This window comes from Streptomyces sp. NPDC007875 (genome assembly GCF_042868035.1).
Classification (GTDB): Bacteria; Actinomycetota; Actinomycetes; order Streptomycetales; family Streptomycetaceae; genus Streptomyces; species Streptomyces antimycoticus.
The window spans coordinates 11,827-67,223 of record NZ_JBIADZ010000010.1 but is presented as its reverse complement, the minus strand read 5'-3'; the positions used below and the strand labels follow the sequence as shown (position 1 = coordinate 67,223).

The window sequence follows — 55,397 nt, the reverse complement described above, 5'->3', positions numbered from 1 at the left end:
GTCCGGCGAGTGGACGGTGGCGCAGGAGCACGCCGCCACCCATGTCAGCCGACTGGCAGTGGACGCGATCGCGTCCGCCGCCCGCACCCGCGACACCGCCCGCACCGCTGGGGGGGCCGGCTCACCACGCGATGTGCTGGTGGCGTGCAGCGACGGCGAATGGCACGTTCTGCCCTCCCACATCCTCACCGAGGTGCTGCGGCTGCGCGGCTTCCAGGTGCGCTCACTCGGCGGCTCGGTCTCCCCGCACGAGCTTCTCTCGGACATCCACCAGAACGGCCCTGACGTGGTCGCTCTCTCGTGCACCCTGTCGTGGAACCTTCCGCTCGCCCACCGGCAGATCGAGACCTGCAGATGCGCCGGCGTTCCCGTCATGACGGGCGGGCCGGGGTTCGGCCCCCAGGGCACATGGGCGTACGCCCTGGGCGCGGACCTGTACGCGGCCGACGCCCGTAGCGCCGCGGAAGCACTGCTTCACCCCTGGCCCCCGGTGAGGTGTGGGGAGTCGTCGGTCCAGGCCGGTGCCGTCGAGGCGTACGCCGTACTCGTCCGGCGACGCCCCGAGCTGCTCGATCATGTGACCTGCGCGCTGCGTGACGTGCTCCCCGGCCTGCGGAGCCGCTCGGGCATGGCACACGAGGAGGCCGCCGACTTCCTCGGCCGGTTGCTGGATTCCCTGGCAGCGGCCCTCTTCGTGGACGACGAGCGCGTCTTCACCGGCCACCTCGCCTTCGCCGCGACCTACCTCGCCGCCCGCTCGGTGGACCCCCGCTGCCTCCTCGTCCTGACGGACGCCCTGACCGACCGCCTGCGCGGGTCCCCCCGGGCCCTCGCCATGCTCTCGGCGGGGCGCCGATGCCTCATCGAGCAGGGGGCCGAGTCCCGCCCTGGCGAATGAACGGGTGGCGCGGCGACGGCCGCATCAGACTGATTCCCACGAGAAATCCGGTCGAAAGGGATGAACGCCGTCGCTAGCGTATGGCGGATGGAAATCCGGGCGTTCGAGGAGCGTGACTGGTCGCAGGTCTGGCCGATCGTCGAGCAGATTGTCCGCAAGGGAGACACTTTCTGCTACGACCCCCTTCAGACAGAGGCGCAGGCACACGAGATGTGGGTGGTGCCGCCCCCGGGACATGTCGTGGTGGCCGTAGAGGGCGAGCGGGTGCTCGGCACCTCGAATATGTACCCCAATCGGCCCGGTCCCGGTGCCCATATTGCCAGTGGCAACTTCATGGTGGCGTTGGAGGCACGCGGCCGGGGTGTCGGTCAGGCGCTGGGCCAGTATCTGCTCAACTGGGCCTCGACCAGCGGCTTCGCCGGCGTGCAGTTCAATGCGGTCGCGGCTTCGAACGCGCCTGCTGTCGGGCTGTACGAGCGCCTCGGGTTCACCCTCATCGGCACCGTGCCGGGCGCGTTTCGGCATCCGGAGCTGGGGCCGGTCGGACTGCACGTCATGTATCACGACCTGGGGGCCTGATCCTGTCCGTAGCGGTCGCCCGGTTGATCACGCGGCAGTTCGCGTCGCGGTGATCACCACCGTCGCGTACGGCATCGTGAAGCTGCCGCCCATCGCGTCGATGGCCGCACCCACGCCCTCCAGCACCTCCGCCAGCTTCTCCGAAGGGAGCCGGGTGAAGACGCCCTGGGTGGGGATCTGGTCCAGCCACGCGTCCCGGGTGTAGGTCCGCTCCCAGTCGAACCGCCACTGCTCCGGTTCGCCGAACGCGCCCGCCTCTCGCATCCCGTCGGCGGCCTTGGTGAGTATCGGCTGGTTGGCGTCCAGGCCGGCCCGCGTCATCGCCCGGAAGTCGAACGGCGCGTCGGGCACGACCCGTTGGCAGATCGCGGCGACGGCTTCCGCCAGATCGGGCGGGAGCTGGAAAACGTTCCAGAACGCGGCCAGTCGGGCGCGGGGCCGCAGGACCTGAGCGGCCTTGGCCGCTCCCGCGACCGGGTCGATCCAGTGCCATGCCTGGCCCGCGATCACGGCGTCGAATTGCCGACCGCCCGGGTCCCAGGCTTCGAACGTCGCGACGTCGACCTCGGTCCCGAGCCGCCGCGCCACCTCGGCCATCCGCGCGTCCGGCTCGATCCCGAGCACCGTGCGGCCCGCGGCCTGGAACTGCCGGGCCGCGATACCGGTGCCACAGCCGGCGTCGAGGATGTCGAGGACGTCGAGGCCGGGACTGCCGGTGGCGATCCGGTCCACCATGGCTTGGGGATAGCGGGGCCGAGCCTGGTCGTAGCGTTCGGCATCCGAGCCGAACGACTCCGCCATCTGTCGGTGTTGATAAGGCTCGTTCTCGGAAAACGGTAGAGTGGGCATGCGCCCACTATGAGTGGGCACATGCCCACTCGTCAACGGAGCGGGCCCGATGAGGTGAGGAGGGACGCACGGTGCCGACAGGGGTGGCCATGCGTGATGTGCGCGAGCAGCTGTTCCACGCCGCCGAGCGAGTCCTGCTCCGGGACGGGCCGAGCGCGCTGACCAGTCGGGCGGTCACCACGGAGGCGGGTTGCGCCAAGGGCGTCCTGCACCGGCACTTCGCCGACTTCGACGCCTTCCTCGCCGAGCTCGTCCTGGATCGCATCGCCCGGCTCGACCATCAGTCCGCCGCCCTGCGCGACTCCGCCGGGACCAGCACCGTCGCCGATCACCTCGCCGACACGCTGACGACCCTGTTCGAGTCGGTCGCCGTGGCCATCATCGGCCTCGTCACCTCGCGCGACGAGCTACGCGCCCGGCTCCGCGAAACCACGCCGACCGGCGTGCCGCTCCTGACGGAGGCCACAGCCATGATCGCCTCCTACCTCGCCGCCGAGCGGGACCGGGGGCGCATCGCGCCCGACGCCGACATCGACGCGCTCGCGCCGACGTTGATCGGCGCCGGGCACCTGCTCTTCGCGGACCGCGAAGCCGGGCCGCCGGACGCCGGGGCGCTCCGCAAGGTGGTGACCACCGTCATCGCCGAGGCCGTGCGGGATGCGCGGCCCTGACACGACGATGTCGGCAGACAGAACCCGGCTGAAGAACTGGGGACTGCTGGGCCGAGAGGGTGGGCATCCCAGAGCACGTGGCTACGCTCGCGGCCGCCACCTCGCCCGGCTTGATCATGGGCGGGCCCCGCTCCCGACCAGCCGGAGGGCTCCCGGATGCGCCCAGATGACCTCACCGGCCCGGAACTCCGGCTCTGGGAGGCATTCGCCGCAGGGGGCGAAGTCGACCTGCGTCCGCGCGACGCGGTCGGCGGACCGGTGGTGGACGGCGGCGGTTGGGGGCCGGAGCGGCAGGTGCGGGCCTCGGTGATCCGCACGTTGCTGCTGGGCGGTGCCGATGCCATCGGCGGTGAGACTCCGATGGTCCACCTGGTGGGTGCCCGGATATCGGGGAAGCTGCGCCTGGTCTTCGCCGAGGTGTGCTGCGTGCTGTGGCTGGAGGAGTGCTGGTTCGAGGAGGCGCCGCAGCTGTACGGGGCCACACTTCGGGTGACCAGCTTCGGCGGCTCGTACCTACCGGGGCTTGGAATGGGCGCCACGACGGTTGACGGAAACCTCGACCTGATGAACTGTCGCGTTCAGGGCGCGGTCAACGTGCATGACGCCCGTATCAGCGGGAGCCTGCTCCTCCAGGGCGCGCACCTCTCCCATGCCGGCGATGTGGCCCTGGACGGCGCACGCCTGGAGGCGAAGGGTGTCGTCGGGACCGACGGATTCCGCGCCGACGGGGAGCTGCGGCTGCTTCAGGCGCGCCTTAGTGAAGGTCTGCACCTGCGCGGGGCCGCTCTGCGCCAACCCGGCGGTGAGGCCCTGTCCGCCCACGGTATCCAGGTCACCACGAGCATCGATTGCGGCGAGGGCTTCCGTGCCGACGGAGCCATCACGCTGACCGGCGCCACCGTCGGCGGATCGGTCAGCTTCGATGCGGCGTCCCTCACCCCCGCCCAGGGAAACGCCCTCTCCTGCCCTCACCTCCAGGCCGGGGAACTGCTCCTCCGCCCCGCACGGGCCACGGGGGGCATGGACCTGCGCCACGCGGCCATCGGTGTACTCCGGCTCCATGACGACGGTCACGAGCAGCCGCCGCTCCAACTCGACGGGCTGGTCTACCGGTCGCTGGAACCGCACCTGGCCGTCAACGATCGCCTTGAGCTGCTGAACCGCGATCCCGACGGGTACAGGCCCCAGCCGTACCAACAGCTCGCCACCGTCTACCAGTCCATCGGCCAGGACCGCGATGCCCGGACCGTGCTGCTGACCCGCCAGCGTCACCACCGTACGACCCTCCCCTGGTACGCCCGGGCTTGGGGGTATGCGCAGGATGCCACCGTCGGGTACGGCTACGTGCCGGAACGTGCCGCGGTATGGCTGCTGGCCCTGCTCGCCACCGGAACCACCGTCTTCGCCCTGCACCGGCCCCAGCAGCTCAGTGGTACGCCCCATCCGGTGCTCAACCCCGTGATGTACAGCCGGGACCTGCTCCTTCCCGTGATCGACTTCGGCCAGGAGCGGGCGTTCCAGCCGACTTGGCCGACCCACTGGATCGCCTGGCTCCTGATCGGCGCGGGCTGGCTGCTGGCCACCGCCCTCGCCGCGGGCGTCACCCGGGCCCTCTCCCGCCAATAGTCAGAGGTTGATCAGGCACGGGGCCCAGTAGGGGCTCGGACACGATGCTGACTCAAGGCTGGATCGCGCTGGGGGGCTCACTCGCCATGCAGCTCAGCGCCCGCATGGCCGCGTGCTCTATGCGGGAAAGGTCGTGGAGGATGGCGCCGGCCTGTACGAGGCACTGCGTATCGCCTGATGCACCGGCGTGGGTGATGAGTGCGGCGACTTGCGTCCATAGGGTGGCCGCCTCGCTGTACAGCCCGTGGCCGGTGCGCAGGTGGTCACTGTCGAGCAGTTGGGTGCATTCGGCGAGGAAGTCGCGGTAGAGGTTGCGGAACAGGGCGCCGCCGGTGCCGGCCTGCTCCATCAGGAGGGCGGCCTGCGGAAGGTCCCGCTGCGGGTTGTCGGTCCGCTCGAGCCATGTGCGTACCCGCTTGGCAGCCTTTTCGATGCCTCGGTGGCCGAGGTTGGCGATGGGCGGGTTGAGGAAGGCGTCGGCGCAGGCGGTGATGGCGGGAATGATATGGGCCTGTGGGGTGGGCAGGTTGCTCGGGGCGGTGAGGGTGAAGGACCGGTGCTTGGCGGTCATCGGGCCGCGGGCGCCCCTGGCCCGGGCGAGGCTGGTCAGGCTGGTGGATACCGTTCCGCCTTGCTGGTCGGTGTCCACCAGGTACGCGTCGTGGTCGTCGTAGCCGTACATGGCGACGACATGACCGCCGAAGTGCACCTTCGACCCGAAGTAGTCCAGGTGGTAGCTGTCGAGTTGCAGTCCGACGGGGCGGCCGGCCTCGATGTGGGCCGCCACGTTCTCCCATGCCCGGCGAGGGGAGGTGGTCTCCTGGACCTGGAGGTCCAGCCCGAGTCCGGTGGCCAGGTTCCTGGTCAGCTCGAAGGGCTTGACCCGTCCCCCGAGGAAGGGGAAGCCCATGCTCTTGCTGTCCCAGTAGATGAAGGACAGGCCGGAGCCGAGACCGAAGAGCATGGGTTCGGACAGATCGAGGCCCTGGTGCCGCAGCAGCACCCCCAGAGCCGACGTCTCGCAGTGCTGCGTACCACGGGCGTCAAGGTCGATCACTGTGGTCATGCCGTGCTCTCCTGGACGGGGATGATCAGCCGGGTCATCCATTCTTCTTGCGGTGCCTCTGCCGGCCCGACGAGATAGACCTCACGTACCGGCGCTTGCGGACGCAGCCCGCGCTCATGGACAGCGGCGAAGAGAGCGTTGTAGGCCAGGGGCAACTGGGCGTAGGACCCGATGTGCACGGTCTCGGCGACGGGCCCGCCGGGCAGCGTCTGGAACTCCAGGCCGGGCGTCCCCTCCCCCTGCGAGGTCTGCGCTCCGACGGCGATCTCCATCCGCTCTTCCAGATCCAGCGGATACAGCCCCCACAGCGGCGGCTCCCATGCGGTTCCCCCCTTGCCGAGCACGGGCAACAGCCGGCCCACGCATGCCCCGAGGGTCTCTCCGATCTCCTCGAAGGCACAGACCGCCCGCACCACCGCCAGCCGCCGCTCCGGCTCTGAACCCATCGTCACCTCATAGCCGGGAAGGCCGCCCTCCGCCAGCCGCTCCAGCATCTCCAGCCGTGCCTGATCCCTGCTGATCCGCTCGGCCAGCCGGTCCCGCTCGGCGCGCAGGATCTGTGCCCTGGATTCAGGCTCGGCGGCCAGCGCCTGGGCGATCACAGCCAGGGGAAGATCCATCTCGCGGAGCAGGGCAACGGTCAGGGCATCACGTGCCTGCTCAGGCGCGTAATAGCGATAGCCGGAGTTGGCGTCCACGCGGACCGGAGCCAAGAGCCCCGTCTCGTCGTAGTGCCGGAGCTGCTTGATGCTGAGCCGGCACAGGCGGGCGAAGCGCCCGATGGTGAGGAGTTCTTCGTGCATGCCGTCATGGTGGACTCTCCGACGGTGGGAGAGTCCAGCGCTGTACCCATGGGCTCCATACCGCCCTACGGCTCGCCACCGCCGAACCGGGACTGATCTTGCATTGCCTGATCACCCCTGATCGGGAAGTGAGCGGATCTCGTCCCCCATTTCGGCGGCGGCAATCTCATGCCCTCGCCCAAAGCTCTTGAAAATAGCGGCCCCGCTGCCTTTGCTGACCTTATAGGCATAACAAACTTCCATCTGCCGACATTGCGAGCAGAAGAGATTGGCCACAAAAGGCGACAGGGAAACAGGTCCTTCCGGTCCCAGTAAATAAAAGAGTTCGTTGCCGACCGGGCGCGCCCAGGTGAAGGTTCGCCGCTCGAAGTCCGGGTGGTCACCCATCGCGTCTTCCGCGACGACATCAAAGGTTCGCGACCTCGGCTGGTAGACACATGACACCGTGAACAACCAGGGAATATCCTTGAGGAACTGCGCCTTGGTCAGGGCGCGTTCGAGATGGTGTGTGCACTCGGCCACGCGTAGAGCGGACTCGGGCTGACTCTTGGGCTTGTTGCCGTGAGCGGCTCGATTGCGCTCTTCCCGCAAGGCATTGAGGTGTCCAACGATCCCGGGGTCGTCCGGCGTGTCCTGGAGAGCCTGGTGAAGTCCGACGACCAGATCAGGATGGTCGGCAGCAAGCGGCCGGAGTTTATCGAGCCACGTTGTCCATGTGCCGAACATGACGCCTTTTGCCAGGTACGCCTTCCGGAGCGCGGAGAGGTTGTACTGTCCCAGCCCCTGCCCGTACTCCTGACTACCCGATCGACTTTCGACCTGCCCCTGGAGCAGGGCCGCCGCCGTGACGCTGACAGTGATAGCCAGGGTCTCAGCGGCGTCGAGCAGTGCCTCGTACTTCTCCTTGGGGGTATACGCCTGTTGCAACGCGCGGACGGCGCGGGCAACGGGATGCGGCAATGCATTCCGCGCGTCCGCGAGTAACTCAGCCGGAGCCCGCCGTACGGAGGCTGCCGACTGCGCCGATGGCGCGGTGGTCGAAGACAAAGCGACCGCCGGGGGCGCCTGCGCACCCACGGGCGCCTGCGCACCCGGGGACGCCTGCGCACCCGGGGGCTCAAGAGGCGGTGCGACCACGGCCTCCTGAGCGGCATGGGCTGGTGATGCCGGGACGTCGTACCGAGGTGACTGCCTGCTCCACCGCCAGCGCCTGATGACCAGCCGGAGCCAGGCGGGGATGATGCCCAGGGTGGCGACCATGATGACGATGGCGAGCAGCGTGTCCAACCAGAGGGTCGGAAGGTTCGGTTCGGTAGGCGGGGTGGTCGGGATGGAGATGCCGGCGATCAAGCCCCATCCGACGGTGTTCCAAAACGCCCCATCACGGTAGAGGGGCGCGTCGTACAGCCTGAGGACCGCATTCCGCCGCTTGGGAAGAGGCGACGGCGGAGCCAATGAGGACGCTGCGTTATCTTGCATGCGCATATGGTGCCCGGCTGTGGGCGACTGGTGACCATTGTGTGTGGGATTGTTACAGGGCGACGCTCCTGGAACTGGAGGCGGCATCGTGCCAACGCTCCGGGCATCGTCCGCGCTGGAAGCGGAAAGGCCGCCACCTCTCTCTCCGCCGGGACGCCCACGCTCAACGCCCGTCCCCCATGGGGCAGTCGCAGCCCCTCGGTACGATCAGCGCGGAACGGGAATTCGTCCCACGGAGGTGCAGGTCATGTCCGAGTCGAGCGTGTCCGGGTCCGAGGTCGGGGCCATGTCGGGGCGGAGTGATTCGCCTGCCGTTGCGTTGGGACCGACCGCCGTCGTTCTTGGTGTCTTCTCTGCTATCGGCGCCTGGGTGCCTGCGCTCGTGCTTATCACCCTTCCGTGGGCGATCATCGGCGGAGCGCTCGCCACTGTGCTCGGCGCCATGGGCATCCACCACGCGCGCCGCGGCGTCGGGCGGCTGTGGGCCGCCGTCGCCGGGACGGCCCTCGGCGTGGCGGGGTTCGTCGGCGACACCGCTCTCATTTGGAGCGTTGGCGCCTAGGGCCGTGGCCGGGAAGGTGTGAGTGGGGCCAGTGCAGCGGGCCGCACCGCGGTGGCGGCGGTGGAGCCGAGGAGCAGGTCGGCCAGGTTGTGGGGCTGGGCCTGCTCGTCGGTGGGAGTCGCCGCTGTGATCCGGTCCAGGCGGAAGCCTCGGCCCGCGCGCCGGGTGCGGCACCAGGCGATGAGGTACCAGCGGCCTTCGGCGGTGAGCAGGCCGGCCGGTTCCACGATGCGGGTGCTTCCGTGTCCTGCCGCGTCGGTGTAGGACAGCCGCAGCGCCAGGTTGTTGGTAAGGGCCTGTTCCACCGCGGTGCGGACCTCGGAGTCGGATCGCGTCGGCAGCGTAACGATGCGTGCGGCGAGTTCCTGGGCGGCCGTCGAGGCGGGGCCGGTCATCGAGGCCGCGATCTTCTGGGCCGCGGTGCGGGCCGCGCTGGCGTAGGGGGTGGAGGCGTCGGCCGTGGCGAGCGCGGCGGTCAGTGCGGAGGCTTCATCGGTGGTGAAGTGGATCGGGGGCAGGGTCATCTCCGCGGCGATCGACCAGCCCCCGCCGCGCCCGGGTGTGGTGCGCACCGGGACGCCCGTCTGCATCAGAGCCTGGAGGTCGCGCTGCACCGTGCGGGTGCTGATCTCGAATCGCGCGGCGAGCGCCGCGACCGTCAGCGGTCGCGGCGCTGCCGCGCGCAACTCTTCCACCAGCGCGTAGAGCCGGGCCGTGCGGTTCATGAGGCCGACGCTACCGTCACGCGGTGGCCAGGAAGTCCCGCTCGCGCTGCTGTTCCCGCTCGGTGACGGTCAGCGGGAAGAGGGTGAAGCCGTGCATCGCGCCGGCGACGACGCCGAGTTGCACGGGCGCGCCCGCCGCCTGCCAGCGCCCGGCCAGGAACAGGGAGTCGTCCAGCAGCGGATCCTCGGTGCCGACGACGATGCGGGCGGGCGGCAGACCGGCCAGGTTCGCGAACAGGGGTGAGAGTTCGGGGTCGCGGCGCTGCTCCACGTCCATCCCTGGGGTGAAGAGCTCGTAGATGCCGCGAAGTGAGTCGGTGTTGATCAGCAGCTGTCTGGGGCCGAATGACCGCTGGCTCGGTGTCATCGACAGGTCGTAGGGGCCGAAGAGCAGGTGGGCCGCCCGGAACGCGCCGGTGATGCCGTGCCGGTCGCGTAGGCGCAGCAACGTCACGACGCTCAGGTGGGCACCGGCCGATTCACCACCGATCAACAGCCGTTCGGTGCCGAACTCGGTCGCGGCGTGCTCCACCAGCCACCGGGCGGCCGCTTCGCAGTCGTCGGGCCCGGCAGGGAACGGGTGTTCGGGCGCCAGGCGGTACTCCACGCTCACCACGGCCAGCCGTGCCTGTACGGCAAGCCGCCAGAGCCGTTCATCCTGCCCGTCCGCGGAACCGAATGCCCAGCCGCCTCCGTGGATGTGCAGGTACACGCCCTCGACGCGGTCCGGTACGAACGTCCGGAGCTTCACCCCGCCCTCGACGACGCGGCCTTGGGCGTGCGGCAGCCTCACCGGTGGGGCGTCACCGCCGAGCCGGTTGTGCCGCAGGAGCGCCAACGTGTCCGCGCTCGGGGCTTGCCCGCGGGCCGGACGGTTCGCCGCGACAGCCTCGAATTGCTCGTTGAAGGCCCGGGTCTCGGCGAGGCAGTCCTCATCTGTGATCGTCATGCGCAGACAGTCGCAGCTGCCCGCGACACCACCCTGTCACCCTTTCTTTGTGAGCTGCGTCATGGTCCTGGCGCGCTGCTCGCTACCACACCACGGGGACCTGCTCGAAGCTGTCCGTGAGGACTCCCTCGCGCCGCGCCAGTTCGGATGACGGGACCGCCAGGTCGAGGCCGGGCAGGCGCTCCAGCAGGATTTCCAGGGCGACCTGGAGTTCGGCGCGGGCCAGGGCCTGGCCGATGCAGGAGTGGGCGCCGGCGCCGAAGGCGAGGTGGCGGTTGGGGGAACGGGTCAGGTCCAGTTGGTCCGGGTCGGAGAACATCCGCTCGTCGCGGTTGGCGGAGGCGACGACCGACAGGGTCGTACTGCCCTTGGGGATCACCTCGCCGTCCAGTTCCATGTCCTCGGTGAGGTAACGCGGCATGCCCGGACCCCGGTTGACGTCGAAGCGCAGCAGCTCCTCGACGGCCGGGCGGATCAGCGAGCGGTCGTCCAGCAGGCGCTGCCAGCGGGAGCGGTCGTCGAGCAGGACCGGGACCAGCTTCCCGATCACGCTGGACGTCGTCTCGTGCCCGGCGTGCATCAGCCCCTGCATGATCTGGACGAAGACCGCCTCGGGCAGGCGGCGGTCGGCGGCGTCGGTGATCTCGATCAGCTTGCCGAGCAGGTCGTCACCCGGTTCGCGCCGCTTCCGGGCCAGATGCTCGCCCAGATAGGCCAGGAGGTCCTGGCGGGCGGTGCGGGTCTCCTGCTCGCCGTAGCGGTCCTGGCTGAACAGGGCGCCGGACCAGTACGAGAAGCGGTCCCAGTCCTGCTCCGGTACGCCCAGCAGGGCGCCGACGACCCGCACCGGAAACGGATACGCGAATCCCGCCCAGAGGTCCGCGGGCTTCGGCCCGGCCTCCATGGTGTCCACCAGGGCATGCGCGATGGCGACGATCCGGGGGCGGAGCGCGGTGACCCGCTTTGCGGTGAGGGCCTGGCCCACCAACCGCCGCCAGCGCTGGTGCCGTTCGCCCGTGCCCGTCCCGTCCGGGCCCGCCTCGCTCCGGTCCCTCGGGAAGCGCGGATCGGACAGCATCGTGTGCACATCCGCGTACCGCGTCAGCACCCGTACCGGCGCTCCGCTCGACCGCAGCGTCAGCTCCGGCACCGGGCACCCCTCAGCCCGCAGCGCCGCCCATTCCTTCGGGGGCTCCAGGGGGTGCTCCGATACGAACGGGAAGTCGCCCAGGGGGCAGCGTGCTTCCGCGCTGCCTTCCGCTTCCGGGCCGCCTTCGGCTTTCGTCCCGCCTGCCACTTCCGCTTCGGCCATAGAGCGCCTCCAGAGACGTACGACGTGCGGCGAACAGTTACTCACCCCTCATGGGCGAAGTCAAAGCGACTACCGGTTATGGCCGTTGGCTGCCTCGGCGGTGGTCTTCAGGTCGCGCAACCACGCTTCGAGGCCGTCGCCGAGGGCCTCGGTCGCGGTGGGAACATCCGCTTCGACCTGGGCCCCGGTCCAGGTTTCCTCGGTGTGGCCCCGGACGCCACCCCTGACCTTGGTGAAGGTCCACACGTGAACGCCCTCGTCGATGCTCAGCCCTTCGCCGATCGCGGGTCCGCTCCACCGGATGCAGGAGTTGCGCTTGAGCTGGTGAACGGTGGAGGTGATGTTCAGGGTGGTGGCGGGGGTCGTGGGGGTGGCGGGTGCCGGGGTGGTCCACCGGAACCGCGAACCCTTCCGGAGGGGGCCGGGGTCGAGGCGCTTCATGGTGAGGACGGGAGGCTGCCAGGTCGGCCAGCGCTGCACATCCGTCTGCAGCGCGAAGACGGTGCTCAGCGGCGCCTCGATCACGACGTCGGATGCGTAGCGGATCAGGGCGTCGGGGTCGACGCCTTCGCCCCGGCAGCTGGAAGCCTGATTCTGAGCGGGCACGGCCTGGGTCGGCGGAGCGGCCATCCCGAGGACGCCGGCGGTGGCGAGCGCGATCGTGAGCGCGGCGGCGCGGACAGTGGACCGGGGTCGGATGGGGACACGATCGCCTCGGCGGCGCGCGTGCCGCTGGTCCTGATGGGGATCCTGCAAGAGACGAACCCCTCGTCCGCGTTCGAGGGCCCGCCGCTGGCGGAGGGCTTGGCCGGTCAGTTGCGGACGCTGGGCGAACAGATTGCGCCGGACCTGCCGCTGGAAACGCTCGACCGCGGCATCGCGGTGTGGACGCAACTGTTCGGGATGCTCAGCTTCGAGCTGTTCGGTCAGCTCGTCGGCAGCGTGGACCCCACCGACGAGTTCTTCGACCACACGATCGAGCAACTCGCCGACCTCCTCGGACTTCCGCCGACCAGCTGACCAGCCGAACACCTGAACAGCTCGAGCCCATGGCCGGTGACCGCCTCGGGTCACGGGCGGCGCGCCGCCCACAGGGTGCGCTCGGCGCGGACGGTGAGGTCAGCGCGTCGTACGACGCCGTCAGGGCCGTCGCCGTCGATGAGGTGGTCGAGTGTGTCCAGGTCCTCGGAGCTCAGCTTTCCGGCGACGCGGGAACGCAACATTCCAAGGGAAGCCTGGGCGTAGCGGGCGGTGGGCTCCGGCAGTGGGGGACGCAGATCGATGGTGAAGGGGCGCTCCATCTCGATGGTGAATCCGGCGCCGGAGAGCCGGGGGCCCCAGTCGGAGCCCAGGTCCGGCAGGCTCTCGTCGTGGGCTTCGGCCCGTGCGGCGTGACAGCGGGCTTCGAGTCCGGGGCGCCCTCGGCCGACGTCGTCGGGGAGGAAACGCGGGAAGCCGGCCATCTCGATCACTGCCAGGAGTCCGCCGGGGCGCAGCGACTCGAAGATCTCCCGCAATCCGCGGTCGGGATCGGTCAGGTGGTGGAGGGACGCCGACGCCCACACCAGGTTCACGGCGCCGAAGTCCGGCCAGGCGGCGTCCAGATCCGCCTGGACGGTGCGCACCCGGTCCTCCACTCCGCGCTCGCGGGCCTTGCCACGGAGATGGTCCAGGAGCCGCGGGGAACGGTCCACGGCGATCGCCTCGGCGCCCTCGAACCGCTGGAGCAGGGCGAGGGTTCCGGCACCGGTGCCGCTGCCCAGGTCGAGGATCCGGTGCGGTGGTTCGTCTCGCGCCAGCTGCGCCAGGACAGCCGTCGCTTCGGACAGGAAGGTGTGCAGGACTTCGGCGTCGAGGTCCAGGAGTTCGGCCATGGCCGACTCGTCCCACTCGTCCGCCCCGGCCGCGCTGTGGTGGTGATGGTGATGGTGATCCGTCATGCTCCGAGCCTAAGAGGGCCTTGCTCCAGCGACATACCATCTTGCCTATGACGCAAGAGGACAGCGCTCTCGACGGCTTGGTCCGCAAGCGGATCAGGGGGCTGCGTTCGGCCTTGGGCTGGTCGCTGGACGATCTGGCCGCCCGCTGCTATCTGAGCCCCTCCACGCTGAGCCGTATCGAGACCGGCCATCGGCGGATCAGCCTTGATCAGTTGAGCGCGATAGCCCGGGCCCTGGGGACCACTTTGGATCAGCTGGTGGAGTCGGACGCCGACGATGACGTGATCATCCGGCCGCAGCATGACATGGCGCGCGGGCTGACCACCTGGATGCTGAACCGGCAGCCCGGGGTCATCGTGGCCAAGATGCGCCTCACCAAACCGGCCCCGGCCAGCGCCAAGGCGCTGAAGGTCCATCCGGGCAGGGACTGGTTCACCGTCTTGTCCGGAGCCGTCACGCTCGTGTTGGGGGACCGGAAAATCCTCGTCGAGACCGGCCAGGCCGCGGAGTTCTCCACCATGATCCCCCACGCGTTCGGGGCGCACGAAGGACCGGCGGAGATCCTGGGCATCCTGGACCAGGACGGGCGTCGTACCCATCTGCGGCCGCTGCCGAACAGGGGCGAGGGGAGCTCGGCCGAGCACGCTGAGGGCTGAACGGTCCGGCTGCCCTCAGGCCGGGGCGGCGCGCCCCGTTCGACATCGGTGCGGGGGACGGCGATCCGTCGGCCTTCCAGCGCGTCAACGGCGAGCGGTTCCAGGCCGCCACGGTGCCCGAGCCCCTCACCGAACAGGGCCGGCAGATCGTCGACGGGTTCAACCGCGCCTTCGCGGACAAGCCCGCCAGTGGATACGCCCCGCCGGTGCACATCACCACGGCCGCCCAACGGCGGCGGGGCGCTGTCCTGGGACTCCGAGGGCTATCGGCAGGCCTACCGCAGGATCTGGGGCGGGTAGGCGGCGCGGCCGGGCGGGAAGCGCGACGGCAGGGCCCCGAGCCACTCGGGAGGCCCCGCCGTCAGATGGACCTGGTCCTGGTGGACCTGATCCTGGTGGACCTGATCCTGGTGGACCTGATCCTGGTGGACCTGATCCTGGTGGACCTGATCCTGGTGAACCTGATCCTGGTGAACCTGATCCTGGTGAACCTAGTCCTGGTGTACCTCGTTGCTGCCCGGGCCGCCGGAGAGGGTGTCAGTGCCCTGGCCGCCCCACAGCACGTCGTTGCCGCTGTTGCCGTAGATCGTGTCGTTGCCGTCCTCGCCGTACAGCGTGTCGTCGTCCTGGTCTCCGTAGATGGCGTCGGCGCCCTTGCCGCCACGCAGGATGTCCTTGCCGGTGCCGCCGCGCAGGATGTTGTCCTCGGAGCCGCCGGTGATGGTGTCGTCGCCGGCGTCACCATGGCATTCCTGCACGCAGTTGGTGATGGTGTCGTCGCCGTCGCCGCCGTAGGCGCCGAAGCCCATGACACCGCCGCCGCCGTCGATCTGGTCGTCGCCGTCCTCGCCGTAGAACATCGGCGCCGCGTTACCCTTCAGGACGTCGTTGCCGGCGCCACCGTGAATTCCGGCGTAGGCCGAGCTATCGGCGTCGAGCTTGATGGTGTCGTCGCCGTCACCGAGGTCGACGTCGTAGTTATCCGAGTCGTCGGAGTTCTGCGGGATTTCCACCGCGCACTGGGCGACGGTGTGGTCGCCCGCGGTCGGGTAGGTGCACTCGTCCCAGTCCGCCGCTTCCGCACCGATGGCGATGTCACCGTTGTCGCGGAAGGTGAGGACGTAATAGTCCTCGAATTCCCCACGGCTGACGATCTGCTCGGAGACCGACAGGTTGTTCTTCTGTCCCGCGGCGGCCTTGTACCAGAGCTCACCGTCCTCGTGGACGAGGGAGCCCGAGGTCGTCGCGGCCGCCTGGGCGGCGGGCGCCGCGAGAGCGGCTCCCCCCAGAGCGAGAGCGAGGGTGGCCGTAGCGGCCATGGTCCGGTACATGCGCATAGGGGTGTGGCCCTTCGTGCAATCAGTGCCGATCAAACCGGCGGAGAAAGTGCCGATGCGATCACCGGGCGCCGGTGATCGGCGATTTGGTGTTTCCGATCGCCCTGGTAGACCGAGATTGACGGCAAGCGGTTGCACCGGGAATCCCCTAGTTTCCCGCAGTCGCAGGTCATCCCCTTTTTCAAAGGGAGGCGCGCAATGAAAAGTTCCATTGCGGCAACCGCCTATTTTGAGCTGCTTAACTCTTTGTTCACCCAGTGGCCGTTGAGCCGACCGAAGGAGGACCGGTGAGGTGGGCCCGGGCGTACTTACAGAAGGCCGTCACAAGGCGGCTGTTGTCGTCGGCGCGGGTGGCCAGCACCACATGACTCGGCTCGACCCCGTGCAGGGGGATGGTGGCGAGATCGGGGCGGAGGCCCTGGCCATAGGCGCCGGGTGCGATGGTCACGGCCTGCCCGGAGGCGATGAGTTCGAGCTTGTCCTCGACGCCCTCGGCGAGGGGGCCGTCGGGCGCGCGGCTGCCGTCGGGGCGGGGGTCGATGCGCCAGAAGGCGTTCCAGACCGGATCGGCCGCCCGGATCAGGGGTTCGTCGGCGATGTCGGCGACGGTGACCGACTCCTTCCCGGCCAAGGGGTGGTCGCGGGGCACCACCAGCACCCGGGGTTCGTCGTAGAGGACCGTCACCTGCAGATCACCGGTCGGGAACGGCAGCCGGGTCACCGCCGCGTCCACCCGGTGGTCGAGCAGGGCGACCCGTGCGTCGTTCCAGGTCAGGTGCAGGGTGTGGACGTCGGCGTCCGGGTTTCGGTGGCGCAGCTCGCGCACCGCCGGGGTGACGATGATGTTCATGATGTAGCCGATGGTGATCCGGCTCGGCTCGGCGGCGGCCCGGGTGTGGGCCGCGGCCTGGGCGGCGGATCGCAGCAGCGCCTTGGCGCGGGACAGGAAGACCTCCCCGGCCTCGGTGAGCTTGCTGCCCTGCGGGGTGCGGTCGATCAGCCTGGCCCCCAGCTGTCGTTCGAGCTGGCGGATCTGCCGGCTCAGGGACGGCTGGGTGATGTGGAGGGCCTCGGCGGCGCGGCGGAAGTGCCGGTACTCGGCGACGACGGTGAAATACCGCACCAGCCGAAGATCGAGATCCACCGGAGGCGGCGTGTCTGCCATGCCCTCACGCTAACCGCGCCGGCCCGTCGGCCGCTACTGGGTGACTGTCTTGAGCTGTGGTGATGCCTGACTCGTATCTCCATATGCGGAACGGGCCTTGGACGCGGGCCCAGGGCCGTTCCTAACGTGGCGCCATGAGGACGGCGCCGCCTTCTGGGGTCGCGCCGAATTGCCGTGCGACGACCCGCCGTACGCAGTCCGCACCAGTTCCCCCCCTTTTTTGCACCAGCGAGGAGAGACGGCATGTCCGCACCCGTAGCCCTGATCACCGGTGGAACCAGTGGAATCGGCAAGGCCACCGCCGAATTGCTCCATCGTCGCGGATACCAGGTCATCGTCACCGGGCAGAACCCCGACACCATCGCCGCGGCCGAGAAGGAATTCCCCGAAGGCGTGGTCGTGGTGCGCGCCGACGCCCGCTCACTGGACGAGACCGACCGCGTCGTCGAGGAAATCCGTGAGCGCTTCGGCGGACTCGACGTCGTATTTCTCAACGCCGCCATCGTCCGCAATCTACCGATCGAAGCCGACGCATTCGACGAGGCCGCCTACGACGACCTTTTCAACGTTAACGTCAAAGGCCAGTTCTTCACCCTCCAAAAGGCCCTCCCCCTGCTCCATGACGGAGGTTCCATCATTTTCAATGTCGGGATCGGCGCCACCAGGGGAATTCCGGGCGGGGCCGCCGTCGCCGCCGCCACGAAGGGGGCCCTGCTTTCCATGGTGCCGTCCCTCGTCCTCGAACTGGCTCCCCGGCGCATTCGCGTCAACGCCGTCAGCCCCGGCCCGATCGACACCGGAATCTGGGCCAAACAAGGGATGCCGGCCGAAGTGCTGGAAGAGGTTGCCAAGGCCACGGTCTCCCAGGTCCCCCTCGGGAGGTTCGGGACGAGCGAAGAGGTTGCCGAAGTCGTGGCGTTCCTGGCCTCGGACGCGGCCGGCTTCGTCACCGGGGAGAACCTCGTCGTGGGTGGGGGTGTCGGGATCAGGTCGTAGGACGCGTCGCGCAGGCCCGGTCGGGCGCGGCCGAGCCGGTCGCTCAGGGGCGAGCGGGTCGTTCAAGGCTGCGTAGTCGTTCACGGCCGAGCCAGGTCGTTCATGGCCGAGCCAGGTCGTTCATGGCCGAGCCAGGTCGTTCCCGGCCGAGCAGGTCAGAAGCGGTACGGCGTCGCGTACTCCGGCAGCAGGATGCGGGAGCCGGGGCTGGCCTCGCGGATACGGGCGACGAAACCGTCCAGGTCGATCGTGGGATCGCGGTGGGCACCCTCGTCCAGGGGGAGTTCGAAGTTGTCCCAGTGCACGGGGACCACGGTGGCGGGGTAGCCGAGCGCCTTCAGCAGGCGGGGGGCGTAGCGGTGGGTGACGGAGGTGCTGGGGGTGGCGATCATGGCCACGTCGGGGCGCAGACCGGCGGCGTCCCGTTCGCTGAAGTCGCTCGCTCCCATGAGGAAGGCCGAGAGCCCGTCGGGCAGCGTCACGTGGAAGGCGAGGGTGTCGCCTTCCGGGAGGTCGGAGACGGTCTGCGGGCGGGGCGGAGGGCCGGTGAGAGTGCCGGGGGCGAAGTAGCTGTAGGTGTCGTTACGGCTGTGGCGGCTGGAGACCGCCTCGACCACCAGGCCGTCGAAGTCCAGCACCTCACCGCCCCTGACCACGGCGATCCGGGCCTTGTCGACGCCGAGGGCCCGGAGCAGGTGGTATGTGGTCTCGGTGCCGATGATCCGCGCGTCCGGGGCGGCCGCGGCGATGTAGGGGACGTCGTTGAGGTGGTCCCAGTGGCTGTGGCTGACCAGGATCAGCTCGGGGCGTCCCCTATGGCGGTCGATCGTCGCGCCGTCCGTGGTCAGCGGCGTCTTCGGATTGAAGCTCTTCTTGAAGAGCCCGGTTTCGAAGCGGCTCAGATAGGGATCGAAAAGGATCGTCCGGCCGCCGCCGGTGTCGATGCGCCAGCCGCTCGTACCGAGCCACTGGAAGGTCGCGTCCGAGGTCTTCCCGTTCGGGGTCCCCGCGTGCGAAGTCTTCGCGTCGGAGGTCCTGGAAGCGCTCGGTGCCGTCCCGGTGGCCGCCTGGGCGGCCGTGGGAAGGACGGCGGGTACGGCCGCGCCGGCCGCCGCTCCCCGGATCAGCAGACGACGGTTGAAGCGCGATGCTCTGTTGGCGGTCATGGGCACAGCAGAGCAGCTCCCCCGACCCACCGTCCAAGATCGGCGCGGCACTCCAGCCATATCCGGTTCCGTATAAGGCCAGGTCAGCGGTGTCTGAGCGCGTCCACCGCCAGCCGCGCCGCTCGCCCGATCGCCGCGTCCACCGCCGTACGTACCGCCGCGGCCGAGGCCGTACGGGCGAACACGGCGACCGCGTACCGGCCGCCGTCCGGGTAGCGGACGACGCCCGCCTCGATGTGCAGGCTCGGCAGTGTGCCCGTCTTCGCCGCGACCAGGACGTCATCGGGGAAGCCGGAGGCCAGCCGCTGGCGGAAGACCTGCCGGGACATCAACTCCCGCACCAGCGCGCACGCCGCCGGGGAGCCGGCCTGGTCCCGCCAGATCAGGCCCAGCAGGGTGGTGATGTCGCGGGCGGTGCTGGAGGTGGTGTGCCGGGGGTCCAGGACGCGGAAGCGACGCAGCCGCTCGAAGGTCAGCGTCGGATAGACGGCGGCGAACTCCGCCTCGTCCGTCGCGCCCGCATCCTCGAACATCGACTCCAGCAGCTCCCGGGGCCCGCCGACGATCCGCGTGCGATCCAGGCCGAGTTCGGCGGCCAGCAGCCGCACCGTGTCAAGGCCGATCCGGCGCATCAGCGCGTCCGCGGCGGAGTTGTCACTCACCGACAGGGCGAAGTACGCCAGGTCGCGCAGGGACATCTCGACATCGTCGGCGCAGCCCGCGGTGCCCCAGCCGCCGAGGCGATCGGGGGCGGTGATGACCACCCGTTCGCGGGGGTCGAGCTGTCCGGCGTCGGCCTGCCGGGCGAACTCCAGCACCAGCAGGATCTTGAACACGGACGCGATGACGACCTGGTCGTCCCCGCCGAGGCCGAGCTCGCGTCCTGGCGCGTCGATGTCCGCCGCGTGCAGCCGGCCCTCGGCGTCCGCCTCCGCGAACACCTCCGCGATCCGCTTCTCGATCAGCGCCGTGTCCACCGGCGCCGGGGCCCCTGATTCCCCCACGTCCAACGCTCCCCCTCATCCGTCCGGCGCCCTCGTCCCTCCGGCGTCGCATAGGGTCGGCCGGTGGACCTCATACGCCACCTGCGCCTGTTCATTGTCGTCGCGGAGGAGCTGCACTTCAGCCGCGCCGCCGATCTCCTCGGCATGGCACAGCCGCCGCTGAGCCAGTCCATCCGGCGGCTGGAGCGGGAGGTGGGGCTGGAGCTGTTCGACCGCTCGGCCCGCCAGGTGCGGCTCACCGCCGCCGGTGCGCTGCTCCTGGAGGAGGCACGCGAACTGCTCGCCCGCGAGGAGCGGTTGCGTACGGTCATGGCGCGGGTCCGCGACGGAGAGCTGGGCACGCTGCGGGCGGGCGTACCGCCGCAGACGCCCGCCCGGACGCTGCACGCCCTGCTGTCGGCGTGCGCGGAGGAGTTCCCGGGGCTGCGGATCGACCTCCAGGAGGTGGACACGGCCGAGCAGGTGCGGCTGCTCGCCGCCGCCCGGCTCGACGTGGGTCTGGTGCACCACCCGGTGGCGGACGCCGACGATCTCGTGGTGGGGCCGTCCGCCGGGGTCGAGTTGGGGGTCGTCCTGCCCCGGTCCTCCCCGCTGGCCCGCCTTTCCGAGGTGACTCTGGCGGACCTTACGGGCCACGAGTTGTTTCTCTTTCCCCGGGCCGCGGCGCCCGGGTGGTACGACCGGATTCTCGATATCTGCCGGGAGGGCGGTTTCACCCCGCCCGCGGTCCGTCATGCCCGTAATCCGGAATTCCTGCTGGGGCTGGTGGCGTCGGGACGCGGGGTGGCGTTCGACGACGGGCGGGTGGCGGGCAAGGAGCCGCGGGCCGCCTGGCGCCCGCTGGCCGGCCGTCCGCTGATGCTGTGGATGTCCGCCGTATGGCCTGCGCATTCGTCCCATCCGGCGGCACCTGTGTTCGCCCGGATCGCCGCGGAGGTCATCGCGCGGGAGGACCCGCCCGACCGGCTGCTCACGCCTCCGGAGGAGACTGGCCGACCCCGGCCGTGGTCGGTGGTCTTCGAGCCCGGCGGCGGTCCGGCGACACCGTGAGAAACCCTCCACAGGAAAGCGTCGTGAGAAAACGCCACAGGAAACTGATCCGTATTACAGTTCACCTTTCCTGGAGAACATTTCCGGAACCCATGGAGTTTTACCGGATCCGCCTGTCAGGATCTTCCCTCATACCTTCCCCGTTCACTCAGGAATATCAGGGATTCTCGTGCGGAAAATGAATGCGGCCGCCACCGTGGCCGTCGCGGTGCTGGCTCTGGCACTGACCGGCTGCGGCAAGGACGACGACAAGGGCGCCCAGTCGTCCGGCACTTCCGACAAGGCCGCGGCCGCTGAGAAGGGCGACGGCTCGGAACGCGGCACCGCGTCCGCCACCCCCACCAATGCGAGCCCCAGCCCGAGCCGTACGAAGCCCGCCGGGAAAAGCCCCAGTGCGAGTCCGAGCAGCCCCCGGGCCACCCGCACCGCCGACGGCGTCACCCCGGCGCCCCGTCGCACGGCCCCGAAGACGCAGGCCCCCGCGCCCACCCGCGCGGGCGCCCCGGCGAGCGTGCAGGGTACGTGGTACTCCCAGGTGCGCGACCCGAACGGCAAGCCGCTCGTCATGACCGTGACCGGCGGCTTCTTGACCGTGGGGTACCAGGGCAAGTCGTGCCCCGGGACCATCAGCGCGAGCATGGCCGTCTCCATGACCTGCCAGGGCGAGACCATCTCCGGCGGCACCGCGGTGGTCAGCGGCGACGGCCAGAGCCTCACCGTCAACTGGCCGCAGGGGAACCCCGACCGGTACGTCCGCCCCTAGGGCCGGTCGTCCGGACGGCCGGGCTCAACTCCCGGCGTCTCAACCCCCCGCCGCCTCAACTCCCCGCCGCCTCAACTCCCCCACCCCGCGCCTCCGTACGCCGCCGCTGCTCCTCGATCCGGTGCAGCACCGAGTCCAGATGCGTCTCGGAGGCCGCTCGGGCCGCCTCCGGGTCGCGGGCCTCGATCGCCCGCAGGATGGCCTGGTGCTCCTCGATCGTGGCGCGCCGTCGGGCGGCCGACAGTGAGGTCTCGCGCCGCCCCGGCTCACCGATCTCGTAGACCCGGTCCAGCAGCCGCAGCAGCAGGGGGTTGCGGGTGTACTGGGCGATGGCGCGGTGGAAGGTGCGGTCCAGGTCGGTGAACTCCCGCCGCGTGGGCTCCCGTCGCATCGCGTCCAGCAGGGCGTGCAGCTGGACGATGTCGGCGGGGGTGGCACGCCGGGCGGCGCGCGCGGTCACCGAGGGCTCGATACACGCGCGCACCTCCATGACCTGCAACAGCTCCGCCGTGGCGTCGAGCCCCGAGGCGAGGATGTCGCCGCGCGGGGTGGCCCCCGGGTCGAGTACGACGGTGCCGGAGCCGGGGCGCCGGGCGACCAGTCCGCGGGAGGCGAGGGCGCGCAGCGCCTCGCGGACCGAGCCCCGGGAGACACCGAGGCTCTCCGCGAGCTCCCGCTCCGGGGGGACCCGGGAACCGGGCGGCAGCTCTCCGCTCAGGATCAGCCGCTCCAGGCCGACGGCCAGGGCGTCCGGCCTCGACAGGGTGGAGTGCCGCAGTTGCCGCCAGTCCATCTCCTGGCTTTCCTCCGCCTTCTTCAGCTTTCCCGAGCTTTCCTGTGGCCTTTTCCGGTCCGGCCGGTGGTCCAGAGTCTCATATCCGGCGGACGTCTCCCCCGGCGTCGTCCCGGTCGCCGACCCGGCGGGATTTAACCAGGTGGTGACAGGCGGGCAACCGAAGCCGCCGGGCCCGCCCAGTACCGTCTGCTGAAGCAATGTGGTCCTACCAATGGACCAATCGCCTGTCCCTGCGCCATCCTGGCCGCACCGCAGCGCGCGCTCTACGTCCCCAGCAGTGAGGCATCCCGCCATGCGCCAAAGAACGAGCGGACCCAGCGACCGGCCCCCACCCACCCGCCACCGACCGCGCGCCGCGGCCCTCGCCGGCCGGGTGCTGTGCGTGCTGATCGCCGCCGCCACCGCCGGCTGCGCCTCCCTGGCCTCCCCCACGGCCGAGGTGGGCGCCGACCGGATGACCGACCCCCGGCCCGTCCGCGACGGCGGAACGCTGGCCATCGCCCTCAAATCGGACCCGGACAAGCTGGACCCCTCCCTGGCCAGCACCGCCGTGGGCCGCACGGTGTTCGCCGCGATGTGCGAGAAGCTCTACGACGTCGACGCCCAGGACCGGTTCGTGCCGCAGCTCGCCGCCGCCCCGCCCACCACCAGCGACGGGGGCCGCACCGTCACCATCAAGCTGCGGCACGGCGTCCGGTTCGCCGACGGCACCCGGATGGACGCGAAGGCGGTCAAGACCTCTCTCGACCGGCACCGCACGCTGCCCGGATCCGTCCGCGCGAGCGAGCTGAAGCCCGTCACCTCGGTTCGGGCGGTCGGCGACGACACCGTACGGCTGCGCCTGAACAAGCCGTACGTCCCGCTGCTCGCGCTGCTCGCCGACCGGGCGGGCATGGTGATGTCGCCGACGGCGCTGAAGCGCTACGGCAACGGCTTCGCGAGCCACCCCACCTGCGTCGGCCCGTTCCGCTACGCCGAGCGTGTGGTGGGCGACCGCATCGTGCTGGACAAGGACCCGAACTACTACGACGCCGACAGCGTCCATCTGCGGCGGGTGATCTACCGCACCATCACCGACGGCAACGTCCGGCTGGCGAATCTGCAGTCCGGTGACATCCAGGTCGGCGACCAGATGGACCCGGTCCAGGTGGGCAGGGCGCTCACCGAACCCGGGCTGCAACTGTTCAACTCCCCCTCGCTGGGCTACTACGGACTGACCCTCAACATCGGCAACACCAAGGGCGCCGGGGCACCCCCGGGTCGGATCGACACCCCGATCGCGCGGGATGTGCGGGTGCGCGAGGCGTTCGACCTCTCCCTGGACCGCGCCCTCATCAACACCATCGTCTTCCAGGACCGCTACCGGCCCACCTGCGGCCCGCTCCCCTCCGGCACCCCGTACGCCACCGGGGCCCGCTGCCCGGCCCGCGACCTGGCCAAGGCCAAACGGCTACTCAAGGCCGCCAAGGTGGCCACCCCGGTCCGGGTGCGGCTGCAGATCAGCACCACCCCGGAGGACAACCGGCTGGGCCAGGTCGTCCAGGCCATGGCCAAGGAGGCGGGCTTCGCGGTGAGTCTGGCGCCGACCGAGTTCGCCACCGGCCTGGAGCACTCCCGCGCGGGCGACTTCCAGGCGGCGACGACCAACTGGTCCGGACGGCTCGACCCGGCGGGCAACATCGACGTGTTCGCCGGCACCGGCGGCGCCCAGAACTACGGCGGCCTCTCCGACCCCGCCATCGACCGGCTGATCGCCGAGGGCGGCGCCACCGCGGGCAAGGCCGCCCGCCAGAAGATCTACGCCCGGCTCGTCGAGCGCATCCGCGCCCAGCACACCGTGCTCTATCTGATCCAGCCCACGAACTACGTGTCCGTGACGAAGAAGATCGCCGGGCTGAAGGTCTTCGGCGACGGGCTGATCCGCGTGAAGGACGCCGGATACGCGAAGGGAGGGAACTGATGTCCTATCCGATCCGCCGCGTCGGCGAATCGCTGATCACCCTCTTCCTGGTCAGCGTCGTGGTCTTCGCCGGCGTCCGGGCGCTGCCCGGCGACACCGCCACCGCGCTGGCCGGGGAGGAGCCCACGCCCGAGGCGATCGCCCAGATCCGCGCGAGCTACGGGCTGGACGACAACATCGTGGTGCAGTACGTGCGCTATGTGCGGCACGCCGCCACCGGCGACCTCGGCGTCTCCTCCCGCACCGGGCTGCCGGTCCTGGACTCGGTCCTGGAGGCGCTGCCCGTCACCCTCGAACTGTCCGCCCTGGCCCTGCTGCTCGCGGTCGTGGTCGGCGTGGGCGCCGGGGTGGTGGCGGCGGTCCGGCGCGGCCGTCCCGAGGAGTGGCTGGTCAACGCCGTGGCGCTGCTGGGGCTTTCGGTGCCCGCCTTCTGGCTCGGCATCGTGCTCGTCCTCGCGTTCGCCATCGCCCTCCCGGTCTTCGCCGCCTCCGGTTTCGTGCCGTTCGGCGTGGACCCGATGGAGAACCTGCGCCATATGGTGCTTCCGGTGATCGTCCTCGGCTCCGGTCTGGCGGCGGTCGTGATGCGGCAGACGCGCGCGGCCATGCTGGGCTCGCTGTCCGCCGACTACGTCCGCACGGCGCGCGCCAAGGGGCTCTCCAGCCGTCAGGTGATCATGGGGCACGCCCTGCGCAACAGCCTGGTCACCGTGGTGACCGTGCTCGGGCTGCAGCTCGGGCACCTCATCTCGGGCGCGGTCGTCACCGAGCAGATCTTCGTCCTGCCGGGCTTCGGCAAGCTCACCATCGACGCGGTCTTCTCCCGCGACTACGCGATGGTGCAGGGCGTGGTGCTGTTCACCTCGGCCGCCTACATCCTCGTCAACCTCCTGGTCGACCTGGCCTATTCGGTGATCGACCCCCGTATCCGGCTCGGAGGCGCCCAGTGAGTATCCGGCCCGTAGGTACCGAGTCGAGCATCCGGCCCGTAGGCCACGAGTGGAGCATCCGCGTCGGAGGTGCCCGATGAGCGCGGCCGCCACCGCCGTCCCCGCCGCCGAGGAGCGGGAGCGGGCCCCGCTCGCGCCGCTGTCCCGGCTCCGGCTGCTGACCCGCAACAAACTGGCCCTCACCGGGGCCGTGGCCGCCGCGATCCTGGTGCTGATCGCGGTGTTCGCACCGCTCATCGCGCCGTACGACCCGGCCCGGCCCGACTTCTCGGCCGCCCTCCACCAGCCGGGCTGGGCCCACTGGCTGGGCACCGACGACCTGGGCCGCGATCAGCTCTCCCGGGTCGTGTACGGGGTGCGGGCCTCACTGCAGATCGGTCTGCTCGCGGTGGCGCTGGCCTTCGCCGCCGGGGTGCCGCTCGGGCTGATCGCGGGCTACTACGGGCGGTTCGTCGACTCGGTGGTCTCCCGGCTCACCGACACCCTGCTCGCCTTCCCCTTCCTGGTGCTGGCGGTGGGCCTGGCCACCATCCTCGGCCCGTCGCTGCTCAACGCCACGATCGCGGTCGGCGTCTCCCAGATCCCGGCCGTCATCCGGATCACCCGGGCGGAGACGCTGCGGCTCAAGCACCTGGACTATGTGGCGGCGGCGGTGGCCAACGGCGGCGGGGACGGCACCGTGCTCTTCCGCCACATCCTCCCCGGCGCCCTGTCCGCGCTGACCGTCCAGGCCACCGTGGGCATCCCCTCCGCGATCATCGGCGAGGCGCTGCTGAGCTTCCTCGGCCTCGGCATCCAGCCGCCGTCCGCCTCGCTCGGGGTGATGCTCTCCAGCGCCCAGGCGTACATCGCCGCCGCACCCTGGATGGCGGTCTTCCCGGGACTGGCGATCATCGCCGCGACGCTCGCGTTCAATCTGCTCGGGGACGGGCTGCGCGACATCCTCGACCCCCAGGGAGACAGCCGATGACCACGTCGGGAGAGAGCCGATGACCACCTCCGCGACCCCTGCCCTGAGCGTGCGGGACCTGTCCGTGGTCTTCCGCACCCCGACCCGCGTGGTCCACGCGGTGGACGGGCTGTCGTACGACATCGCCGCCGGTGAAGTGCTGGCCGTGGTCGGCGAGTCCGGCTGCGGCAAGTCCGTGACCTCCACCGCCGTGATGGGGCTGCTGCCGCCCACCGCGCGCGTCGGCGGCTCCATCCGGCTGGGCGGACGGGAGCTGGTGGGGGCGGACGAGAAGCAGCTGCGGGACGTCCGCGGCCGGGAGATCGCGATGATCTTCCAGGAGCCGATGACCTCGCTGAACCCCGTCCTCACCATCGGCCGCCAGGTCGGCGAGGTCCTCCGGCGCCATCAGGGGCTCGACCGCCGCGCGGCGCGCGAGCGGGCCGTGGACCTGCTCGACCTCGTCGGCATCCCCGCCCCCGCCCAGCGGGCCCGCGACTATCCGCACCAGCTCAGCGGCGGTATGCGGCAGCGGGTGATGATCGCCATCGCGATCGCCTGCGACCCCGCCGTGCTCATCGCCGACGAGCCCACCACCGCGCTGGACGTCACCGTGCAGGCGGGCATCCTGGAGGTGCTGCAGTCCCTGCGGGAGCGGCTCGGCACCGCCATCGTGCTGATCACCCACGATCTGGGCGTGGTCGCCGACATCGCCGACCGGGTGCTGGTGATGTACGCGGGGCGGGGCGTCGAACAGGCCCCGGTGGACGAGCTGTTCACCGCGCCCCGCCATCCGTACACCCGCGGGCTGCTCGGCGCCGTGCCGGCCCCCGGCCGGAGGCGGGCGGCGGGCGAACGGGGGCGGCTCCAGGAGATCCCCGGGCTGGTGCCGAGCCTCACCGAACAGCCCGACCGCTGCACCTTCCAGCCCCGCTGCTCCTCTGCCGATGAACGGTGCGGGGCGCAGCGGCCCGCGCTGCGGGCGCTGCGCGAGCGGCACGAGGCGGCGTGCTGGTATCCGGTGCCGGTCGATCCCGGGCAGCCGGACCATCCCGAACGCCCCGAACAGCCCGAACGCACCGAGGAACGACGCGCTGAACGCCCCGAACGCCCTGATCAGGAGGCCGCCTCATGACCGCCGCCGTCGCGTCCGTGGAGGCGCCGCGGGATGACGCCGTGCTCGACATCAGCGGCCTCGTCCGCCACTTCACCGGCCCGGCCGGCACCGTCAAGGCGGTCGACGGGGTCAGCCTCCGCATCGGCCGAGGCGAGATCGTCGGCCTGGTCGGGGAGTCCGGCAGCGGCAAGTCCACGGTGGGGCGGTGCGCCGTACGGCTGGACCGGCCGACCGCGGGCAGCGTCACGATCAACGGCCGCGAGGTGACCCGGCTGTCGAGGCGGGCACTGCGTCCGCTGCGCAAGGACTTCCACCTGGTCTTCCAGGACCCGTCCTCCTCGCTCGACCCCCGGATGACCGTGGGCGCCATCGTCGCCCAGCCGCTGCGGCTGCACCGCCTGGCGTCCGGCGACGCCCTGCGCGACCGGGTCGCCGCACTGCTGGCCCAGGTGGGGCTGCGGCCCGAACTGGCGCGGCGGCGGCCCCATGAGCTCTCCGGCGGGCAGCGGCAGCGGGTCTCGATCGCCCGCGCGCTGTCGGTCGATCCACAGCTGCTGGTGGCCGACGAGCCGACGTCGGCGCTGGACGTCTCCGTCCAGGCGTCCGTGCTCAATCTGCTGGCGGATCTGCAGCGGGAGCGGCGCTTCGGCTGTCTGTTCATCACCCATGACCTGGCCGCCGTCGAGTACCTCGCCGACCGGATCGCGGTGATGTATCTGGGGCAGCTGGTGGAACAGGCCCCGGCCGCCGAGCTGTTCGCCGACCCCAAGCATCCGTACACCCAGGCGCTGCTGTCCGCGGCGCCGGTGCCGGACCCGGCCGCGCAGCGGTCGCGCGCCCGGATCGTGCTCAGCGGCGAGCTGCCCAGCCCGCTGGATCCGCCCCCGGGCTGCCGCTTCCACACCCGCTGTCCGCTCGCCGTCGAGCGCTGCCGCACCGAGCCGCCCGCGCTGCGCGGGCTTGCGGGCGGCGGCCGGCAGGTCTCCTGCCATCTGGTGGCGGACGACGGAACGGCGCCGGACGCCTCGGCCCCATGACCCACAAGGACGCACCCGCGCCGTCGAAAGGCCTCCACCCGATGAGAACGCCCCCACCTCCTGAGGACACCTCAGCCCCCTGAGCCCCGCCCGCACACCCGCCCCCGTACGAGATCAGGAGCCCGCCGCATGTTCACCACCCGGCCCACCCTGCAGGGCACCCATGGCATGGTGTCCTCCACTCACTGGCTGGCCTCGCAGTCCGCCATGGCCGTCCTGGAGGACGGTGGCAACGCCTTCGACGCGGCCGTGGCCGCCGGGTTCGTCCTGCATGTGGTCGAGCCGCATCTGAACGGGCCCGCCGGTGAGGTGCCGATCATCCTCGCCCCGGCGGGCGGCGAACCCACCGTGCTGTGCGGCCAGGGCCCGGCCCCCGCCGGGGCCACCATCGACCACTACACCGCGCTGGGCCTCGACCTCGTCCCGGGCACCGGCCCGCTCGCGGCGGCGGTGCCCGGTGCGTTCGACGCGTGGATGGTGCTGCTGCGCGACCACGGGACGAAGCGGCTCGCCGAGGTGCTGCGGTACGCGATCGGCTACGCCGAGCACGGCCATCCCGCGGTCGAGCGGATCGGGGAGACGGTCGAGGCGGTGCGGGAGCTGTTCGAGACCGAGTGGACGACCTCGGCCGAGCTGTATCTGCCGGACGGAGAGTCCCCCGCCGCCGGGCGGCTGCTCACCAACCCCGCGCTGGCCACCACCTGGCGGCGGCTGATCGCCGAGGCGGAGGCGGCCGGACCGGGGCGCGAGACACAGATCGAGGCGGCCCGCCGGGTCTGGCGCGAGGGCTTCATCGCGAAGGAGCTGGCGGACGCGGCGGCCCGGCCCGCGATGGACTCCTCCGGGCAGCGCCACGCCGGGACGCTCACCGGGGACGATCTGGCCGCCTTCGAGGCCACGTACGAGGCGCCGGTCAGCCTCTCCTGGAACGGCTGGACCGTGTGCAAGGCCGGGCCCTGGAGCCAGGGGCCGGTGCTGCTGCAGCAACTCGCCCTGCTGCCGGACGGGCTGTCCGCGGACGACCTGGGCACGCCCGACTTCCTGCACACCCTGATCGAGGGCGGCAAGCTGGCCATGGCCGACCGCGAGGCGTGGTACGGGGACGCCGCCGACGTGCCGCTGGCGGAGCTGCTCTCCCGCCCGTACAACGACGAGCGGCGGCGGCTGATCGGCGAGGCGGCCTCGTACGAGCTGCGCCCCGGGCACCCCGGGGGCCGTACGCCGCGGCTGAGCAAGCAGGCGCTGGCCGCCGTGGCCCGCGCGGCCTCCGGGGCGGCCGGACCGGTCGCCGGGCCGGGCGGCGGGGAGCCGACGGTCGACGGACCGGACCTGGGGCCGGCCCCCGGGGGACCGGCTCCGGGCGAGCGCGCCGACGGCGAACCGGCCGTCGGGCCGGACGGAGTGACGCGGGGCGACACCTGCCATCTCGACGTCGTGGACCGCTGGGGCAACATGGTCGCGGCCACGCCCAGCGGCGGCTGGCTGCAGTCCAACCCCGTCATCCCCGCACTGGGCTTTCCGCTCGGCACCCGGCTCCAGATGACCTGGCTGGACCCCGGGCTGCCCAGCTCCCTCACCCCCGGCCGCCGCCCCCGCACCACGCTCACCCCCTCGCTCGCGCTGCGCGGCGACACCCCCGTCATGGCCTTCGGGACGCCGGGCGGCGATCAGCAGGACCAGTGGAGCACGCACTTCTTCCTCGGGGTCGCGCTGCGGGCGCCGGTGCGCTCCGGGCTGGATCTGCAGGGCGCCATCGACGCCCCCAACTGGCACCAGGAGTCCTTCCCCGGCTCCTTCCACCCGCGGGCGATGACGGCGGGACGGGTGGTCGTGGAGTCCCGGATCGGCGAGGCCGCCGTCGCGGAGTTGCGCCGCCGCGGCCACGACGTGGTGGTCGGCGAGCCGTGGTCGGAGGGGCGGCTGTGCGCGGTCGCCCGCGACCCCGAGACGGGCGTGCTGCTGGCCGCCGCCAATCCGCGGGGCACGCAGGGGTACGCGGTGGGGCGGTGACCGCCGCCGAGCGACGTGCGCGCTGGGGTCGGCTGGTGGGCACATCCGGTGGGCTCGGCTAGCGACCGTGTCCGCCGAGGCGACTACTGGGCGTGCCCGCCGGGGTCCACCAGCGGCCCAGCCGTATCCGCCGGGGCGGACCAGCGGGGCAGATCCGCCGGGGCGGGAGGTGTCCGACGGATCTTGACGCCTGCGGCAGGCTGCTCCCCTCCCGCCCCTTTCCGACACCTGACGATATGCGGCTCCGCCGCGTGCGGGGTCCGCTCCAGACCCGGGGTCCAGGGGCGAAGCCCCTGCCACGCGGCGGAGCCGTATATCGATGCTGTGGGAAGGGGCGGGGAGGGGAAAGCATCGATATGCGGCTCCGCCGCGTGGTCCGCCGGACACCCCATAGCAGGCGTACCCGCCGGGAGGACCAGCGGGCGTGCCCACAGGGACGGGCCACCGCCCACACCCGCCGGGACGGGCCACCGGGCGCACCCACCGGGACGAACTAGCGGGCGTAGCCGCCGGGGTCGGCGGCCCGCAGCTTCTCGGCGCGCGCCAGCGGGTCGTAGCCGGAGTCCACGCCCTCGGCCAGGACCACGACGCCCTCGATGTGGTCGGTGCGCAGCCGCAGGATGTCCTGATACGCGGGCGAGGCGTACCAGGCGCGGGCGTCCGCCATCCCGCCCGGGAACTCGATCAGCACCACACTGCCCGGCCATTCCCCCTCGACCACCTCCAGCTCGCCGCCGTGGATGAGGAAGCGGCCGTGGAAGGGGTCGAGGGTGGCCTGGATCCGCTCCAGGTACTCGATGATGTCGGGGTGCGGACTGCGGCCGTGCAGATGCGCGAGCGCGTAGGCGGCGGGCATGGCTCCTCCAAGTGCTCCGGCCCGTGCTCCGGGCTGATCGGCGGTTGGTTCCGGTCCGGCGTCTGCGGCGGACACGGATCAGCCTGCCGCGCTCTGCCGGGGGCGTCGATTACCCGTGAGGTCATGGCGGGCGGCCCCGGACCTCAGTCGAGGATGCCCAGGTCCTCCCGCATGATCCGGCGCATCGCCGCCAGCCGGGGCTCGGCCTCCTTCAGCTCCAGCAGCGCGCCCGCCGCAGTTTCGCCGTCGCGTTGCAGGCCCCGGTCGATCCGTTTGGCCTGCGCGTCGATCCCGGCGAGCACCGTGTTGAGCTCGCGGGACGCTTCCAGGACCCGCTCGGGGACGATCATCTGCGCCTCGGCGTAACGGTCCCGGTAGTCGCGGCGGGCCTCCTCCAGCCCGACGCGGTCCTCGTCCGTGTACACGTCATCGCGGATCCGGTGCAGCGCGTCCTTGAGGAGCGTGTGGAACTGCCGGGAGGCGCGGTTCATCGCGGTGTAGGCGGCCCGGCGCTCCTCGATGCGGCGCCGCCGGTCCTCCGTACGTGCGTCCTCCTCCCGTTGACGCACCGTCATGCGCTGCTGGAGGAAGGGCGCGAAGAGGGTGCCGAGGATGCCGACGACAGCGGTGATCATGGCGGCTATGACAGTGGACACCGGCCGAGCCTAGCCGCGCCCCTTCCCTTGGCCGCCGCCGATTGCGCAGACCGGTCCGAGCCCTTTCGGGAACCAAGGCGATCGGAACTAATGTGCTTTTCATGCCCACCTCGCCCTCCGACGTGCGCGCCGACCGCGCCGACAACGTTCTCGCCCTCGCCCGGCTGGCCTCCAGGCGCGGGGCGGTACGGGACATGCTCGGCTGGCTGACCCGGCGCACCGGGGGCCAGGCCGTGCTGGTCGGGGACACGGGCCGGGTGCTGGCCGGGCCGGGCGGGGAGCACGACCCTGCGGTGGCGCGGCCGGCCGCCGACGCCGCCGTCGAGCTGCACCGGCGCGGGGCGCCGTCCGCCGTGCTGAGCGGGGGCGGGGGGCCTCCGGTGCATCTGATCGCGCTCGACACCGACCCGAGCACGTATCTGGCCGTCATCGGGCCGGACGATCCGCACTGCGGAATGCTGCTCGCCGACGCCGCCCGCACCCTCGCCCTGTGCTGGCGGCTGGAGCAGGCCGAACGGGCGCGGCGGCGGATCGAGTCGGCCGAGGAGCACAGCCGGGAGGCGGTGCTGCATCTGCTGATGGTGGGCAGCGTGCCCGCCGCGCAGCGGATCGCCGGGGCGCTGCGGCCGGCGCTGCCCGCGGTGGTCCAGATGTATGTGATCGAGTGTCCGCACCCCCGGCGGCGCGAGATCGCCCGGCGGATCGACCGCGAGGCAGGCGGCGCGGCGTGGATCGTGCCGTGCCCGGTACGCCCGAACCACGTCCTCGCGCTCGTACCGCCGGAGACGACGGGCCCCGCCGCGGAGGTGAGCGACGACCCTCACCCCCCACTCCCCGAATCACTGGACCTGCTGATCGTCCGGCTGGTGCCGGAGTGCCGGGTCGGGGTGAGCGCGGCGGTCGGGCTGCGGGATACGCCGACCGCCTATGAGCAGGCCATCCACGCGCTGGCGGTGGCCCGTAACGCACCCGAACGTCGCGCCGGTTTCGGCGGCGACGTGGATGTGACCGTACTGGCGGGTCCGGAGGGGTATCTGTGGGCGAGCGAACTCCTGGCGCCCTGCCTGCGCTACGTCCCGGCCCGCCGCGCCGACCCCGGCCCGCAGGAGCTGCTGGGCACACTCGGGTCGTGGCTCAGCTTCGGTGGAGCGGCCAGCCGCCATCTGAAGATCCACCGCAATACGCTCGCCGCGCGGATGCGCCATCTCGATGAGCTGCTGGGCGTGGAGGTCAGCCGCAGCCTGGCCGCGCAGTCGGCCGCCTGGCTCGCCCTGCGGCTGCACACCGCGCCCCAGGCCGCGGCGGCCCGCGCCCAGGCCCCGCCGGGACCCACCGCCACGCTGGACGCGGTGCTGGGCACACCCGCCGCCGGGACCTGGGCCCGGGCCCAGCTACGCCCTCTGGAAGAGGCCAGGCCCACGGCCGGTCTGGAGACCGTACGCACCTGGCTGTGCGCCGACGCCCGCCTCCCCGCGGCAGCCGCCGCCCTCGGCATCTCGCTACCGGGCGCGCGCAAGCGCCTGACCAGGGCGGAGGACGTGCTGGGCCGATCCCTCCTGACCGCGCCGAGCGCGAAGTACGAGCTGTGGCTGGCGATGCGGGCACTGGGCTCGCTCTGAGGCCGGCGTCCGTTCGCGTCAGCGCACTCGCCGTTCGCGTCCGTACTCACCGTTCACCGGAGCACTCACCGTTCGAACGGGAACCACCCGGCACCCTCACTGTGCACATCGTTCCTCGCCGCCGGTGCCGCGCACGCCTAGTGTCCTTGACTGGCCCAGCCCGCCGGGCCTCACGAGCCGGGGCCGGCCGCCGCGCGACGACGGGGGTGTTGCGCGCGGCCCGCCCCTGTCCCCGCCCGACGCCGGCCCATGAGCACCGGCGCCAGGTGGGCCGCGGTCCCTGTCAGGGCCCCAGGGTCGTGGTCACGATCCCAGGATCGTCGTCAGGAACTCCCCCGTCCATGCCAGTAGCTCCCGCCCCACCAGCGGCTTTCCACCGATTCGGGCGGTCGACGGGCGGGGCACCAGGACCTGCTTGGTGGCCGGTTTGATCACCGAGCGCTGGTAGAGGCGCTTGAGGCGCAGCTCCTGGGACTCGCGGAGCTCCACCGGGGAGAAGCGGATGTTGGAGCCCTGGAGGGTGATGTCCGTGACGCCGCAGGCGCGGGCCAACAGGCGCAGGCCCGCGACCAGGAGGAGGTTCTCCACCGGTTCGGGGAGCTTGCCGTAGCGGTCGGTGAGCTCCTCGCGGACGGCACGGATGTCGTCCTCGCTGGTGGCCGAGGCGATGGCGCGGTACGCCTGGAGGCGCAGGCGCTCGCCGGGGGCGTAGTCGTGCGGAACGTGCGCGTCGACCGGCAGCTCGATCTTGACCTCCAGCGGCGCTTCCTCCTCCTCACCGCCCTCGATCGAGGCCCGGTAGTCGGCGACGGCCTCGCCGACCATCCGGACGTAGAGGTCGAAGCCGACGCCCGCGATATGGCCGGACTGCTCGCCGCCGAGCAGATTGCCCGCACCGCGGATCTCCAGGTCCTTCATCGCCACATACATGCCCGCGCCCATCTCGGTGTGCTGGGCGATGGTGGCCAGCCGCTCATGGGCGGTCTCGGTGAGCGGCTTCTCGGGCGGGTAGAGGAAGTACGCGTAACCGCGGTCGCGGCCGCGGCCGACCCGGCCGCGCAGCTGGTGGAGCTGGGAGAGGCCGAAGTTGTCGCCGCGCTCGACGATCAGGGTGTTGGCGTTGGAGATGTCGATACCGGACTCGACGATCGTCGTGGAGACCAGCACGTCGAACTTCTTCTCCCAGAAGTCGACCACGACCTGCTCCAGGGCGGTCTCCGACATCTGGCCGTGGGCGGTGGCGATCCGCGCCTCGGGGACGATCTCGCGCAGCTTCGCCGCGGCCCGGTCGATGGACTCCACCCGGTTGTGGATGTAGAAGACCTGGCCCTCGCGGAGCAGCTCACGCCGGATCGCCGCGCCGATCTGCTTCTGCTCGTACGGCCCGACGAAGGTCAGCACCGGGTGGCGTTCCTCCGGCGGAGTGGTGATCGTGGACATCTCGCGGATGCCCGTGACCGCCATCTCCAGCGTGCGCGGGATGGGGGTGGCGGACATGGTCAGCACGTCCACATTGGCGCGGAGCTTCTTCAGCTGCTCCTTGTGCTCGACGCCGAAGCGCTGCTCCTCGTCCACGATGACCAGGCCCAGGTCCTTGAACTTGGTCTCGGAGGAGAAGAGCCGGTGGGTGCCGATGACGATGTCGACCGCGCCATCCTTCAGCCCCTCCAGCACCGCCTTGGCCTCGGTGTCGGTCTGGAAGCGGGAGAGCGCCCTGACGTTGACGGGGAACTGGCCGTACCGCTCGCCGAAGGTGCCGAAGTGCTGCTGCACCAGCAGCGTCGTGGGCACCAGCACCGCGACCTGCTTGCCGTCCTGGACCGCCTTGAAGGCCGCGCGGACCGCGATCTCGGTCTTGCCGTACCCGACGTCGCCGCAGATCAGCCGGTCCATCGGAACGGACTTCTCCATGTCCTCCTTGACCTCGGCGATGGTGGTGAGCTGATCTGGAGTCTCCGCGTACGGGAAGGCGTCCTCCAGCTCCCGCTGCCAGGGGGTGTCCGCGCCGAAGGCGTGGCCGGGCGCCGCCATCCGGGCGGAGTAGAGCTTGATCAGGTCGGCGGCGATCTCCTTGACGGCCTTCTTGGCGCGCGCCTTGGTCTTGGTCCAGTCGGCCCCGCCGAGCCGGTGCAGGGTCGGCGCCTCCCCGCCCACGTACTTGGTGACCTGCTCGAGCTGGTCGGTGGGGACGAAGAGCCGGTCGCCGGGCTGGCCGCGCTTGGCCGGGGCGTACTCCACCACCAGATACTCACGGGTGGCGCCCTGGACGGTGCGCTGCACCATCTCGATGTAGCGGCCCACGCCGTGCTGCTCGTGGACGATGAAGTCGCCCGCTTCGAGGGTGAGCGGATCGATGGTCTTACGGCGGCGCGCGGGCATCCGCGCCCCGTCCTTGCCCGCGGCCTTCTGCCCGGACAGATCCGTCTCGGTCAGCACGGCCAGCTTCAGGGCCGGGTCGACGAAGCCGTAGTCGATCGAGCCGCAGGACACATGCACCACGGACGGCTTGATCTCGGTGAGGTCGCCGTCCAGCCGGGCCGCGATCCCCTCGCCGCCGAGCACCTCGACGGTGCGGGAGGCGGGGCCGTGGCCCTCGGTCACATAGACCGTGCGCCAGCCGTCGGCGAGCCAGCCCTTGGTGTCGGCCAGTGCCCGGGCGGTGTCGCCGCGGTAGCTCTCGGTGGCGTGCATGCCCAGCTTGACCGTATCCGCGTCAAGCTCCTCATCCGCCGCGAAGGGGCTCACCGACCACCACATCATGCCCAGCTCACGGGCCCGGTCACGGACGTCCGCGATGCCCCACAGGGAGGCCGCGCCGACGTCGATCGGGGCCTCGCCGCCCCCGGCCGTGGCCGCCCAGGACGCCTGCAGGAACTCCTGACTGGTGGCCACCAGGTCCGCCGCCCGGGTGCGCACCCGCTCCGGATCGCAGACGACCGTCATGCTGCCCTTCGGGAGGACGTCCAGCAGCAGCTCCATCTCGTCCACCAGGACGGGGGCCAGGGACTCCATGCCCTCGACCGCGATCCCCTCGGCGATCTTGCCGAGCAGCTCGCCCAGCTCCGGATGGGCCTCGGCGAGGGCCGCGGCCCGCTCCCGCACCTGGTCGGTCAGCAGCAGCTCCCGGCAGGGCGGGGCCCACAGGCCGTGCTCGGCGACCTCCAGGGAGCGCTGGTCGGCCACCTTGAAGTAGCGGATCTCCTCGACGTCGTCGCCCCAGAACTCGATCCGGAGCGGATGCTCCTCGGTCGGCGGGAAGACGTCCAGGATGCCGCCGCGCACAGCGAACTCGCCGCGCCTCTCGACCAGCTCCACCCGGGAGTACGCGGCGGCCGCGAGGCCGTCCACGATCTCCTCAAGATCGGCGGTCCCCCCGGCCCGCAGGCTCACCGGCTCCAGGTCCCCCAGCCCCTTGACCTGCGGCTGCAGCACGGACCGCACGGGCGCGACGACGACCGACACCGGACCCGCCGTCGGGTCGTCCTGGCGCGGATGGGCCAGCCTGCGCAGCACCGCGAGGCGCCGCCCGACCGTGTCCGAGCGCGGGGAGAGCCGCTCATGCGGCAGCGTCTCCCAGGATGGGTACTCCACCACCCCGTCCGGCGGGAGGAGCGAGCGCAGCGCGGCCGCCAGGTCCTCCGCCTCCCGGCCGGTGGCGGTCACCGCGAGCACGGGACGGCCCGCGGAGCGCGCCAGCGCGGCGATGGCGAACGGGCGGGCGGCCGGCGGGCCGACCAGATCGACGTGGGGACGATTGCCGTCGGCGGCGCCGCGCACCGCCTCGGCGAGCGCGGGGTCCCTAACGACGACGTCGAGCAGACCGGTGAGGCTCATAAAGGGGTATTCCATCCCGGAGGCGGACAACGCGAACGACCCGACACGTGTCACGGGCCGGGGGTCTTCCAGAGTACGACCACCCGCCGACAATCTCCGCCGGTCCGTCGCCCGCCCGAGCGCCTGTGGATCGCGCCCCGATCAGCCCGGGGTCGCGCTCGAGCACCCGGCCGTGAGGGTGCTGCCGGGCTTGTTCTTCTGCGTCTCCTCGTCCTTGAGGTCCCCGTTGACGAATATCTGGCAGCCGATTTCCTTCTTCGGCTCCGCGGAACCCGCTTGCAACGACAGCGACCTACCGGGCTTCACCTTGAACTTCTTCGACCACGGCGTCTTGACGTTTTCGAGATCCAGGTCGGCGTCACCGCTACTCTTCTTGGCATCGGTATACAGACTCGAATTGATACCGGGGATATATACGCTCGCCGGCGAATCCCCCGTCACCTTGAATTCGACCGTCACCATGCCGTCGTCCTCGGCTTTGCCCTTGTCGCCATCGTCGGAACAGCCCGCCAGCAGGGCTACCATGATGGACAGGCAGGCCACAGCCTTATGTGTACGCATTATTCCCCAAAGGTATTTTCCACCCATGGCCGGTCATCAATTACGGGCAACCGGCCGCGAGCCATCTTCACATGTGTTCCGTTGCGGAACCAGCAATTCCTGCCCCATTTCTGGATCAGTTCGACTGCACCGGAGATAATTGGCCCTTCAAGGGGGACGGGGCGTGAGCGCCGCACCGGACCGGGGGCGTACCGCTTGGCGCAGCACGCTCACGCCGCGCCGCGGATGTCCTTGCTCTTGAGCATGCGCGATATGACCTTGCCGAGCTGCACCCGCGTCCGGCCCAGCACGGCAGGCGGCCGTCTGGCCCATCACAACAGGCGGCCGGACACGCCCTGTGATCACACTGGTGCACATGGCAGAGCGAGAACCACGCCCCACGGCCACCAAGACGAGCCCCAGGCCCCGGCCGCCCAGGCCGGCCGAGGCCGCCCGGCGGGCATGCGACCAGCTCGCCTCACTGATCGTCCATGAGCCCGAGGGCGTCAGCGGGGTGACCCGCCACGAGGACGGCTGGGTAGTCAGCGTGGACGTCCTCGAGGTCGCCCGGATCCCCGACACCACCAGCCTGCTGGCCACGTACGAGGTGCGCGTCGACCAGCGGGGCGAACTCCAGGAATACCGGAGGGTCCGCCGCTACCGGCGCGGTGCGGCCGACGACTGCTGAGACGACAGCCGAAAGGACGGCCCAAGATGCCCACTGGCACGTACACGGAAGAGGTCGTCTGCGTCCAGCGGACCGGCACCCTCTACGACGTCCTGGAACTCATCCTCGACCGGGGCATGGTGATCGACGTCTTCATCCGGGTCTCCCTCGTCGGCATCGAGATCCTGAAGATCGACGCCCGCATCGTGGTCGCCAGCGTGGACACCTACCTCCGCTTCGCCGAAGCCTGCAACCGCTTGGACCTCGAATTCGACCGCAGCAGCACGACCGTTCCCGAACTGCTGGGCGGGGTCGGGGGCGGCGGCGGGAGCGCGGCCGGCGGGATGGCCGCCGGCATCGGCAAGAAGAAGGCCAAGAAGGCGGTGAAAGGCGTGGGAGAGAAGGTCAAGCACGCCGTCGGGGTCGGCGACGACGAGGAGGAAGAGGAGCGGGAGGAGCAGGAGAGCCGCCCCCGGCGGCGCACCTCCGCCGGAGGCGGCGCCCGCCGCCGTTCCGCTTCTTCCGAGGAGGACTGACCGGTGAATCCGAGGAGGACTGATCGATGAGCGCGCCCCGGAGCGTGTACGTCTACGGCGTCGTCCGCGCCTCCCACGCGGTGCCGCCCGACCGCACCGGAGTGGGCGAGCGGCCCGCCCCGGTCCGTACCCTCCGGGTCGGCGCGCTGGCCGCGGTGATCAGCGACGCTCCCGCCCGGCTGCGCGCCAAGCGGCGCGACCTCCTCGCCCACCAGGACCTCGCCCTGGCACTGGCGGTAAACGGGCCGGTGCTGCCGATGCGCTTCGGGATGATCGCCCCCGACGAGGAATCGGTCCGGCAGCAGCTGCTGTCGTCCCAGAACGACTGCCTGGCCACGCTCGAACGCGTGGACGGGCGGGTCGAGATGAACCTCAAGGCGCTGCCCACCGAGGCCGACCTGGGCGCGCTGGTACGAGAGGACCCCGAGGTGAGCCGGTTGCGTACCGCCGCCCGCAGGGCCCCGGGATACGAGGCCAGCGTGCGGCTCGGCGAGGCCGTGGCGCGCGGGCTGGGGCGCAGGGCGGCCGCCGCCGCGGCCGCGGTGCTCGCGGAGCTCTCCGCCGTGGCGGACGCCAAGGTGCACGGCCCCGAGGTCGAGGGATGCGTGCTCAACGTCTCCTTCCTGCTGGACCGGCGCGAGGAGCGGCGTTTCCACGGCGTGGTGGAGCGCTTCGCGGCCGGCCACCGCGACCGGGTCGAGCTGCGGCTCACCGGACCGCTGCCCTGCTACAGCTTCGCGGAAGGCCCGGCCTGACATGGGAGTGCTGAGCCAGGTCGTCCTCTTCCCGCTGGCGCCGGTGCGGGGGGTGGTGTGGGTCGCGGAGCGCGTGCGGGACATCGCGGAGGAGGAGCTGTGCCATCCGTCGGTGCTGCGCGCCCGGCTCGCCGCGCTGAACGAGGCCCTGGAGTCGGGGGCGATCGGGCCCGAGGAGTTCGACCGGGAAGAGGACCGGCTGCTGGACCTGCTGGAGCGCTCAGGCAGCCGAAGCCCAGGAGGAAGGGCAAGGGTGAGCCGCCATGACTGACCGCGATCTGGTGTACCCCCCTTCCGTGACCGCCGACCGGCACCCCTCCGACCTCGCCGAGATCCTCGAACGCGTCCTGGACAAGGGCATCGTGATCGCCGGAGACATCAAGATCGACCTGCTGGACATCGAACTGCTCACCATCCGGCTGCGGTTGTTCATCTCCTCCGTGGACACCGCCCGCAAGGCCGGAATCGACTGGTGGGAAACCGATCCCGCCCTCTCCTCGCGCGCCGCGAAGGACGCCCTCGCCCAGGAGAACGCGGAACTGCGCGAACGGCTCCACGCCCTGGAGTCGCGCATGGACTCCGATGAGCGGCTGAGCGCGGTCGGCGCCACGGCCCCCGAGGAGGGCAGGGACACATGACCCCGCCCGAGGCCCCCACCCTCACCTACGCCTTCGCGGTCTGCCGCGGCGGCGCCCTCACGGCGTTGGCCGCGCTCCCCGGGCTCGGCACCGGCGCCCCCGTCCGTACGCTCGCGGCGGGCCCGCTCACCGCCGTGGTCCAGGACGTGCCCGCGACCGGGTTCGGCGAGGAGGCGCTGCGGCGGCGGCTGTCCGACCGCGATGAGCTGGAGCGCTGCGCCCGCGCCCACCACACGGTGATCACGGCGGCGTCGGCGCTGGCCCCCACCGTTCCGTTGCCGCTGGCCACCCTCTATCTCGACGACGGCCGGGCCCGCGAGGCCCTGGGCGAGCGGGAGACGTCCCTCCTGACCGCGCTGGACCGGATCACGGGCCGGGCCGAATGGGGCGTCAAGGTCTACGCCCCGACGGGACCGCCGCCCGCCCCGGAAGCCGCCCCGGAAGCCGCCCCGGCGGACGGCCCGGCCGGCGGGCGGGCGTATCTGGACCGCGTCCGCACCCGGCAGCGGCGTCGCGAACAGCACCACACCCTGACGCTGCGGGCCGCCGAGCGGGTGGACACCGTCGTCCGGAGCCTCGCCGTGGCCGCGCGCCGGCTGCGCCCGCACGGCGTCGAGGTGACCGGGAAGCACCGTACCCATGTGCTGAACGCGGCCTATCTCCTCGACCTGGGCCGGGAGCGCGAACTGCGCGCCGCCCTCGCGTCGTTGCGCCGCGATGAGACGGACGTCCAGATCGAGCTCTCCGGCCCGTGGGCGCCCTACTCCTTCGCCGATGGAGGAGTCGCGGGTGAACGGATCGCCGACCGAGGGGTTACCAACGGAGGGATGTCCCCATGACCAGGGCCGCCTGGGACGCCGCCCCGGCCAAAGCGGCATGGGAAGCGGCCCCCGCCGACATCGCCCGCAAAGAGGCCCCCGCATGGGGAAGCACCCCCGCCGAGGCCCTCGGACCGCTCGGCGTCCCCCTCGTGGACCTCCTCGACCGGGTGCTCGCCACCGGCGTCGTCGTCACAGGCGACCTCGTCATCGCGATCGCCGAGGTCCCCCTCGTCCGCCTCTCCCTGCACGCCCTGCTCTCCTCGGTCAACGAGCGGGTCCCGGCCCCGTGGACCGACAGCGGGCCGCTATGAGCCCGCCCCCCACCCACCTCGACATCGACCGCGACTCGGTCGGCCGCGACCTGGTGGCCCTCGTGCTGACGGTCGTCGAACTCCTCCGCCAGCTGATGGAACGCCAGGCCATCCGCCGCATCGACGCGGGCGGCCTCACCGACGGTCAGATCGAGCGCATCGGCACCACGCTGATGCTGCTCGACCAGCGCATGGCGGAGCTGTGCGACCAGCACGGACTGACGCCGGAGGACCTCAACCTGGACCTCGGCCCGCTGGGCACCCTGCTCCCCCGCGACTGAGGCCGGTCAGCCGCCGAGGGCTTCCGCCATGCGGTCGAGGTCGGCGAGCAGGGCGGCCAGGCGCCGTTGCGGGAAGGCGTCGACCATGGTCCGTTCGATGGCGTAGACGGCGGACCGGGCCGCGTGGAGCCTTTCGCGGCCGGCCTCGGTGAGGTGGGCGGGGAGGGCGCGGCCGTGGTCGGTGGTGGCGGGCCGGGAGATCAGGTCCGCGTCCTGGAGGCCGCGCAGGACGACGTTCATGGACTGCCGGGTGACGAAGGTGCCCCGGGCGAGCTCGGCGTTGGACAGGCCGGGCCGCTGGTCGAGGAGTTCCAGGCAGGCGTACTGCGGCACCGTCAGGCCGCGTTCGCGCAGCGCCTTGTCCATGGCGCCGCGCAGCGCCGCGGCGGCGCGCTTGAGGCGGTATCCCACATGTTCGGTGACGTCGTGAGCGGGGTGCGGCGGGGCCACGGGAGTCCGGTCTTCCATGTCAGGATTTTGACATGGGGAGGGGGTGTGCGTACAGTCCGGGAATGTCAAAGTCCTGACATCAAACAACCCGGGGAGGACCCATGACCGCCACCATTGACGGCCCCGACTTCATCGCCCTGCAGGTACGCGACGTCGAGGCGGCGGCCGCCTTCTGCGAAAAGCACCTCGGACTGCGGCGGGCACCGGCATCGCCCCCCGGCGCCGTGGTGTTCACCACCCAGCCGATCCCGTTCGCCGTCCGCGAGCCGCTGCCGGGCGTGGAGCTCGACGACGTCGCACGGCCCGGTCTCGGCGTGGCCCTGTGGTTCCGCACCACGGACGCCCAGGCGCTGCACGACCAGCTCGCCGACGCCGGGGTGCCCATCGTCGCCCCGCCGCAGGACAGCCCCTTCGGCCGCACGTTCACCTTCATCGGCCCCGAGGGCTACGCCATCACCGCGCACGGAGGCTGATCGTGACCGCCGTCTCCCTCACCCCGGCCGGTCCCTTCTCGCTGGCGGCGAGCGTCCACTTCCTGGAGGGCTTCACCCCCGCGAGCTATTCCGGCACGGCGGACGAGGTGCTCCGCCTGGCCTTTCCCGCCGACGACGGCCACTCGACGGTGGCCGCCGCGGTGCGGCAGGAGGAGACGGCGGACGATGAAGCGGGCACGATACGGGCCGAGTTCACCGTGCATCCCGGCGAACCGGACGGCGACCTGGACGGCACCCCGGCGGACCCCGCGTCCGCCGGGGCCGTGTCCGCCGGTCCCGGGCCCCTGTGCGCCGGGGAGCCGTCCTGGCCCGACGAGGCCGTCCGGGCCCAGCTCGCCCGCATCCTCTCGCTCGACGTCGACGGAAGCGGCTTCCCCGAACTGGCCGCCGCCGACCCCGTGGTGGCCGGGCTCATGGCGGAATTTCCGGGCCTTCGGCCGGTGTGCTTCCACTCGCCCTACGAAGCCGCCGTGTGGGCGGTCATCGGCCACCGCATCCGCATGCCCCAGGCGGCCGCCATCAAGGCCCGCCTCGCCGAGCGGTACGGACGGCGGGTCCAGATCGCGGGCCGGACCCTGCACGCCTTCCCCACCCCGCCGGTGCTGCGCGCGATCACCCGGGTCCCCGGTCTGACCGAGGTGAAGATCGAGCGGCTGCACGCGCTGGCGGAGGCGGCCGACGCGGGTGCACTGGACGCCGCACGGCTGCGCGCGATGCCGGGGGACGACGCCCTCGCGGCGCTGCGCACCCTCCCCGGCATCGGCCCGTTCTCCGCCGAGCTCATCCTCATCCGCGGCGCCGGGCACCCCGACGTCTTCCCGCGCCACGAACGGCGCCTGCACGCGGCCATCGCCGCCGCGTACGGCCTCGACGAGACCGCCTCCGGCGACATCGGCCGGCTGGCCGGGATCGCCGACGGCTGGCGGCCCTACCGCAGCTGGATCGCGTTCCTGCTGCGCGTCCGTGCCGAGCACATCGGCCGCCACGTGTCGTAGCCGGTGGAAGAGCCGGTCCGCCCCCGTCGCGGACCGGCTCTTCCATGCGGCTCATCACCAGCTACTCGGCAACCGGCTCCCGGCCGGGTGCGGTCAGCCGTTCTCGACGACCATCAGCGCGTTGCCGTCCCCGTCCCGGAAGCTGAACATCGGCGGCACCGGGGCGCCCCAGCGCTGGACCTCCGGGTCGGTGTCGACGCCGCGCGAGCGCAACGTCGCGTGGTCGGCGTCGATGTCCTCCGAGGTGAGGATGATGCCGGTCTCGTAGCCCGGCCCCTGGCCGCCCTCGCGCGGCAGGACGAGCGCGATCCCGGTCGGGGCGCCCGCCGGGCCCACCTCGATCCAGCGGTGACCGTCGCCGAAGGGGATGTCGGCACGCTTCTCGAAACCGAGCATGCCCACGTAGAAGTCCAGCGCCCGGTCCTGATCGGCGACGGTGACGGCCACCCGGCCCACCTCGGCGAGCCGGGTGCCTTTCGCGCTCTCGGTCATGGTGATCTCCCTTGGGGTGATGCGTTCACCACCTGAGACCCCGGGGCACCGCGAAACTCATCGGTCGCTCGCCGATCGACCTTCATGCCTCGTGAAGGCCCGGCTTGGCGCCCATGGACGGCGGCGCCCACATTGACAGGTTTACGCTGATGAGAGGGGTGGTGCACGAAGGGAGCCGGCTTGTGAGTGGGCACAGTGAACTCTCCCGCCTGCTGACAGCGGCGGAGACGGCGGCACCGGTGGAGTCCGTCGATGTGGTCGCCGAGGACCTGCGGCGGCGCTTCGACGCCACGCAGGTCTCTTTCCTCATCCTGGATCTGACCGGGAAGGAGGTAGCGCGCCTGTCCACCGCCTCCACCGAGGGAGTCGGGCGGGCCGCGGAGCGGATCGAACTGTTCGGCAGCGTCTACGAGCGGGTGATGCGCACCCAGCGCCTGTACCAGGAGGCGACCGGCCAGGGACAGCGAGTGATCGCCCCGGTCACCAACCGTGGGGACGCGATCGGTCTGCTGGAGGTGCTGCTGCCGACCGAGCCCGGCGAAGGCATCCTCGACGCGGTCGGCGAAGCCGCCCACGTCCTGGCTTATATCGTGATCGCCAACCAGCGCTTCACCGATCTCTACACCTGGGGCAAACGCTCCAGGCCGCCCACCCTGCCAGCGGAGATCCAATACCAGCTGCTGCCGTCGTCGCTGTCGTGTGAGGCCGCCCAGTTCGCCCTGAGCGGGAGTCTGGAACCCTCGGAAATGATCAGCGGTGACACCTTCGACTACACCCTGGACCGGGACGCCCTGCACCTGTCGGTGACCGACCCCATGGGCCACGACATCGACTCCGCGCTGACGGCCACCGTCCTCATGGGCGCCCTGCGCGGCGCCCGCCGCGCGGGAGCCGACCTGACCGAGCAGGCCCGGCGGGCCGACCGGGCCTTGGCCGACAATGGCCGCGGCCACGCCACCGGGCAGCTGCTGCGCATCTACCTCCGCACCGGGCGGACAGAACTCGTCAATGCCGGCCACCCGTTGCCGCTGCGCGTACGCGGGGGAACCGTGGAGGAAATCCCCTGCGAGGCGGACCCGCCCTTCGGGGTGCCCGTGCCCACGGCCCACTCCTACCGTGTTCAGGACATCGATCTACGCCCCGGCGATCGTTTGATCATGCTCACCGACGGCATGCTCGAACGGGACGCGCAGAAGGTGGATATGGCCACCCTGCTGAAGAGCACCCGGCACCTGCATCCGCGGGAGACCGTGCTGATGCTGACCAGCGCGGTCCTGGACGCCTCGGGCGGCAAGCTGGAAGACGACGCCACCGTGTTGTGCCTGGACTGGCACGGCCCCCAGGAAACCCACCGGCACGTCAGCTCCGGCGCGGACCTCCGCCAAGCCTCCCCCGCCCGCATGAAGCGGTAGTCGGCACGGCCCGCCGGCTGCCGGACGGGGAGCAGGAGGCGCTGGGCACGGTGAACACCGCCGTGCGGATCAGCGGTTGACGAAGGTGAGGTTCTTCTCGTCGTAGCGGGTGCCGGCGACCTGGTCGGCCGGGGCGGCGGCGTCGATCGCGGCCAGCTCTTCGGGAGAGAGCTCCAGGGTGGCGGCGGTCAGGTTCTCCTCGAGGTACTTCTGGCGCCGGGTGCCCGGGATGGGAACCACGTCGTCGCCGCGGTGCTGCACCCAGGCGAGGGCGAGTTGGCCGGCGGTGACGCCCTTCTCGGCGGCCAGTTCGTTCAGCTTCCCGACGATGGCCAGGTTCTTTTCGAGGTTGCCGTCCGCGAACCGGGGCTGGGTGCGGCGCACATCGCCCTCCGGCAGGCCGTCGGTCGAGGTGTAGCGGCCGGTGAGGAAGCCGCGGCCGAGCGGGGAGAAGGGGACGAGGCCGATGCCGAGCTCACGGCAGACCGGGGCGATCTCGTGCTCCAGATCCCGCGTCCACAGCGACCATTCGCTCTGCAGCGCCGCGATGGGGTGCACCGCGTGGGCGCGGCGGATGGTGTCCGCGCCCGCCTCGGACAGGCCGAGGTGGCGTACCTTGCCCGCCTTCACCAGCTCGGCCATCGCGCCGACGGTCTCCTCGATGGGGACCTCGGGGTCCACGCGGTGCTGGTAGTACAGGTCGATGTGGTCGACGCCGAGCCGTCGCAGCGACGCGTCGCACGCCTGGCGGACGTACGCGGCGTCGCCCCGGATCGCGGTCGGCTCCCCCAGCCGGTTGGCGAAGCCGAACTTGGTGGCCAGGACCGCCTGCTCCCGGCGTCCGGCCAGGGCCCGGCCGAGCAGTTCCTCGTTGTGCCCGGAACCGTAGAAGTCGGAGGTGTCCAGCAGCGTGACGCCGAGGTCGAGGGCGCGGTGGAGGGTGGCGATCGACTGGGCGTCGTCCGAGGCGCCGTAGCCATGGCTCATTCCCATGCAGCCCAGGCCCTGGGCCGCGACGGTCAGTGCACCCAGGCGACGGGTGGGCAGTGCGGACATCGGGTACCTCCCTCGTGGTCGTGACGATCACGCTAGGAGTTGGAGCGCACTCCAAGTCAAACCGCCCAAGGGCCGGTACGTGTTCACCCGCGCCCCGGGAACTCCGCTCCGTCCGACATCCGCGGAGAGCTCATCCCGTATTTCCGCATGACGGCCGGTGGCCGTCTTCGCCCCGGTGCGCAGGAAAAACCGGCCCGGTGCGCTCCCCCGTCGCACACCGGGCCGGTCGGCCTTCTGCCCCCCATGGGGGGGCAGAAGGCGTCATTTCCCCCGTTGGCTTTGGCTATTCCGTGGCGATCGCGTTCAGCACATTCATCCGCGCCGCCCGGAAGGCCGGGACCAGCGCCGCGATCAGACCCACCACGGCCGAGCCGATGAAGACCGTGATGATCGTCGGCCACGGGATCTCCAGGGTCTTCAGACCCTCCAGCGCCAGCAGCTTCTGGGCCGTGGTTCCCCAGCCCATGCCAAGACCCAGCCCCAGCAGCGCGCCGAAGAGCGCGATGACCACGGACTCCAGCCGGATCATGCGGCGCATCTGGCGGCGGGAGACGCCGATGGCGCGCATCAGGCCGATCTCACGGGTCCGCTCGACCACCGACAGGGCCAGGGTGTTCACCACACCGAGGACGGCGACGATGATCGCCAGCGCCAGCAGACCGTAGACCAGGTTGAGCAGCTGACCGACCTGGTCCTTGACCTCCTGCTTGTAGTCGGTCTGGTCGCGCACCTTCACCGACGGGTAGTGGTGCAGCTGGGCCTTGAGGGATGCGTACGCCGCGTCCTCCTGGCCGTCCTTGGCCTGCGCCAGCATCATGACGTCCGCCGGGATCAGCTTGGCGGGGACATAGCTCTCGACGGTGGCGATGTTGAGGTACATCGCGCCCTTGTCGAGGCTGACGTCGTCCGAGGTGATCGCGGCGACGGTCAGCTTGGCGGTCCGGCCCTCCTTGAAGGCGACGGTCAACGTGTCGCCCTTCTTCACCTTGTGGTCCTTGGCGAAGCCCTCCGGCACCGACATGGCGTCCTTGCCGTAGGCGGCGGCCAGATCACCCTCGACAACCGGGGTGCGCAGGTCCTCCGCGTACGTCGGGCTGGCGGCCGAAAGGTCCTTGGTGACCGTCTTGCCGTCCGGCAGGGTGAGCTTGGTGCCGTCGATGTTCTTGGCCTCGCTGATGTGCTTCAGGCCCTTGGCCTGGCGCACCGACTTCTCGATCCCCTCGGTGATCGGCTGGCCCATGTCGGACTGGATGATGAAGTCCGCGCCCACCGACTTGTCCAGCTCATCGGTGGCCGAGGCGACCATCGAGGAGCCCACCACCGACAGACAGGCGACCAGCGCCAGGCCGATCATCAGGGCCGCGCCGGTGGCGCCGGTGCGCCGCGGATTGCGCAGCGCGTTGCGCTCGGCCAGCCGGCCGACCGGGCCGAAGATCCGCAGGACGACGGTGGCCAGCGCGCGGACCACCAGACCGGCCAGCAGCGGGCCGATGACGATGAAGCCGATGAGCGTCAGCACCACGCCCAGGCCCAGGAACATCGAGCCGTCGACCGCCTTGTCCGCGTTCCCCGCGACCACCAGGGCGGCCGCGCCACCCGCGGTGAGCAGGGTGCCGATCACGCCGCGGATCCATCCGGCCCTGCTGTCCGCCGGGGTACCCGCGTCGCGCAAGGCCGCCATCGGGGAGATCTTCCCGGCCCGGCGGGCGGGGATGTACGCCGCGATGACGGTGACGATGACGCCGATGCCGATGCCGATGATGGGCGTGGTGGGCTTCACCGTCAGCTGGTCGGTGCTCAGATGCAGACCCGCACTGCCCATGATCTTCATCAGGCCGACCGCGAGGCCGACCCCGCCGAGGACACCGAGGATCGAGCCCACGATGCCGAGCAGCAGCGCCTCGATCAGCACCGACCGGTTGATCTGCTTCCGGCTGGAGCCGATGGCCCGCATCAGGCCGATCTCACGGGTGCGCTGGGCGACCAGCATCGAGAAGGTGTTGACGATCAGGAAGATGCCGACCAGGACGGCGATCCCGGCGAAGCCGAGCATCGCGTACTTCATGACGTCCAGGAACGAGCCGATGTCGTCCTCGGCCTCCTTGCTGGACTCGGCCTTCGTCTGCACCTTCACGCCGGTGCCGAGGTCGGCCACCACGCTCTTCTTCAGCTGGTCGTGGCTGACTCCCGGCTGGGCGGTGAGCAGGTAGCTGGAGTACACCCCGGGAGCGCCGAGCAGCTTGCGCTGCGCGGTGTCGGTGTCCATGAAGACCAGCGTGGCGCCGGGGTTGGTCACCTGGAACGTGGCAATGCCGACGATCTTCGCGCGGAACTCGCCGGGGATGGCGATGATCCGCATCTCGTCGCCCAGCTTCAGCTTCTTGTTCTTGGCGGTGTCGGCGTCGACCATCACCTCGGTCGGGCCGCGCGGCGCGTGACCGGAGGTGATCTGGACCGAGCGCGTCTCGGTCGGGTCCCAGTTGGTGCCGATGGTCGGGGCGCCGGAGTCCGAGCCGATGCTGTTGTCGTTCCGGTCGGCGGCGGTGATCGACTGGCTGGTGGCGTCGCCGATCACCGACTTGACGCCGTCCACCTGCTTCAGCCGCGCCAGCTCCGAACCGGGCAGCGAACGGATCCGGCCCTGCCGGGTGTCGTTGTCGCTGGCGCCCTTCGGGCTGACCGTGACATCGGAGGCGGTGCTCGCGAAGAGCTTGTCGAACGTGGCGTTGGTGGTGTCGGTGAAGACGAGCGTGCCGCAGACGAACGCCACCGACAGCAGTACGGCGATCGCGGACAGCGCCATCCGCCCCTTGTGGGCGACGAAGTTGCGCAGTGAGGTCTTGAGGACGGTCATGACACCCGTCCCCGCGCGTCGAAGTGCTTCATGCGCTCCAGGACCAGATCGGCCGTCGGGTTGTACATCTCGTCGACGATCCGGCCGTCGGCCAGGTACAGCACACGGTTGGCGTAGGAGGCGGCGACCGGGTCGTGGGTGACCATCACGATGGTCTGGCCCAGCTCGTCCACCGACCGCTTGAGGAAGCCCAGCACCTCGGCACCGGCCCGCGAGTCCAGGTTTCCGGTCGGCTCGTCACCGAAGATGATCTCGGGACGGGCGGCGAGGGCGCGGGCCACGGCGACACGCTGCTGCTGACCGCCGGAGAGCTGGTTCGGACGGTGCTTGAGGCGGCCGGCCAGACCCACGGTCTCCACCACCCGGTCCAGCCAGGCCCGGTCGGGCTTACGGCCCGCGATGTCCATCGGCAGCGTGATGTTCTCGATCGCGGTGAGCGTCGGCAGCAGGTTGAACGCCTGGAAGATGAAGCCGATCCGGTCCCGGCGCAGCTTGGTGAGCTTCTTGTCCTTCAGCCCGGTGATCTCGGTCTCGTCGATGAAGATCTGCCCGGAGCTGACGGTGTCCAGACCGGCCAGGCAGTGCATCAGGGTCGACTTGCCGGAACCGGACGGGCCCATGATCGCGGTGTACTGCCCACGCGCGATGTCCACGTCCACATGGTCCAGCGCGACCACCCGGGTCTCCCCCGAGCCATACGCCTTGAGCACCTGACGCGCACGGGCGGCGACGGCCGTATGTCCTCCGCTGCCCCCGGTCCTGGGAATCGATACAGCCGTTGTCACGCTCGTTCTCCTTCAGTATTTGATCGGCGATGTCGCTCCCCGATCACGGCATCCAGATTGCCGTGATCCGGGAACCTCCGCGATGGGGAAGGACTCCCTCTCAGCGGTAGGGCTAGCCCCACCCCCTCGGTCGCGCAGCCCGTAGCAACCTTATGAAGCCGGGACGACAGGCTCCTCATCCGCCCGGACGAACCGGGAGTAGGAGTACAGGGTGGGCATCCCCTAGGGGAGTGAGTCCTGAGGCTGACCCGGACTCGGGGTAAATTCTGCCCCCTTCCGCCACGTCAGGCTCAAGCCGGGCCTTCTGGACAGCCCGGATGCGTTCTTCCCCCGGCCTGTACCGCCATGGAATCGTGGGTCGTACAAGGATCGTGCGTACGGGAGTCCCTCGCACGAACATCAGGGACACGTGCCGGCGCGTACCGGCGAAGGGAGCGCGCCACCGTGGGCGGCACCGCACGACGGCCGATGGACGCGGACCCGAAGCCCCCCACACCCCAGCCGCCCCCCGGCGCCCCCACCCCCCGCGGCCGCCGCCCCGTCGCCGCCGCCCTCATGCTCGGCATGGCGCTGGCCGCGCTCGACTCGACCATCATCTCCACCGCGGTACCGCAGATCGTCGGCGACCTCGGCGGCTTCTCCGTCTTCTCCTGGCTCTTCTCCGGCTATCTGCTCGCCGTCACCGTCTCCCTGCCGCTGTACGGAAAGCTCTCGGACACCTTCGGCCGCAAACCCATCCTGCTCGCGGGCGTCGTGGTCTTCCTCATCGGCTCGCTGCTGTGCGCCGCCGCCTGGAACATGGCCTCCCTCATCGCGTTCCGGATCGTCCAGGGACTGGGCGGCGGGGCGCTCCAGGGCACCATCCAGGTCGTCGCCGCCGACCTCTACCCGCTCAAGGAGCGCCCGAAGATACAGGCCAGGCTCTCCTCGGTCTGGGCGCTCTCCTCCGTGGCGGGCCCCGCGATCGGCGGAGTGCTCGCCGGATACGCCGACTGGCGCTGGATCTTCCTCATCAATCTGCCGGTCGGCGCCCTGGCGTTCCTGCTCATCACCCGCCATCTGCACGAACCGCGACGGCACCGGGCGGGCCGCCCCAGGATCGACTGGGCCGGGGCACTCGGCGTCTTCCTCACCGGCGGACTGCTGCTGACCGCCCTCGTCCAGGGCGGGGTGGCCTGGGACTGGCTGTCCGCCCCGTCACTCACCATGCTCGGCGGCGCCGCCGTATGCGCCGCGGCCACCGTATGGATCGAACGGCGCGCCGCCGAACCGATCATCCCCGGCTGGGTCTGGCGCCGCCGCACCATCTCGGCCGTCAACCTCGCCTTCGCCGCGCTCGGCCTACTGATGATCGCACCGACCGTCTTTCTGCCCACCTACGCCCAGTCGGTGCTGGGGCTCGGACCGATACCGGCCGGTTTCGTGCTCTCCACGATGACGCTGAGCTGGCCGATCGCGGCCGCGCTCAGCAGCCGCGTCTACAACCGCGTCGGCTTCCGGCGCTGCGCCATCATCGGCATGGCCGCCGCCACGCTGATCCTGGCCGCCTTCCCCCTCCTCCCGTTCCCGGGCGCCGCCTGGCAGCCCGCGCTGATCATGCTGCTGCTCGGGGGCGCCCTCGGGCTCTTCCAACTGCCGCTGATCATCGGGGTGCAGTCGTCCGTCGAATGGGCCGAGCGCGGCACCGCCACCGCCTCGATCCTCTTCTGCCGCCAGGTCGGCCAGAGCCTCGGGGCGGCGCTCTTCGGGGCCGTCGCCAACGCGACCCTGGCCTCCCGGCTCACCGAAGCCCCCGACGCCATCCGGCCGGGGCTGCCCGACGACCTGGACTCGGTCTCCCGCGCCCTGGAACACCCCGCCGCCCTCACCGACCAGGCCGCCGACTATCTGCGGCGGGCCGTGGACACCGCCGTCGACCACGTCTACCTGGGCTCGGCGACCGCCGCGCTGCTGGCGCTGCTGGTTCTGGTGTTCCTCGCCCCGCGCCGCTTCCCGGTCCGTACCGAAGCCGAGGCCGAGACGGAATCCTGACGGGGCCAACCGCACTCCGACCGGCACTCCGGCCGGACGGCACCCGGATCCGACGGTGCCCCGACCGCGTCCGCGAGGCCGGGCGGAGCGTTCAGGACTCGGGGCGCGGCAAAGCGTTCAGGACTCGGGGCGCGGCGCCGCCGCGTCCTCCGCCGCCACCGGCTTACCGGTCAGCGCCGCCAGGCTGCCGCGCACATGCTCCAGATGCGCCTTGAGCTCCTCACGCCGCTCCACATGCTCGCGCAGCGTCCGCTCCGTCTCCCGCGCCAGGCGCTCCTCGCGGGCCCGCGCCTGGGCGATGATCTCCGCCGCCTGCGCCTGCGCGTCCTCCTGCCGCAGCCGCGCGGCCTGCTCGGCCATCCCGTACTCCCGCTTGGCGTCGGCGAGCGTCGCCTGGGCGTACTCCTCCAACTGGGTCCGCCGGGCCGTCATCGCGTTGTCCCGCTCGGCCAGTTCACGGCCCGCCGCCTCCCACCGCTCGGCGTGCTCCCGCTCCTGCTCGGCCAGGATCCCGGCGGCGCGGTGCCGCATCTCCTTCAACTCCGCCAGCGCCTGCGTCCGCCACTCCTTGGCGTCCTGACGCGAGACGGCCCGCAGCTCATCCACATCCACCTGGGCCGACTCCAAGGTCGCGCGCGCCGCCACCTCGGCGGCCTCGCGGACCCGCTCGGCCTCGTCACGGGCGGCGTCCCGCACCGTACGGGCCACGGCCTGCGCCGCCTCCCACTCCTCCTGCGCCGATGCCTCGGCCGCCGCCCGCAGACAGACGACCTCCTCCTCGGCCGCCATGAGGATCAGCTGGGCCCGGTCGCCGAGCGACTCATAGGTCTGGGGGGCCAGTTGGGCGATCACCTCGCGCAGCCGCTCCGCCTCGGCGGTCAGCTCATTGGCCAGCACGGTGAGGCGCGCGGCGCGCTCCCACGCCGCGTCCCGCGCTTCGGACAGCTCCGCCACATAGTGGTCGACCTGCGCGGGCCGGTAGCCACGGCCCCGTCCGCCGACGATGGTGAAGCCCTGACGTGACACCGATGCGCCCATCCTTGGAACCCCTTTTGTCCGGTATGCAACGCGCTTCGGCGCACATCTTTATAGATGGCCTCTCATCCCCCATAACGCGACACTCCGCCCATATCTCCGGCCGGGACCGCCGCCGGTGACAACAACGACGAGGCGCCCGCCCCCGTCACGGGGGTCGGGCGCCTCGATCGCCGTTCGTACGGTGCGCGCGGTCAGAGCCGCACGGACGGACCTACAACAGACCGTCCCACATCTGCTCCAGCAGCACCGCCCACCAGTTGTCCGGAGCCGACAACGCCGCCGGATCCAGACCCGCAAGCTGCGCCTGGAAGTCCACCGTCCACCGGCCCGCCTGGTCCGGCGTCAGCCCGTACCGCAGCCGCCACATCCGGCCCAGCAGCGCCATGCACCGCACAAACTCCGGCAGCCCGGTGTTCACGAACTGCGGCGGCGTCGGCTGCGGGGTCGCCTCCAACGGCACCGCCACGATGTTCGCCGTGCCGTACTGCACACACAGCTGACGGCCGAAGTCATTGCCCATGACCAGGTAAGAACCCGAGTCCGACGCGGACTGCACCCCGCGCTCCGCCGCCAGCTCCGCCAGCGTCGGCACCGGACGGCCCGCCTGGGCCTGCGCCCAGAAGAACGGACCGAAGTCCAGCGGCAGCCCCGCCCACACCAGCGTCTGCGCCACCACCTCCGGAACGCCCATCCGCGACACCGCGCGCTGGTCGAAGCGGACGATGCCCTGCGGCCCGAACGCCTGACCCAGCTCATGCGCCAGCCCCTCCGGCGGCACCGGCGGAATCGGCTGCACCTGGCTGGGATGCGGCAGCGGCACCCGGTTCGGCGCCGGACGGGCCGGGCCGTCCGCCACCTGGTGCAGCTCGCCCTGGTGCTCCAGCAGATGACGCACACCCTGCTGCCGGGTCGCGTGATCACGACCGTACGGAGCGGTGTGGCTGATCCGCACCTGCGGCCAGCTCTCCCGGATCATCCGGGCGCAGTAACCACCGGGCAGATCACAGGACTCCAACTCGGTATGAAGCTCCAGCACCTGCTGCGGCGGCACGTTCATCGCCCGCAGCTCATGCAGGATCTGCCACTCCGGATGCGGCGTCCCCGGCGCCGAACGACGGATCAGCTGCTGCTCCGAACCGTCCTGCGCGCGGTAGCGCAGCACCGCCATATAGCCCGGACCAACGGTCGGCTGACCGGGGGGCGGCGGATACGCATAACCGGGCTGCGACCCCATACCCGGCACGGGCGTGCCGGGAACGGGCGTGCCCGGGGCAGGCATGCCTGGGGTGGGCGTGCCCGGCGCGGGTGTCCCTGGGGCAGGTGTGCCCGGCGCGGGCATACCCGGAGGCGGCGCCAGGCCCTGAACCGGAGCACCGGCGGGCGGAGGCATGCCGGGAGCACCCGGCGCACCCGGTCCACCCGGATACGGCGGCCCGACCGCGCCCGGCGGGGGCGGCGGCGTATGCGGACCACCCACACCGGGGACACCGGGTGGGCCGGGCGGCTGCGGGCCGGATGGGGCACCCTGGCCCGGAGCGCCGGGCGCACCGGGCGGCTGCGGGGCGCCCGGGGGCGGCGTCTGGCCGCCGGGCACACCCGGACCACCCGCGAGCATCGTCGCGGCAGCGTGCACCCCACCACCAGGCGCACCCGGCGGAGGCGGCGTCTGCCCACCACCCTGCCCACCAGGGGGCGTTTGCCCGGCACCAGGGACCCCGGGAGGACCAGGGGGGCCGGGAGGACCGGGCGGACCAGGCGGCTGCGGAGCGCCCGGGGGCGGCGTCTGGCCGCCGGGCACACCCGGACCACCCGCGAGCATCGTCGCGGCAGCGTGCACCCCACCACCAGGCGCACCCGGCGG

The 55,397-nt window shown here is 71.2% G+C and carries 54 protein-coding genes and 1 pseudogene (1 of these 55 running past the window's edge); 30 read left to right on the top strand and 25 right to left on the bottom strand.

What is annotated here, in order from left to right:
• Together ACFYOY_RS21945 and ACFYOY_RS21940 are read left to right on the top strand one after the other, a co-directional pair.
• A protein-coding gene (locus ACFYOY_RS21945; RefSeq protein ID WP_351886976.1) for a cobalamin-dependent protein crosses the window boundary here: on the top strand, positions 1-898 show its 3' portion. It extends 179 nt beyond the left edge of the window; 898 of the gene's 1,077 nt are visible here — the last part of the coding sequence; the start codon falls outside the window, past its left edge; its stop codon occupies positions 896-898.
• 87 nt (positions 899-985) lie between these two features.
• Positions 986-1,477 (top strand): GNAT family N-acetyltransferase, encoded by a 492-nt coding sequence (locus tag ACFYOY_RS21940; RefSeq protein WP_351886973.1) that lies wholly within the window; start codon positions 986-988, stop codon positions 1,475-1,477.
• Positions 1,478-1,504: 27 nt separating this feature from the next.
• Here ACFYOY_RS21940 and ACFYOY_RS21935 read toward each other — a convergent pair whose 3' ends face one another.
• Positions 1,505-2,278: a class I SAM-dependent methyltransferase gene (locus ACFYOY_RS21935; RefSeq protein ID WP_351886970.1), complete on the bottom strand. Its 774-nt coding sequence runs from the start codon at positions 2,276-2,278 to the stop codon at positions 1,505-1,507.
• A 119-nt stretch (positions 2,279-2,397) separates the two neighbouring features.
• On the opposite strand from ACFYOY_RS21935, the gene ACFYOY_RS21930 reads away from it, so the two are divergent.
• On the top strand, positions 2,398-2,997 hold the full coding sequence (locus tag ACFYOY_RS21930) for a TetR/AcrR family transcriptional regulator (protein ID WP_388588953.1): 600 nt from the start codon (positions 2,398-2,400) through the stop codon (positions 2,995-2,997).
• A gap of 156 nt (positions 2,998-3,153) precedes the next feature.
• On the top strand, positions 3,154-4,623 hold the full coding sequence (locus ACFYOY_RS21925; protein WP_351886964.1) for a membrane-associated oxidoreductase: 1,470 nt from the start codon (positions 3,154-3,156) through the stop codon (positions 4,621-4,623).
• A 52-nt stretch (positions 4,624-4,675) separates the two neighbouring features.
• Here the strand turns inward: ACFYOY_RS21925 and ACFYOY_RS21920 are convergent, their stop codons facing one another.
• The 3 genes from ACFYOY_RS21920 to ACFYOY_RS21910 form a co-directional block, all read right to left on the bottom strand.
• Positions 4,676-5,689 (bottom strand): BtrH N-terminal domain-containing protein, encoded by a 1,014-nt coding sequence (locus ACFYOY_RS21920; RefSeq protein WP_351886961.1) that lies wholly within the window; start codon positions 5,687-5,689, stop codon positions 4,676-4,678.
• A complete protein-coding gene (locus ACFYOY_RS21915; RefSeq protein ID WP_351886958.1) occupies positions 5,686-6,492 on the bottom strand; it encodes a MerR family transcriptional regulator in 807 nt (268 codons plus the stop codon). The genes ACFYOY_RS21920 and ACFYOY_RS21915 overlap by 4 nt, the downstream gene beginning before the upstream one ends.
• Before the next feature lie 111 nt (positions 6,493-6,603).
• A complete protein-coding gene (locus ACFYOY_RS21910; protein ID WP_388588950.1) occupies positions 6,604-7,971 on the bottom strand; it encodes a hypothetical protein in 1,368 nt (455 codons plus the stop codon).
• Positions 7,972-8,218: 247 nt separating this feature from the next.
• On the opposite strand from ACFYOY_RS21910, the gene ACFYOY_RS21905 reads away from it, so the two are divergent.
• The gene (locus ACFYOY_RS21905) at positions 8,219-8,533 is read left to right on the top strand and encodes a hypothetical protein (RefSeq protein ID WP_388588948.1); all 315 of its coding nucleotides are present in this window, start codon (positions 8,219-8,221) and stop codon (positions 8,531-8,533) included.
• On the opposite strand, the gene ACFYOY_RS21900 is transcribed toward ACFYOY_RS21905, so the two are convergent.
• From ACFYOY_RS21900 to ACFYOY_RS21885, 4 genes are all read right to left on the bottom strand, one after another.
• Positions 8,530-9,258, bottom strand: a complete 729-nt coding sequence (locus tag ACFYOY_RS21900; RefSeq protein ID WP_388588945.1) for a helix-turn-helix transcriptional regulator — start codon at positions 9,256-9,258, stop codon at positions 8,530-8,532. The genes ACFYOY_RS21905 and ACFYOY_RS21900 overlap by 4 nt on opposite strands.
• 16 nt (positions 9,259-9,274) lie before the next feature.
• Positions 9,275-10,207, bottom strand: a complete 933-nt coding sequence (locus ACFYOY_RS21895; RefSeq protein WP_388588943.1) for an alpha/beta hydrolase — start codon at positions 10,205-10,207, stop codon at positions 9,275-9,277.
• An 82-nt stretch (positions 10,208-10,289) separates the two neighbouring features.
• On the bottom strand, positions 10,290-11,519 hold the full coding sequence (locus ACFYOY_RS21890) for a cytochrome P450 (RefSeq protein ID WP_351886944.1): 1,230 nt from the start codon (positions 11,517-11,519) through the stop codon (positions 10,290-10,292).
• A 69-nt stretch (positions 11,520-11,588) separates the two neighbouring features.
• Positions 11,589-12,149, bottom strand: a complete 561-nt coding sequence (locus ACFYOY_RS21885; RefSeq protein ID WP_351887282.1) for an SRPBCC family protein — start codon at positions 12,147-12,149, stop codon at positions 11,589-11,591.
• Between the two features lie 111 nt (positions 12,150-12,260).
• Between ACFYOY_RS21885 and ACFYOY_RS21880 the strand changes: the two genes are divergently transcribed.
• Positions 12,261-12,539, top strand: a complete 279-nt coding sequence (locus ACFYOY_RS21880) for a TetR-like C-terminal domain-containing protein (RefSeq protein WP_351886941.1) — start codon at positions 12,261-12,263, stop codon at positions 12,537-12,539.
• 50 nt (positions 12,540-12,589) lie between these two features.
• Here ACFYOY_RS21880 and ACFYOY_RS21875 read toward each other — a convergent pair whose 3' ends face one another.
• Positions 12,590-13,459 (bottom strand): class I SAM-dependent methyltransferase, encoded by an 870-nt coding sequence (locus tag ACFYOY_RS21875; RefSeq protein WP_388588938.1) that lies wholly within the window; start codon positions 13,457-13,459, stop codon positions 12,590-12,592.
• A 47-nt stretch (positions 13,460-13,506) separates the two neighbouring features.
• Between ACFYOY_RS21875 and ACFYOY_RS21870 the strand changes: the two genes are divergently transcribed.
• Together ACFYOY_RS21870 and ACFYOY_RS21865 are read left to right on the top strand one after the other, a co-directional pair.
• Positions 13,507-14,115, top strand: a complete 609-nt coding sequence (locus ACFYOY_RS21870) for a helix-turn-helix transcriptional regulator (protein ID WP_351886935.1) — start codon at positions 13,507-13,509, stop codon at positions 14,113-14,115.
• A 17-nt stretch (positions 14,116-14,132) separates the two neighbouring features.
• Positions 14,133-14,415 (top strand): annotated as a pseudogene (locus ACFYOY_RS21865) (sugar ABC transporter substrate-binding protein); the annotation flags it as partial.
• 191 nt (positions 14,416-14,606) lie between these two features.
• Here ACFYOY_RS21865 and ACFYOY_RS21860 read toward each other — a convergent pair.
• Together ACFYOY_RS21860 and ACFYOY_RS21855 are read right to left on the bottom strand one after the other, a co-directional pair.
• A complete protein-coding gene (locus ACFYOY_RS21860; RefSeq protein ID WP_388588936.1) occupies positions 14,607-15,452 on the bottom strand; it encodes a calcium-binding protein in 846 nt (281 codons plus the stop codon).
• A gap of 250 nt (positions 15,453-15,702) precedes the next feature.
• Positions 15,703-16,617: a LysR family transcriptional regulator gene (locus ACFYOY_RS21855; protein ID WP_388588933.1), complete on the bottom strand. Its 915-nt coding sequence runs from the start codon at positions 16,615-16,617 to the stop codon at positions 15,703-15,705.
• Positions 16,618-16,860: 243 nt separating this feature from the next.
• On the opposite strand from ACFYOY_RS21855, the gene ACFYOY_RS21850 reads away from it, so the two are divergent.
• Positions 16,861-17,613, top strand: coding sequence for an SDR family oxidoreductase (locus ACFYOY_RS21850; protein ID WP_351886926.1), 753 nt, complete (start codon positions 16,861-16,863; stop codon positions 17,611-17,613).
• 155 nt (positions 17,614-17,768) lie between these two features.
• On the opposite strand, the gene ACFYOY_RS21845 is transcribed toward ACFYOY_RS21850, so the two are convergent.
• Positions 17,769-18,779: an MBL fold metallo-hydrolase gene (locus tag ACFYOY_RS21845; RefSeq protein WP_351886923.1), complete on the bottom strand. Its 1,011-nt coding sequence runs from the start codon at positions 18,777-18,779 to the stop codon at positions 17,769-17,771.
• A gap of 83 nt (positions 18,780-18,862) precedes the next feature.
• Positions 18,863-19,744, bottom strand: a complete 882-nt coding sequence (locus ACFYOY_RS21840) for a serine hydrolase (RefSeq protein ID WP_351887279.1) — start codon at positions 19,742-19,744, stop codon at positions 18,863-18,865.
• A 102-nt stretch (positions 19,745-19,846) separates the two neighbouring features.
• Here ACFYOY_RS21840 and ACFYOY_RS21835 point away from each other — a divergent pair, with 102 nt between their 5' ends.
• Entirely contained in the window at positions 19,847-20,833 is a 987-nt protein-coding gene (locus ACFYOY_RS21835; RefSeq protein WP_351886920.1) for a LysR family transcriptional regulator, read from the top strand.
• 169 nt (positions 20,834-21,002) lie between these two features.
• Complete coding sequence (locus ACFYOY_RS21830) at positions 21,003-21,596, top strand: hypothetical protein (RefSeq protein WP_351886917.1); 594 nt, start codon at positions 21,003-21,005, stop codon at positions 21,594-21,596.
• Between the two features lie 55 nt (positions 21,597-21,651).
• Here the strand turns inward: ACFYOY_RS21830 and ACFYOY_RS21825 are convergent, their stop codons facing one another.
• Complete coding sequence (locus ACFYOY_RS21825; protein WP_351886915.1) at positions 21,652-22,389, bottom strand: FadR/GntR family transcriptional regulator; 738 nt, start codon at positions 22,387-22,389, stop codon at positions 21,652-21,654.
• Between the two features lie 295 nt (positions 22,390-22,684).
• On the opposite strand from ACFYOY_RS21825, the gene ACFYOY_RS21820 reads away from it, so the two are divergent.
• The 6 genes from ACFYOY_RS21820 to ACFYOY_RS21795 all read left to right on the top strand — a co-directional run bounded on the left by ACFYOY_RS21820 (position 22,685) and on the right by ACFYOY_RS21795 (position 30,415).
• Positions 22,685-24,352 (top strand): ABC transporter substrate-binding protein, encoded by a 1,668-nt coding sequence (locus tag ACFYOY_RS21820; RefSeq protein ID WP_351886912.1) that lies wholly within the window; start codon positions 22,685-22,687, stop codon positions 24,350-24,352.
• Positions 24,352-25,302 carry an ABC transporter permease gene (locus ACFYOY_RS21815; RefSeq protein ID WP_351886909.1) on the top strand — a complete coding sequence of 317 codons (951 nt, stop codon included), beginning with the start codon at positions 24,352-24,354 and terminating at the stop codon, positions 25,300-25,302. The genes ACFYOY_RS21820 and ACFYOY_RS21815 overlap by 1 nt, the downstream gene beginning before the upstream one ends.
• A gap of 76 nt (positions 25,303-25,378) precedes the next feature.
• Positions 25,379-26,272: an ABC transporter permease gene (locus tag ACFYOY_RS21810; RefSeq protein ID WP_388588928.1), complete on the top strand. Its 894-nt coding sequence runs from the start codon at positions 25,379-25,381 to the stop codon at positions 26,270-26,272.
• A gap of 19 nt (positions 26,273-26,291) precedes the next feature.
• Positions 26,292-27,386, top strand: coding sequence for an ABC transporter ATP-binding protein (locus ACFYOY_RS21805; protein ID WP_351886904.1), 1,095 nt, complete (start codon positions 26,292-26,294; stop codon positions 27,384-27,386).
• The gene (locus ACFYOY_RS21800) at positions 27,383-28,405 is read left to right on the top strand and encodes an oligopeptide/dipeptide ABC transporter ATP-binding protein (protein WP_351886901.1); all 1,023 of its coding nucleotides are present in this window, start codon (positions 27,383-27,385) and stop codon (positions 28,403-28,405) included. The genes ACFYOY_RS21805 and ACFYOY_RS21800 overlap by 4 nt, the downstream gene beginning before the upstream one ends.
• A 129-nt stretch (positions 28,406-28,534) precedes the next feature.
• Entirely contained in the window at positions 28,535-30,415 is a 1,881-nt protein-coding gene (locus ACFYOY_RS21795) for a gamma-glutamyltransferase (protein ID WP_351886898.1), read from the top strand.
• Between the two features lie 493 nt (positions 30,416-30,908).
• On the opposite strand, the gene ACFYOY_RS21790 is transcribed toward ACFYOY_RS21795, so the two are convergent.
• On the bottom strand, positions 30,909-31,271 hold the full coding sequence (locus ACFYOY_RS21790; protein ID WP_351886895.1) for a DUF1330 domain-containing protein: 363 nt from the start codon (positions 31,269-31,271) through the stop codon (positions 30,909-30,911).
• A gap of 143 nt (positions 31,272-31,414) precedes the next feature.
• Positions 31,415-31,927, bottom strand: a complete 513-nt coding sequence (locus tag ACFYOY_RS21785) for a hypothetical protein (protein WP_351886892.1) — start codon at positions 31,925-31,927, stop codon at positions 31,415-31,417.
• A 101-nt stretch (positions 31,928-32,028) separates the two neighbouring features.
• On the opposite strand from ACFYOY_RS21785, the gene ACFYOY_RS21780 reads away from it, so the two are divergent.
• Positions 32,029-33,546 carry a PucR family transcriptional regulator gene (locus tag ACFYOY_RS21780; RefSeq protein WP_388588923.1) on the top strand — a complete coding sequence of 506 codons (1,518 nt, stop codon included), beginning with the start codon at positions 32,029-32,031 and terminating at the stop codon, positions 33,544-33,546.
• A gap of 303 nt (positions 33,547-33,849) precedes the next feature.
• Here ACFYOY_RS21780 and mfd read toward each other — a convergent pair whose 3' ends face one another.
• Together mfd and ACFYOY_RS21770 are read right to left on the bottom strand one after the other, a co-directional pair.
• Positions 33,850-37,380 carry a transcription-repair coupling factor gene (mfd, locus tag ACFYOY_RS21775; protein ID WP_388588920.1) on the bottom strand — a complete coding sequence of 1,177 codons (3,531 nt, stop codon included), beginning with the start codon at positions 37,378-37,380 and terminating at the stop codon, positions 33,850-33,852.
• Positions 37,381-37,521: 141 nt separating this feature from the next.
• A complete protein-coding gene (locus tag ACFYOY_RS21770; RefSeq protein WP_351886883.1) occupies positions 37,522-37,923 on the bottom strand; it encodes a hypothetical protein in 402 nt (133 codons plus the stop codon).
• Between the two features lie 373 nt (positions 37,924-38,296).
• Between ACFYOY_RS21770 and gvpO the strand changes: the two genes are divergently transcribed.
• From gvpO to ACFYOY_RS21730, 8 genes are read left to right on the top strand one after another with little or no spacing between them, the layout of a single operon-like run.
• Entirely contained in the window at positions 38,297-38,608 is a 312-nt protein-coding gene (gene gvpO / locus ACFYOY_RS21765; RefSeq protein WP_351886880.1) for a gas vesicle protein GvpO, read from the top strand.
• 26 nt (positions 38,609-38,634) lie between these two features.
• Entirely contained in the window at positions 38,635-39,123 is a 489-nt protein-coding gene (gene gvpJ / locus ACFYOY_RS21760) for a gas vesicle protein GvpJ (protein ID WP_351886877.1), read from the top strand.
• 26 nt (positions 39,124-39,149) lie between these two features.
• A complete protein-coding gene (locus ACFYOY_RS21755; protein WP_351886874.1) occupies positions 39,150-39,878 on the top strand; it encodes a GvpL/GvpF family gas vesicle protein in 729 nt (242 codons plus the stop codon).
• A 1-nt stretch (position 39,879) separates the two neighbouring features.
• The gene (locus ACFYOY_RS21750; RefSeq protein WP_351886871.1) at positions 39,880-40,149 is read left to right on the top strand and encodes a gas vesicle protein GvpG; all 270 of its coding nucleotides are present in this window, start codon (positions 39,880-39,882) and stop codon (positions 40,147-40,149) included.
• Positions 40,142-40,516 (top strand): gas vesicle protein, encoded by a 375-nt coding sequence (locus ACFYOY_RS21745; protein ID WP_351886868.1) that lies wholly within the window; start codon positions 40,142-40,144, stop codon positions 40,514-40,516. The genes ACFYOY_RS21750 and ACFYOY_RS21745 overlap by 8 nt, the downstream gene beginning before the upstream one ends.
• Entirely contained in the window at positions 40,513-41,355 is an 843-nt protein-coding gene (locus ACFYOY_RS21740) for a GvpL/GvpF family gas vesicle protein (RefSeq protein ID WP_351886865.1), read from the top strand. The genes ACFYOY_RS21745 and ACFYOY_RS21740 overlap by 4 nt, the downstream gene beginning before the upstream one ends.
• A gap of 59 nt (positions 41,356-41,414) precedes the next feature.
• The gene (locus ACFYOY_RS21735; RefSeq protein WP_211128297.1) at positions 41,415-41,648 is read left to right on the top strand and encodes a gas vesicle protein; all 234 of its coding nucleotides are present in this window, start codon (positions 41,415-41,417) and stop codon (positions 41,646-41,648) included.
• Entirely contained in the window at positions 41,645-41,929 is a 285-nt protein-coding gene (locus ACFYOY_RS21730; RefSeq protein WP_351886862.1) for a gas vesicle protein K, read from the top strand. The genes ACFYOY_RS21735 and ACFYOY_RS21730 overlap by 4 nt, the downstream gene beginning before the upstream one ends.
• A gap of 6 nt (positions 41,930-41,935) precedes the next feature.
• On the opposite strand, the gene ACFYOY_RS21725 is transcribed toward ACFYOY_RS21730, so the two are convergent.
• Positions 41,936-42,397 (bottom strand): MarR family transcriptional regulator, encoded by a 462-nt coding sequence (locus ACFYOY_RS21725; protein WP_351886859.1) that lies wholly within the window; start codon positions 42,395-42,397, stop codon positions 41,936-41,938.
• A gap of 83 nt (positions 42,398-42,480) precedes the next feature.
• On the opposite strand from ACFYOY_RS21725, the gene ACFYOY_RS21720 reads away from it, so the two are divergent.
• A complete protein-coding gene (locus tag ACFYOY_RS21720) occupies positions 42,481-42,852 on the top strand; it encodes a VOC family protein (RefSeq protein WP_351886856.1) in 372 nt (123 codons plus the stop codon).
• A 2-nt stretch (positions 42,853-42,854) separates the two neighbouring features.
• A complete protein-coding gene (locus ACFYOY_RS21715) occupies positions 42,855-43,868 on the top strand; it encodes a DNA-3-methyladenine glycosylase family protein (RefSeq protein WP_388588913.1) in 1,014 nt (337 codons plus the stop codon).
• Positions 43,869-43,961: 93 nt separating this feature from the next.
• Here the strand turns inward: ACFYOY_RS21715 and ACFYOY_RS21710 are convergent, their stop codons facing one another.
• Positions 43,962-44,360: a VOC family protein gene (locus ACFYOY_RS21710; RefSeq protein ID WP_351886850.1), complete on the bottom strand. Its 399-nt coding sequence runs from the start codon at positions 44,358-44,360 to the stop codon at positions 43,962-43,964.
• A gap of 182 nt (positions 44,361-44,542) precedes the next feature.
• Here ACFYOY_RS21710 and ACFYOY_RS21705 point away from each other — a divergent pair, with 182 nt between their 5' ends.
• Positions 44,543-45,772, top strand: coding sequence for a PP2C family protein-serine/threonine phosphatase (locus tag ACFYOY_RS21705; RefSeq protein ID WP_388588910.1), 1,230 nt, complete (start codon positions 44,543-44,545; stop codon positions 45,770-45,772).
• 69 nt (positions 45,773-45,841) lie between these two features.
• Here the strand turns inward: ACFYOY_RS21705 and ACFYOY_RS21700 are convergent, their stop codons facing one another.
• The 3 genes from ACFYOY_RS21700 to ACFYOY_RS21690 all read right to left on the bottom strand — a co-directional run bounded on the left by ACFYOY_RS21700 (position 45,842) and on the right by ACFYOY_RS21690 (position 50,467).
• Complete coding sequence (locus tag ACFYOY_RS21700) at positions 45,842-46,828, bottom strand: aldo/keto reductase (protein ID WP_351886847.1); 987 nt, start codon at positions 46,826-46,828, stop codon at positions 45,842-45,844.
• 283 nt (positions 46,829-47,111) lie between these two features.
• Positions 47,112-49,682 carry an FtsX-like permease family protein gene (locus tag ACFYOY_RS21695; protein ID WP_351886844.1) on the bottom strand — a complete coding sequence of 857 codons (2,571 nt, stop codon included), beginning with the start codon at positions 49,680-49,682 and terminating at the stop codon, positions 47,112-47,114.
• Positions 49,679-50,467, bottom strand: coding sequence for an ABC transporter ATP-binding protein (locus ACFYOY_RS21690; protein ID WP_351886841.1), 789 nt, complete (start codon positions 50,465-50,467; stop codon positions 49,679-49,681). Before ACFYOY_RS21690 ends, ACFYOY_RS21695 begins: the two co-directional genes overlap by 4 nt.
• Before the next feature lie 468 nt (positions 50,468-50,935).
• Between ACFYOY_RS21690 and ACFYOY_RS21685 the strand changes: the two genes are divergently transcribed.
• On the top strand, positions 50,936-52,498 hold the full coding sequence (locus ACFYOY_RS21685) for an MFS transporter (RefSeq protein ID WP_351887273.1): 1,563 nt from the start codon (positions 50,936-50,938) through the stop codon (positions 52,496-52,498).
• 117 nt (positions 52,499-52,615) lie between these two features.
• On the opposite strand, the gene ACFYOY_RS21680 is transcribed toward ACFYOY_RS21685, so the two are convergent.
• Positions 52,616-53,536 (bottom strand): cellulose-binding protein, encoded by a 921-nt coding sequence (locus ACFYOY_RS21680; protein ID WP_388588906.1) that lies wholly within the window; start codon positions 53,534-53,536, stop codon positions 52,616-52,618.
• A 211-nt stretch (positions 53,537-53,747) separates the two neighbouring features.
• On the bottom strand, positions 53,748-55,397 hold a 1,650-nt coding region (locus ACFYOY_RS21675), incomplete at its 5' end, for an SUKH-4 family immunity protein (protein ID WP_388588903.1).

Coding starts and splice junctions, on each gene's coding strand:
- ACFYOY_RS21870 (WP_351886935.1), top strand. CDS start 13,507: ATGACGCAAGAGGACAGCGCTCTCGACGGCTTGGTCCGCAAGCGGATC.
- ACFYOY_RS21695 (WP_351886844.1), bottom strand. CDS start 49,682: ATGACCGTCCTCAAGACCTCACTGCGCAACTTCGTCGCCCACAAGGGG.
- ACFYOY_RS21860 (WP_388588936.1), bottom strand. CDS start 15,452: ATGCGCATGTACCGGACCATGGCCGCTACGGCCACCCTCGCTCTCGCT.
- ACFYOY_RS21725 (WP_351886859.1), bottom strand. CDS start 42,397: ATGGAAGACCGGACTCCCGTGGCCCCGCCGCACCCCGCTCACGACGTC.
- ACFYOY_RS21850 (WP_351886926.1), top strand. CDS start 16,861: ATGTCCGCACCCGTAGCCCTGATCACCGGTGGAACCAGTGGAATCGGC.
- ACFYOY_RS21890 (WP_351886944.1), bottom strand. CDS start 11,519: ATGGCCGAAGCGGAAGTGGCAGGCGGGACGAAAGCCGAAGGCGGCCCG.
- ACFYOY_RS21780 (WP_388588923.1), top strand. CDS start 32,029: ATGCCCACCTCGCCCTCCGACGTGCGCGCCGACCGCGCCGACAACGTT.
- ACFYOY_RS21825 (WP_351886915.1), bottom strand. CDS start 22,389: ATGGACTGGCGGCAACTGCGGCACTCCACCCTGTCGAGGCCGGACGCC.
- ACFYOY_RS21915 (WP_351886958.1), bottom strand. CDS start 6,492: ATGCACGAAGAACTCCTCACCATCGGGCGCTTCGCCCGCCTGTGCCGG.
- ACFYOY_RS21750 (WP_351886871.1), top strand. CDS start 39,880: ATGGGAGTGCTGAGCCAGGTCGTCCTCTTCCCGCTGGCGCCGGTGCGG.
- ACFYOY_RS21805 (WP_351886904.1), top strand. CDS start 26,292: ATGACCACCTCCGCGACCCCTGCCCTGAGCGTGCGGGACCTGTCCGTG.
- ACFYOY_RS21755 (WP_351886874.1), top strand. CDS start 39,150: ATGAGCGCGCCCCGGAGCGTGTACGTCTACGGCGTCGTCCGCGCCTCC.
- ACFYOY_RS21900 (WP_388588945.1), bottom strand. CDS start 9,258: ATGAACCGCACGGCCCGGCTCTACGCGCTGGTGGAAGAGTTGCGCGCG.
- ACFYOY_RS21700 (WP_351886847.1), bottom strand. CDS start 46,828: ATGTCCGCACTGCCCACCCGTCGCCTGGGTGCACTGACCGTCGCGGCC.
- ACFYOY_RS21800 (WP_351886901.1), top strand. CDS start 27,383: ATGACCGCCGCCGTCGCGTCCGTGGAGGCGCCGCGGGATGACGCCGTG.
- ACFYOY_RS21820 (WP_351886912.1), top strand. CDS start 22,685: ATGCGCCAAAGAACGAGCGGACCCAGCGACCGGCCCCCACCCACCCGC.
- ACFYOY_RS21895 (WP_388588943.1), bottom strand. CDS start 10,207: ATGACGATCACAGATGAGGACTGCCTCGCCGAGACCCGGGCCTTCAAC.
- ACFYOY_RS21720 (WP_351886856.1), top strand. CDS start 42,481: ATGACCGCCACCATTGACGGCCCCGACTTCATCGCCCTGCAGGTACGC.
- ACFYOY_RS21940 (WP_351886973.1), top strand. CDS start 986: ATGGAAATCCGGGCGTTCGAGGAGCGTGACTGGTCGCAGGTCTGGCCG.
- ACFYOY_RS21730 (WP_351886862.1), top strand. CDS start 41,645: ATGAGCCCGCCCCCCACCCACCTCGACATCGACCGCGACTCGGTCGGC.
- ACFYOY_RS21790 (WP_351886895.1), bottom strand. CDS start 31,271: ATGCCCGCCGCCTACGCGCTCGCGCATCTGCACGGCCGCAGTCCGCAC.
- ACFYOY_RS21810 (WP_388588928.1), top strand. CDS start 25,379: ATGAGCGCGGCCGCCACCGCCGTCCCCGCCGCCGAGGAGCGGGAGCGG.
- ACFYOY_RS21795 (WP_351886898.1), top strand. CDS start 28,535: ATGTTCACCACCCGGCCCACCCTGCAGGGCACCCATGGCATGGTGTCC.
- ACFYOY_RS21935 (WP_351886970.1), bottom strand. CDS start 2,278: ATGGCGGAGTCGTTCGGCTCGGATGCCGAACGCTACGACCAGGCTCGG.
- ACFYOY_RS21845 (WP_351886923.1), bottom strand. CDS start 18,779: ATGACCGCCAACAGAGCATCGCGCTTCAACCGTCGTCTGCTGATCCGG.
- ACFYOY_RS21920 (WP_351886961.1), bottom strand. CDS start 5,689: ATGACCACAGTGATCGACCTTGACGCCCGTGGTACGCAGCACTGCGAG.
- ACFYOY_RS21815 (WP_351886909.1), top strand. CDS start 24,352: ATGTCCTATCCGATCCGCCGCGTCGGCGAATCGCTGATCACCCTCTTC.
- ACFYOY_RS21685 (WP_351887273.1), top strand. CDS start 50,936: ATGGACGCGGACCCGAAGCCCCCCACACCCCAGCCGCCCCCCGGCGCC.
- ACFYOY_RS21745 (WP_351886868.1), top strand. CDS start 40,142: ATGACTGACCGCGATCTGGTGTACCCCCCTTCCGTGACCGCCGACCGG.
- ACFYOY_RS21885 (WP_351887282.1), bottom strand. CDS start 12,149: ATGGCCGCTCCGCCGACCCAGGCCGTGCCCGCTCAGAATCAGGCTTCC.
- ACFYOY_RS21910 (WP_388588950.1), bottom strand. CDS start 7,971: ATGCAAGATAACGCAGCGTCCTCATTGGCTCCGCCGTCGCCTCTTCCC.
- ACFYOY_RS21710 (WP_351886850.1), bottom strand. CDS start 44,360: ATGACCGAGAGCGCGAAAGGCACCCGGCTCGCCGAGGTGGGCCGGGTG.
- gvpJ (WP_351886877.1), top strand. CDS start 38,635: ATGCCCACTGGCACGTACACGGAAGAGGTCGTCTGCGTCCAGCGGACC.
- ACFYOY_RS21740 (WP_351886865.1), top strand. CDS start 40,513: ATGACCCCGCCCGAGGCCCCCACCCTCACCTACGCCTTCGCGGTCTGC.
- ACFYOY_RS21905 (WP_388588948.1), top strand. CDS start 8,219: ATGTCCGAGTCGAGCGTGTCCGGGTCCGAGGTCGGGGCCATGTCGGGG.
- ACFYOY_RS21880 (WP_351886941.1), top strand. CDS start 12,261: ATGGGGATCCTGCAAGAGACGAACCCCTCGTCCGCGTTCGAGGGCCCG.
- ACFYOY_RS21855 (WP_388588933.1), bottom strand. CDS start 16,617: ATGGCAGACACGCCGCCTCCGGTGGATCTCGATCTTCGGCTGGTGCGG.
- ACFYOY_RS21680 (WP_388588906.1), bottom strand. CDS start 53,536: ATGGGCGCATCGGTGTCACGTCAGGGCTTCACCATCGTCGGCGGACGG.
- ACFYOY_RS21875 (WP_388588938.1), bottom strand. CDS start 13,459: ATGACGGATCACCATCACCATCACCACCACAGCGCGGCCGGGGCGGAC.
- gvpO (WP_351886880.1), top strand. CDS start 38,297: ATGGCAGAGCGAGAACCACGCCCCACGGCCACCAAGACGAGCCCCAGG.
- ACFYOY_RS21925 (WP_351886964.1), top strand. CDS start 3,154: ATGCGCCCAGATGACCTCACCGGCCCGGAACTCCGGCTCTGGGAGGCA.
- mfd (WP_388588920.1), bottom strand. CDS start 37,380: ATGAGCCTCACCGGTCTGCTCGACGTCGTCGTTAGGGACCCCGCGCTC.